The following is a 57671-nucleotide window of genomic DNA, read 5'->3' on the forward strand; positions in this document are numbered from 1 at the left end:
CCGCGGAGTGTACAAATGTTATATGCGTAATTTGAAATGTGAATTTGAAACAAAACATTACAATGAGAGTTTTAACAAAATGGCATCAGCGATATGATTTTTAATGGTTTTTGTAAATACCCTGACAGGGCGCATGGAATAAGGCACTGGAGGGGAATGATGAACCGGCCTGGGAAGCAAAGGCACTCAAAAGACACTAAATGTGTAAAAAATGTTGCCCTGAATTTTTATCAAAAAATAAAAGACCGCATGTTAATGTGAGAAAAATGAAAGATTGTGATCCCCCTGCGACAGTGAAAACACGCTTAAGTGAGTCACCGCCTGGCCAGAAGTGACCCACGGGAAAAAGCCGGCTTTGCCAGTAAGAAATCCCGTCTGTGATCGCCCGCCGAATTTCATCAACTTAGTCACGACGTTGATCCCCGCCTTTGGTGAAATATCTGCTATTCGGAATTCCATTTTCACCACGTGCAGTATATCCGGCATGCTCCATTGCAGCATTTAAGTTGTCCTGCTCATCAAGATCAACTGATCTTACCCAGCAATAGTGGACACGCAACTACGTGAGTAAACGTTCAAGTCAGAGGTGACTCACATGACAAAACCAGCATCAACGACTCAGAAAACCCGTATTTAGTCTCATCCCGCGGGGCCTTATTCCTCTTCATGCAGCATCAGGCAACCCGACGTGATTTGTCGTATACTGAAAAGGAATATGTTCAATAAATGAGGGATTTATGAAAAACACAATTATCGCTTTGTCGGCTCTTTTGCTGGCTTCTCCGGTTTTCGCTGACACCACCAGCCATGCAACAGATACCACCATCCTGAAGGCGCATGAAGGTGCGGATACCGCGAAAGAAAAGCTGCATCAGACCGAGGATAAGGGTTCTGAATTGAAGTTGAAAGCTAAGCATGCCGCAGAAGGTAAAAGTGACTCTGCAAGTAGCAAAGTGTCAGAAGGAACCCAAAAAGCCTGGCACAAAACCAAAGAAGGGACTGAAAAAGTCTGGGATAAAACCAAACAAGGTACCGAGAGTCTCAAAAACAAGGTTACAGACTAACCGCTCGCGGGTTCCCATCGTCATAAAGGCCGGGCATTCCGGCCTTTTTCTTTCATTATCGCAACATCCAGTATCGCAACGCTCTCTCCAGCGACCATGCAGCCGCTGGGCTCCCCCATATTCAGAGCGCCATATCGTGCTGGGCAGGTTCTGACACTTTCTGCTGCTGAGGCTGAATATCAGCCTGCGCACTATTATTCATCCGAATAATCGGTGGTCTGGTCAGTTGCAGCACCCCAGCGGTGTTATCCCATACCTGTTGGGTCAACACCACATTACCGTTTAGCTGCTGGCCAAAGCTTGGGACGATTTCCCGAATCTTGCTCTGCCATTGCGGTGAGTTAAATTGCTCCGGAAACAGTTTTTTGACCACATTCAGGGTAATCGGTGCGGCAGTTGACGCCCCCGGTGAAGCCCCCAGCAATGCCGCCACGGTTCTTTGCTGATCGATAACCACCTCGGTACCCAGCTTCAGCACCCCGCCCTTCTGTGCGTCCTTCTTGATTATCTGCACACGCTGACCAGCCTGAATCAGCCTCCAGTCTTCCTTACGAGCTGCCGGGTAGTACTCTTTCAGCGCCGCAAAGCGGTCATCGTCATTCAACATCACCTGACCTATCAAATATTTAACCAGGTCAAAATTGTCCAATCCCACATGAATCATCGGCATGAAATTACGGGGGGTGGTGGTCTTCAGCAGGTCCATAAATGAACCATTCTTCAGGAACTTAGTTGAGAATGTCGCGAACGGCCCAAACAATACCACCCGCTTACCATCCAGGAAGCGGGCATCAAGATGGGGTACCGACATTGGCGGCGCGCCAACCGAAGCCTGGCCATACACTTTCTCTAAATGCAGTCGGGTAATTTCTGGATTCTCGGTCATCAGGAACGAGCCGCCAACCGGGAAACCCGCATAGTTATCCGCTTCCGGAATAGCGGTTTTCTGCAACAGTTTCAACGCACCGCCACCGGCACCAATAAACACGTATTTCGCGTCTACCGCATGCTCTTTACCATCCCGCACATCGCTAATAGTCACGTGCCAGGAATTATCAGGATTGCGTTTGAAATTGGTCACTTCGCAAGAGGTCTCCAGCCTGAAATTATCGTTTTTCTTCAGGCTGCCAATCAATTGGCGGGTGATTTCACCATAGTTAACATCCGTTCCAACCGGTGTCCAGGTCGCGGCTACTTTCTGCTGAGGGTCTCGCCCTGCCATAATGAGCGGAGCCCATTGCGCTATCTGGTTATGGTCGGTGGAAAACTGCATTCCCTGGAACAGGGTCGTCTGCTGCAGCGCCTTGTATCGTTTGCCCAGGTAGTCGACATTTTTATCGCCCCAGACGAAACTCATGTGCGGCGTGGAATTAATAAAAGAGTGGGGATTCTGCAACACGCCCCGTCTGACTTGCGCTGCCCAGAACTGGCGTGAAATCATAAACGATTCATTGATTTCCAGCGCTTTGCGTACATCAATAGAACCGTCCTCACGCTCCGGCGTGTAATTCAGTTCCATGTTCGCGGAGTGACCGGTACCGGCGTTATTCCAGCCGTTTGAGGATTCCAGCGCCACGCCGTCCAGTTTCTCAACCATCAGTTGTTTCCAGTCCGGTTGCAGTTCCTGTAGCCAGGTACCGAGCGAGGCGCTCATGATGCCGCCGCCAATCAGCAGGACATCGGTTTTTTGCGAAGTCTCTTCAGCCCAGGTAGAGGAGCAAACCATCAATGCCGAGAGGGAAAAAACAGGAATGATTTTAATTAAATGAGTCATGTTGGTTTATAAACTTCAACAGTTTTTAATATTGAATAAATACCTTAGTAACCATTTCCAAATATTTCAAAATTAATAAAGTTACAAAACCCGCCGCAGCAATACTCTGTTTTCCCGAATATCATCTCACCCCCTCCCCGGATAATGAGGCCACGTTGGCGAGATTAACGCTCAACAAGCGCCCCCCATCACACAACCGGACAGGTCACTTTCCGAAAACGCATTTCGTCACTACAGTAAACTCATCCGACCACTTATTTTCGGGCAATTTATGTGTGATTCTCTTTTTTCTCCTCTGGATCTGGGCTTTACCCAACTGAAAAATCGTGTGGTGATGGGCTCAATGCACACCGGGCTGGAAGAACATCCCGACGGGCCGTACCGTCTGGCGGCATTTTATGCCGAGCGAGCCGCCGCAGGGGTGGCGCTGATTATCACGGGAGGGATCTCGCCGTCACCAGAAGGCGTGGTCATGGCGGGTGCATCGGTGTTGAACCATTCCAGCCAGCTGACACCACACCGCCAGGTAACCGACGCCGTTCATCAGGCTGGCGGCAAAATCGCCCTGCAAATCCTGCATGCGGGACGTTATAGTTATCAGCCCTCGCTGGTTGCGCCTTCCCCGCTACCGGCGCCGATCAATCCTTTCAAACCCAATGTACTGCGCCACAAAGATATTCTGGCCCTGATCGGTGACTTCGCCCACTGCGCCAGTCTGGCAAAAAAGGCAGGGTATGACGGCGTCGAAATTATGGGCTCGGAAGGGTATCTGATTAACCAGTTTCTGGCGGCGAGAACCAACCAGCGTACTGACGACTGGGGGGGCGATGAAACACGCCGGATGCGCTTCGCCGTGGAAATTATTCGTGCCGTACGTGAAGCTGTCGGGCGTGAATTCATCCTTATCTATCGGCTGTCGATGCTTGATTTGGTGGAACAGGGCAACACGCTATCACAAACAATACGGCTGGCTAAAGCCATTGAACAGGCCGGTGTCACACTGATTAACACCGGCATTGGCTGGCATGAGGCAAGGATCCCGACTATCGCCGCTTCGGTGCCACGCGGGGCATTCGGCTGGGTGACCCAACAACTCCGACACCATCTGAATGTTCCGCTGATTAGCGCTAACCGTATTAACCACCCGAAGGTGGCGCAGGCCTTGCTGGATGAAGGCTGTGCCGATATGGTTTCCATGGCCCGCCCCTTCCTCGCCGATGCGCAATTCGTGCAGAAAGCGCAGTCTGGTCGCAGTGACGAGATCAACACCTGTATCGGCTGCAATCAGGCCTGTCTGGATCAGATTTTCGCCGGGAAGTTGACATCCTGCCTGGTAAACCCACGAGCCTGCCATGAAACCGAACTGCCGCTGACCCTTGCCCGACAGCCGAAACAACTGGCGGTTGTGGGATCGGGTCCGGCCGGGTTGGCATTTGCGGTACAGGCTGCCGGGCGCGGTCATCAGGTGACGCTGTTTGAGCAGGCGACAGAGATTGGCGGCCAATTCAACATCGCGCGACAGATCCCCGGTAAAGAAGAATTCAATGAAACGCTGCGCTACTTCCGACGCCAGTTGGACATTAATGGTGTGACCCTGCATCTCAATCAACAGGCCACCGTCGCTGACCTGCTTGAGTTTGATGAAGTGGTGCTGGCAACGGGGGTTTCTCCCCGTGTGCCGGAGATCCCCGGAATCGACCATCCGAGCGTGCTCAGCTATCTGGCCGTGTTACGGGATAAACAGCCGGTGGGTCAGCGGGTGGCGATTATTGGCGCTGGCGGCATCGGATTTGATACCGCCACGTATTTGAGCCAACACGGCCAGTCCGCCAGCCTGGATATCGCGACCTTCTGTGCCGAATGGGGTATCGACCCAACGCTGGAACAACCTGGCGGGCTGACAGCGGCCGTTTATCCGCCACCGGTGCGGCAGATTTGGCTGTTACAACGCAAAGCGGGGAAACCGGGTGCCAGTCTGGGCAAAACCACCGGTTGGATCCATCGGGCCAGTTTGCAGCGACGTCGCGTCACGATGTGGGGCAGTGTGGAATATCTGAAAATTGACGATCAGGGATTACATATTCTGCACGAGGGCGAGCCATTATTGCTGGCCGTGGATAACGTGGTGATTTGCGCGGGACAGGAACCAAACCGTCCCCTGGCGGGTTTGTTAGCGGCACGGGGTCAAACAGTGCATCTGATCGGCGGCGCCGATGTGGCGCTGGAACTGGATGCCCGCCGGGCGATAGCGCAGGGCACACAGTTAGCGTTGACGATGTAAGCTGCGGACGACCCTGTCCCGTTGTTCAGGCTTTATTTTCCGTTCCAGGCCTTCAGGTTAGCCTCACGGATTTGCAATTTTTGTTCTGGCGTCATCTGGTTATAGCCAGCAGCCAGTCCGCTCTCCCAGTCACCGTACAGCGGATTTGGCAGAATAATAAACTGGGTGCCGAACCGCGAGTGGTTCTGGTCCACAAACGCACGACGCTGGGCGTTGTCCTGATGATAAGTAGCGGCACCGTAATCGTTCAGGTTATCACCGATATACAGCACCACGTTGTAACCTTCCGCCCTGATGGCGTCAAAGCGTGCCTGCTTGTTGGAGCTGTCGGTTCGCAGACGCAACGTTTTCTCATTCACGCCGCTAAAGCCCAGACGCTTCAGGTTATCCGCGGTGGCGGCGGCATCTTTACGGTCACGATTGGAAACGTAGAACATGGTGCCGCCGTGGCTGTTAACATAATTGGCGAAATCCACTGCGCCCGGTACAGCAGTAGCCTGACGGGCCTGATTCCAGGTTGACCAGCTCTTATCGGCAAACGGTTGACCGGCCTTAACCTGCCACGCGCTGTAAGCACTGTTATCGATCATCGTTTCATCCAGATCGACAATCACCGCCTTCGGTTTACCCACCAGCGACGGTGCGTTATCGAAAGACAACCTGGCGAAATTAAAGGCCTGATAAGCCAGCGCCCGATACTCGCCAGACTGCTGGAACCAGTTCAGCGCCATTACCGACTGCTGATTCAGTTGGCTGGCAGCGTCTGGTTTCTGCGCAGCACAGCCGGACAGCGCCAGCGCCACCAGCACAGAGGTACCTAACAACGTCATTCTTTTCATCTTTAAGATTGGACTCCCTTCAGAAACAGAGTGGAAATGTATGCTAATTAACACCTTAAAAATGTAGCATCTCAAACGAAATATGAAACTATAGTGAGTCTGACGATTGCCAAAAGGACACCCCCATGCCCTGCTTTTACCGTTCTCCCCTGCTGTCTTCACTCGACTGGCTCGATCATGCCTTTCTGCCAGCCGGAGAGGCCCCGCCAGCAGAGAGCATTTATAACCAACAGCGCCATACCCCAAACGCGGTGCTGGACAGCGAAGCATTGCCGGTAAAAAGCCGTGAGGCCGACGGCCTGATTGGCACCGGTACGCGTCCGGTTGCGGTGTATACCGCGGACTGTCTGCCTGTCCTGATTGCCGACAGCCGCCATCATCTGGTCGCCGCGGTGCATGCCGGGTTGCATGGCGCGCTGGGCGGTGTGCTGATTAACACCCTCCACCGTCTGTACGCGCTTGGCGCTACGCCTGAAAGTCTGAACATCGCGATTGGTCCGTCAATTGGGCCTTGCTGCTATGAATTGAGTGAGGAAAAGATCGCCAGTATCAGGCAAGAGAACCCTAACAACCTGGCGCCACTCATGGCCCTGTCAAAGCAACAGCACGACAACCCGCATGCCGTTCGTCCCCAGGCAACCAGCACCACACAAGGGGTATGGTTTGATTTACCGTTGCTGGCCAAACGTATGGCTGGCAGAGAAGGCGTACCGGAAGCGCAAATTGAACTGAGTGCGGTATGCACTTACTGTATGGCGGAAGAGCAGGCAAGTTATCGCCGCAATAGCCATTTTAATCACGGCTACCTGCAGCGATTTTCGTGGATAAAGCGGCGGTAAACAGGCACTAACGCAGTTTAACCGAACGTAAAATAACGAACTTTGAGTTCGCCGCCACGGTGGCGCAGTTGCCGAACAGTTTCTTCATTTTGCGATAGTAGTCGAGATGACGATTACCGACGATTCGCAACTCGCCACCGTGTTGTAAACAACGATGGGCATCGAGGAACATCTGCCAGGCAATATGATCCGTCAGGGTATTTTGCTGATGAAAAGGTGGATTACACAGCACCGCATGCAGGCTATCCGGGGGGAAACCAGCCAGCGCATGGTTCACCTCAAAGTGGCATCGGGCGAGGTCATCCGGGCGGTTCACGGCCACATTCATCCGGCTGGAGGCAACCGCCATCCAGGATTCATCGACAAAATGCACTTCCGCCGCCGGATTCTGCACCAATGCCGTCAGGCCAATCACCCCGTTGCCGCAGCCCAGATCGACCACCTTACCGTCAATATTGTCCGGCAGATGCGCCATAAAAAAGCGCGCCCCCACATCCAACCCACTGCGGGAAAATACGTTGGCGTGGTTATGAATACGATAATCGGTTCCTTCCAGCAACCACGATCCGGTCTCAGGTGCCTCCGCCAGCGTTGGCAGGCTGGGAGTACAGAAAATCAGGCGGGCTTTTTTTACCGCCAGCGAAGTGGTGGTCGCTCCCAGCACCCGCGCAAATAATTGCAATGTCGAGGTGTGGATATCTTTCACTTTGCCTGCGGCAATCACTTGCGTCTCTGCGGTGATGACGCGGCGTAGCGAGCGCAATTGATGCTCCAGCAGCGCCAGCGTTTTCGGGATTTTAATCAGTACGCGCGCCGGCGTAATCGGCAACGGCGAGAGGCTGTCAAGGAAGTGCACCGCGTCCTTATCGATGCCATTGATTTTCAGGTTATGACCGGTGGCCAGTTGCCCCATCCATGAATCGCTGATGCTATAGATCTCTGCGCCGACCAACGCACAGGCCAGCGCACCAAAGGTGTCATTAAAAATAAACGTCGGGCCATCCACCGGGGTATCTGCAACCTGGCGCAACAGATATTCATCGGCGGCATCCCACGCTTGCAGCGGGCTCTCTTCGCGCGTTTGGGGAAAACGCTGTAGCGTCAGCGTGCGGTGGCTCAGTTCGAGTTGGCTCATCGGATCACCTTCGTGGTATAAATTCCCGCGATTTATCCCCTAAAACGGGCCGACAGTAAACGTTTTTCTTGCCTGGAGTCAGCATGTCGTCGCTTATTTATCTGCAAGGCTATCCCGAATCACTGCTGGCGCAGGTGCGAACCCTGATCGCGCAACAGCGTCTGGGCGAGGTCCTGCAAAAGCGCTATCCCGACAGCCATAACATCACCAACGATAAAGCGCTGTATGACTACGCGCTGGAAATCAAAAACCAGTCGCTGCGCAACGCGCCGCCGTTGAATAAGGTCTTGTACGACAATAAAATTAAAGTGATGAAGCATGCTCTTGGGCTGCATACCTCCATTTCTCGTGTGCAGGGCAGCAAGCTGAAGGCCAGGGCGGAGATCCGTGTGGCAACGATTTTTAAGCAAGCTCCCGAGGCGTTTTTACGGATGATCGTGGTACACGAACTGGCCCACATCAAAGAGAAAGATCATAACAAGGCGTTTTATCAGCTCTGTTGCCATATGGAGCCACAGTACCATCAGGTAGAGTTTGATACCCGGCTATGGCTGACCTGGCGGGAGGGTCGTGATGAGCCTTGATGCCAGGTCGCAGAAACAATGAAACTGTGCTTTATATATACCGTACTACCTCACCAGCCCGACCAGTTCAGGGCTGGCAACCAGTCGCTGGCTGGCTTCCTCAACCTCAGCGGGAAGGTCGATATGCGCAATAAAGTGCATTCCTGCCGGGCCATAGCCGTTTTCGTCATCACGCAGGCGTTTCACTTCGCCGAGGATCATCGACACATAACGCTCCAGTTGCCACAAGCCTTCCTGGGTATCCGCGCCTGAAATGACGCACTTATCATGGTGTTGAGTGAGGTAAGGCACAAAGACCGGCCAACTGATAAACTCAGCACTGACGTTGCGCCTGGCCCATACTGTGCGAAAAGTCGCGGTAGTTCTGCGCTGCATTAACGGATCCTGCACCAATAAAATACGCGCAGGCGCGCTACCGCTGGACAACAGGAACGACAAACTGAAGTCGGCATTTTCTCCGCAGTTACGCGACTGATTTTCAATCAGCAAGCGTTCCTGGCGCAGACCAAACGCCTGCACCGCAACGGCAGCCAGCCACTCCGCCTCACTTTCCGCCGTCGTATGCACGCGGGCATAACCACTCGACATCAGCGCCTGCTTTAACAACAACGTCGAATGCCCCACACCACCGCTGAGTAGAACCGGCATGTCATTACTCGTCAGCATCCTGAAGGCGCCCGTAATATTCGGCAGGACCGCATGACCGGCAAGGATCATCATATCGACCTGTCGCGCCGGATGGCTGGAAAAATCATCTTCGGCCAGCCAGCGGGATATGACATTGAGATCGTGGATATTCTGCACTGATAACTTCATAGCAAAGCCTCTTCCTGGAAGCAGGAAGCCGAGAATATCAACTTCGCGATATAACCGAAAGCGGGACGGCCCCGCTCCCGGAATGGGGTCATTTATATCGCGGCAATTAATCCGCCATCAACCCGAATAACCGAGCCCGTAATATAGCTGGCCGGTTGACCCGCCAGAAATGCCGCCGTGGCGCCAAATTCTTCGGGAGCGCCATAGCGGCCAAGCGGAATACTTTTGCGGCTCTTTTCAGCGATCACGTCGGCAGTGGTGTTTTCACGGCTGGCTTTAATCGCGTCCAGTTGCCCTACGCGATCAGTGGCGATACGGCCCGGCACCATGACATTCACTGTGACGCCATCAGCGGCAACTTCACTGGCCAGCGTTTTTGACCAGCCCAGCAGGCTCATCCGTAACGCATTGGATAAGGCCAGATTAGGAATAGGCGTAATAACCCCGGATGACGTAGTGGTAATGATACGTCCCCAGCCTCGCTGACGCATAGCGGGCAGCACCTTATCAGTGAGTTGGATCAACGAGGCCACCATCAGACTGAATTGCTGCTGCCACAAAGCGGCATCGGTGCCCTGTGCCTGCGCGGGCGGTGGGCCGCCCGAATTGTTAACCAAAATATCAACATCGCCCCAGTGTTGACGGATCTCATCCAGAACGCCATCAAAATGCTGCGGCGCCGCCAAATCCAGTCGCCATGCGCGCGCCTCTCCCCCTTGCCCGACAATAGTGGCTACCGTCTGCGCCAGTTTGTCCTCGTTGCGACCACACACCGCCACCCTGACCCCTTCCTGGGCCAGCGCCTGGGCAATCGCCTGTCCTAAACCACTTCCCGCCCCACATACCAGCGCCACACGCTGCTGTATTTGCAAATCCATAATTCCTCCCGATTGTATTTTCAGGATCATGATGTGCAAAATTGATGCCGGTTATGTTCGTGCGGCTCGAATATTTACCTGGTCAAAGGCTGACTGGAGATGATTTTTCATCAATTCCGCCGCGTGCTGGGCTTTGTTTTCCCGTAGCGCATCGATAATCGCGACATGCTCCTCACACCAGGCTTTCACCCGGCGTTTATTGTGGTAGCTGCCAAACTCCAGCAGGCGGCGCAGGCGATTCTGTTGCTGAATGGCTTGCAGGACAAACAGGTTACCACTGGCTTCTGCCAGTAATTCGTGAAAAGACGCATCGGTCTCAAAGATTTCCCGTGCCGGTACCAGAGTAATATCCGGGTGAGCTATCAGCCGCAAATGCTGCGCTCGCAGACGTTTCAGCATCTGACGATCACAACGTAAATGCGGCGTCAGCAATGCCGCAGGCTCAATCATCAGGCGAAAGCCGTAACTGTTGCGTAGCGCGACATCTGAATTCAGCGTCTGCAGAAAGCGCCAGCCATGACCGGCATTGCGCGCAATCAGCCCGTCTTCCGACAACTTCACCAGCGTGCGGGTCAGTACGCCGCGATCGACGTCATAACGCTGGGCCATGCCGGTCTGGGTAAACGACTCAGGCAGTTCGCCGGCGATACGATCCCGTACCATTACTTCATACAGTGCCTGATCGGTGCTCTGAGGCTGTTCAATCGCCAGTTGCTGTAACGCATCGGCACTTTTCAACAAGAAAAATCCCTGATTCGGACGGGCTTCCACCACGCCTAAACGGGTTAATTCTTTCAGTCCGGCACGGACTGGCGTGCGTGAGACGCCCAGCGCGTCGGCCAGATGTTGTTCACGTAAATGGTGACCTGGATCGAATCTTGCTTCATGGATCAGGTCAAGGATTTGCCGGGCTATCCGGAGACTGCTCGCTGTTGAGTCAGGCTGCATTAGGGAACGGTTTCCTAAAGTGTATTATTGTGGTCTTAATATACAATAAAATGACAGAAACAGTGCAGCAAAATAAGGCAAACCTTGCACATTGATCGTGCACTTTGCATCAAAATGAGGCATTTTTTTGCCAGCACGATTGTATTTTTTGATTCAAAAAAATCAATTGTAACCTTAACCAGGAGACGAGTATGTCCAGCACCTCTTTACTGTTACGCCGTCTGAGCGGATTGATGCTGACGCTGGCACTGCTGCCGGCAGTCAGTCAGGCAGCCACGGAAAGCGTCACGCCAGGTAAGCTGACCTATGGCACCGCCGCAACTTTTATGCCGTTTGAATTTATGAAAGACGGCAAACTGACCGGTTTTGATATCGATTTAATCACCGCGCTGAGCAAAGAGATCAATCTGGCCCCCGCGCCGATGTCGATGGAGTTCAAGGGACTTATCCCCGCATTACAGGGCAAACGCCTCGACATCATTAACTCGGCGATGTACGTGAACCCCACACGCGCGGCGCAGGTGGACTTTGTCCCTTACCTGAAAATCGGCAGCCGGGTGATTGTGGCTAAAGGTAATCCCAGCGGCATCACCGGACGTGACCTGTCGCTGTGCGGCAAGAATATCGCCGTTACGCTGGGCGGCATTGAAGAAAGCCAGGCGCGGGCTGACAACAAACATTGCGTGGACACCGGTAAAGCCACGATCAACGTGATGACCTTCCCGGCCGCGACCGATTCCGCGGTAGCCGTGGCTCAGGGACGTGCCGACGCTGAATACCTTTCCACCCCAGGAACCGTTGCGTTGTTTACAGAAAAACCCGGCCTGTTCGACGCGGTGGGACCGGAGTTTGAGTCTGATACTCACATTGCTTTCGCCGTACGCAAAGGAGATACCGCCACCAAAGCGGAGTTAGAAAAAGGCCTGCAAGTCCTGGTGAAGAATGGCACCTATAAGCAACTGATTGAAAAATGGAAATTCCCTGATTCCGTCGCCATTTTTTAATCTGCCTCAGCCGTTAACCGGAGAATGCTATGTCGATCGATTTAATGTGGCAGTACTTCCTTTCACCTGAGTTCTTCAAAGGTGCCGGGATGACGCTGTTAATCACCCTCTGCTCACTGTTGTGTGGCGTGGTGATGGGTCTGGTACTGGCCCTGCTGCAGGAAGCGCCGTTTCGCATTGGAAAAGGGCTGGCGTTTTTCTATCTGTGGCTGTTTCGCGGCACGCCAGTGCTGTTCCAAATCATCTTTGTCTACAACGTGCTGCCTGGCTTCGGCATACGCTTCTCTGCGTTTACCTGTGCAGTACTGGCGCTCTCACTCAATGAAGGCGCCTACATGGCAGAGATTTTACGTTCAGGTTTGCAGGCAGTGAAAAGCGGTCAGCGTACCGCGGGTATGGCGCTGGGCATGACCAGTGCACAAATCATGCGCAAAATCGTTCTGCCGCAAGCCGCCCGTATCGTGCTGCCGCCGATGGGCAACCAGATGATCAGCATGTTGAAATCCAGCGCGCTGGTCTCAGTGATTGCGGTACAGGAATTGCTGCTGGTCGCCAATCAGACCGCCAGCGCCAGCTTCCGCTACTTTGAAGCCTTGTGCGCGGCAGGTATCTATTATCTGTTGCTGACCACCCTGTTCATGATTTTCCAGTCGTGGCTGGAAAGCGTGCTGGATCCGAAACAACGTCGGCGAAAAAACCAGAAAAACCGCTCCCGTCAGATGAAATTACCCAACCCTGCGAGGGAGACGCCATGAGTCAGGATCAAAAACCGTTACTGGAAATGATTGGTATCGATAAAGCGTTTGGTCGCCAGCCGGTACTGAAAAATTGTTCGCTCAGCGTCAGACGCGGCGAAACCATGGTGCTGATCGGGCCGTCGGGTTCAGGTAAATCCACCCTGCTGCGCTGCGTCAACATGCTGTCACCAGCCGATGGTGGCGATATCTTTTTTGCCAACCAAAACATCAGCCGGGGAGAAGTCCCCCCCCATAAGCTGCGCCAACGCATCGGCATGGTGTTTCAAAACTACGAGTTGTTTTCCCATCTCACCGCGGCGGAGAACATCATGCTGGCGCCGATGACCGTACTGGGCGTTAACCGCATTGAAGCACGTAAACAGGCTGAGGCGTTGCTGGCCAAAGTTCGCATTCATGAGCGGGCTGACCATTTCCCGGATGAGCTTTCCGGCGGTCAGCAACAACGGGTGGCGATTGCCCGCGCGCTGGCGATGAAGCCGGAATTGATGCTGTATGACGAACCCACTTCCGCCCTCGATCCCGAGATGATCCGTGAAGTGTTGGAAGTCATGGCCGAACTGAGCGCCGAAGGCATGACCAGCATGGTGGTCACCCATGAAATGGGCTTTGCCCGTCGCGCCGCCAATCACATCCTGTTCATGGAAAATGGCGAAATCCTTGAACAGGCCAACGCGCAGGACTTTTTCACCGGTCAGGTCAGCGAGCGGGCGAAGCGCTTCCTCGACCAGATTTTACATTAACAGCGGAGTTTGTATGAGCACTTACCAGGTTAACAGCGTGCGCATGAAGCAGGATTTAGCCACGCTGGTTGCCATCAACACGGAAAACCCACCGGGCCAGGAACGTGAAGCCGCAGAATGCGTGGCGGGCTGGTTACAGGCTGCGGGTTATGACCTTTCCTTCAGCGAATACGCCCCTGGGCGCACCAACGTGATTGCCGTGCTGAAAAATGGTCCGGGGCCGTGCTTTGCCTTTAATACCCACCTGGATACCGTGCCTGCGGGGACGGGGTGGTCCAGCGATCCCTTTACCCTGACCGAACGTGATGGTCGCCTGTATGGCCGTGGCTCCTGTGACGCCAAAGGTCCGCTGGTGGCGATGGTGGAAGCGTTGCGCTTGCTGGCAGCACATCGCGGCCACTGGTCCGGTACCTTAATGGGGGTGTTTACCGCGGATGAAGAGGTCGCCAGTGAAGGCGCCAAATTCTATGCCAGTGATGCGCCGCCGGTGATCGATTTTGCGGTAATCGGCGAACCGACCTCTAATGCAACGTTTTCGGCCCACAAAGGCAGTCTGCGCCCACGCGTACGGGTAAAAGGCGTCACCGCGCATTCCGGGACGCCGGAACTGGGTATTAATGCCATCTATCAATCAGCCCGGCTGCTGGGGCTGATTGAAGAAGCGCATCACCAACAGGTGCGCTGCCGCTGTCATGCGCTGGTGGGTAACGCCAGTTTGACCGTCACACGCATTCACGGTGGTCATGCTGATAACGTGGTGCCCGACAGCTGCGAACTGCTGCTGGATCGCCGGATGGTACCTGGCGAAGACGAGGCGGCAGTAAAAGCAGAACTGCAACAGTTGCTGGACCATGCCAGACAGGATACCGGGGTGGAGGCGGAAATTATCGCCTGGCAACCCACCACCGGCGGCGCCACTGAAACCGACGCGAACGAAGCGATTGTCCAGCACAGCCTGACCGCCTGCCGTCGTCACGGCCAGTCAGAGCCCGGACCGTTTGGTTTTCAGGGAGGGTGCGATCTGGTGCATTTTCGCTCACTGGGGGCCAAAGGCGTGGTGATTGGTCCGGGTACGCTGGCAGTGGCGCATAAACCGGATGAATTTGTGCCGGTGGAAGAGTTTATCGCGGCGGCGCATATCTATCTGGATATTGCTCTGGCCTTACTGCCTGCGGAGCCGTCATCGTGAAAGCGCGACTCTGGCGGGGTGACCTGCACTATGCCGGTGTGACGCTGCATACCGCGGCATCCGGCGCGGTTCATGCGCTGGATACACTGTGGCTGCGACTTGAAGAACAGGGTGAATGCGGCATTGGCGAGGTGCGGCTGAATATCCAGTATCTGCACGGCTATAGCGCCGCACAGGTACTCAGCAATCTGCAACAAATGTTGACGCAGTGGGACTGGCGTGCTGACGCGCAGTCGTTGCTGGCAGCGGTACATGCGCCGAAAAGCCCGTTACTGGCACCGTCACGCATGCTGCTGGATATGGCCCTGCATGACCTGCTGGCGCGTCAGGCGAACAAATCCCTGGCCACCTGGCTGGGAAGCGCGGACAGCACGCCGGGTTACCTGACCAATCAAACGCTGTTCTGGGGCAGCGAAAGCCAAATGCTGGCCCAGGCACGGCGTTATGTGGAACGTGGCTTCACTCAGTTGAAACTGCGTACCGGCATCGCGGATTTCGCCACTGATCTCGCCCGTCTCAGGGCGCTGCGTGACGTGTTCGGCGATGCCATTTCACTGGCGATTGATGTCAACGGGCAGTGGTCGCTCGCCGACGCGCATCAGGCGTTTCCACAGCTTCGCAGTCTGGCGCTGAGCTATATCGAGCAACCGCTGGCGCCTGCTGAGGATGCCCATCTGGCGGAACTGACGGACTATGGCATTCCGGTGATGCTGGATGAAAGCCTCAACAACGCCGCCGCCATTGAACGACTGGCTACCGCCGGAGGCGCCTTATGGGGTCATCTTAAGCTGGTGAAAATGGGCGGTATTGCACCGACGCTGGCGGCAGCTCGCCGTCTGCAGGCTGCGGGCGTTCCCCTGATGATCGGCCAGATGAATGAAGGCCATGCGGCCACTGCGGCGGCACTGCAACTTTGTCGCGTGCTGCAACCCGCGTTTGCCGAGTTGTACGGTGCTGATGGCTTAATTGACGATCCGGTCAGTGGACTGACCTATCACCACGGCCGAATTAGCGTGATTGATTCCCCCGGCCTGGGCGTGCAGTTCGATGCCGCCCACGCCACTTTCCTTCAGGAGTTTAGTGATGCAAGAACTGAATAATGTCATTCAGGGCAGCGAATCCGCTTTTAGCGCGGAGGAGTATGCGCAACGTATCCAGCGTACCCGTGAGCGTTTAAGCGCGGCGGGAGTGGATGTCATGATTGTTACCGGGCCGGAAAACATCTTCTGGCTGACCGGCCAGCAGACGCCGGGCTATTACACCTTCCAGGCGCTGCTGCTACCGGTAGAAGGGGAGCCGGTGTTTGTTATCCGTCAACTGGAATACTTTAATTTTATCGCCAACACCTTTATCTCCGACGCGGCCATCTATCAGGACGGCGACAATCCGGTGGACTTTCTGGTCGGCATGCTGCAACAGCGTCACTGGCTGAATAAACGTATCGGTCTGGATAAGCGCGGCTGGTTCCTGCCCATCGCGGTCTATGAGGCCCTGCAAAGTAAACTGGGCAACATCGCCGATACCGCCGGGGTGATTGAGCCGCTGCGGGCGGTGAAGTCCGCGGCGGAAGTCGAAAAAATCGCCACAGCTGCCCGCTATGTCGATGCCGGAATGCGGGCGGGTATGGCCGCTATCCGCAGCGGAGCGGATGAAAACGCGCTGGTTTCCGCGATGATGGGAGCGGCCATTGCCGCCGGTTCAGAGTACGTGGGTATGGAACCTCTGGTCTCCAGCGGCCCACGCTGTGGCGTACCACACGGCACCTGGCGTCGCCGGGTTATCAAAGATAACGACCCGGTGTTCCTGGAAATGGCCGCCGCTCATGATCGTTATCATGCGGCGTTAATGCGTTCCGCCTGGCTGGGGCGCCCCCCTGCCATCGCGCTGGAAATGGAAAAAGTGTGCCAGGAAGCCTTGCAGGCCGCCCTTGATGCCATCCGCCCCGGTGCCACCTGTGAAGCGCCGCACCTGGCCTGTCAACAGGTGATCGACCGCGCCGGGTTCACCGACAACTTTAAAAAACGCACCGGTTACTCCATTGGGGTGTCATTTGCGCCGGACTGGGGCGAAGGCGGTATTCTCAGCCTGTACAGCGGCGTGACCACCGAACTGCAACCCGGTATGACCTTTCACATCCCACCCGCGCTGCGTATTTACGGTGAATTCACCGTCGGCGTCAGTGAAACCATCGTGGTGACTGAAACCGGCTACCGCCAGCTCGGCAGCCTCGATCGCCCTTTAACTTTATTGTAAGGAACCCTCATGAAAGACATGAACGAATGCCGTGAGCGCCTGCGGGGCATTTTCAATATCACCGTAACGCCTTTTGATGCGCAGGGTGAGATCGACTTCACTGCGCTACGCGAAAACATTGAGCGCGTCATTGGTCTGGGCTATGACGGCATCCTGATTGGCGGCACATATGGTGAGTTCCCGGTGATGTCACTGGCCGAACGTCGTACGCTGTTCAATGAAGTGATGAATTGTGTGCAGGACCGGATCCCGGTGATGCTGTGCAGCGCCAGTTCCGATCCCCGTGATGCGCGCGAGCTAACGGCGCTGGCTGGCGACCTGGGCGCCGTACCGATGGTGACCGCGCCTTACGTCAGCGAAATCACTGAAGGGCAGATCCTGACGTATTTTGAAGCCATAGCGCCGTTATCGAAAACCGGCATTCTGGTGTACAACGCACCGGGCATTGGCATCACGCTGTCGCCGTCGCTGCTGGAGAAACTGGCGGACATCCCCGGCGTGGTCGGTATCAAACAGGGTGATCTCAATCCAACGGCTATCGATCAGATTGCCAACCGCCTGCGGGGTAAGCTGCGTCTGTTCTGCGCCTCGGATCTGGCGTTTTTAGGCCCGATGATGGCTGGTTTCGATGGTATCAGCACCACCAACAGCGGCGCGCTGCCAGAGTTGGTCCTCGCCACGTACCGGGCGCTGGAGCAAGGCGATGCAGCTACTGCGCGCGATTTACACCAGTTGTGGTACGACTATCGCGTGCTGGCCCGTCAGCATGGCCAGCCCCAATTGGTAAAAGCGGCGATGGCCTTACGCGGTTTTAATGGCGGCACCGTGCGTGCGCCGTTGCAACCCATTTCCGCTGAGGCGCAGGACGCACTGACCCGCGTAATGAAACAGCTGGCCCGCCAGGCCAGCAGCGGCGTTACGCTGGTTGATTAACGGCTGCCGCCTGTAAAAAGGCGGTAAACAACGGATGCGGCGCCCCGGGACGAGACATCAACTCGGGGTGCCCCTGAACACCATGCCAGAACGGCGGCTCCGGCAGAAAAATGCCCTCGACAATATCGTCGGTTTGGGCGCTGATCTGCACGCCGCTGGCGGCGAGTTGCGGCAGCAGGCGCGGATTAAAACGGTAACGATGGTTGTAGTGCATCTCGTTGATACCGCCAGACAGCACGCGGGAGGTAAAAGGCAGGATGCCACAGCGATGACGGCCGTCCCCAAAGGCAATAAAGCTGTGTAACGCGGCATCAGGGGCAACCTCCGCCAGTATCGCCTGAGCAAAACCCGGGGTCTGACGCACCGCCGCCGTGGCCATGCTTTGCATCCCCAGGCATAACCCCAGCGTAGGGAGTGAGCTCAGGAGCGTCGCAGCAGCGACCCGGATCTGTGCGGCCACCGCCGCCATTGACGATCCGCCAGGCAGAACCACGCCATGCAGAGAGTTCAGTTCATGCAGGTCGGAAGACAGGCTGGCAGGGGGCAAAAAACGGATCTCAATTGCGAGGTTTAGCGCGGTGGCCGCGTCACCCATCGCCGCCAGCGTTGCGGGATAAACCTGACGGTGGTCGATTTCACGCCCTGTCAGACCAATGCGCAACGTGGCATCAGCGGGCGGTGGAGGGGACGTCGTCCAGCGGCCATAGCTGTCGGCATAAAGTTGCAGCAGTGGTCGCTCGCCGTCGCGTAGTTCCAGACAGTGTGAGTCAGTCCGGCTCTGTAACCGTTGCCCAGGCAGCCTGGCAATACGCTGTACCTGCGAGGCCGGCAGAACCACCACCGCATCACGGGTGGGAAGCTGCGCGGGATCGGTAACTTCCTCGCGCAACGTATCGCTGCGGTAAAGGCCACTGGTCACGCAGTACCCCGCTCGGATCACATGCTGGTGGCTGTCGTGGAAATTACGGTCAAAATCGGGTCGCAGGCTCCAGAGCGGCAGACCGAGCTGACTGGCCCACAGACTGGCCGTGACGCCATAGCGGGCCGGAACGGGTGAATCATCAACAATGAAGATCGGTAACATGGCAAATTTCCAGCTAATTATGTGCCGATGATTGTATTATTTGAATCATTAGATACAAAAGAGGTTTTATGAATATCAGCCAAATGGCCCGACGTATGCAGCGGGTCCGGCCTTCGCCGACCGCCGTCATTTCTGACCGGGTGCGGGCACTTGAAGCCGCGGGAAGGACCATTATCAATTTAGGCGAAGGTGAGCTGGATTTCGCCACGCCCGACACTATCAGTTACGCTGGCATAGCGGCAATTGTGCAACATCAGACCAAATACACTGCGGTTTCCGGTACGGCAGCGTTGAAAGCGGCCATTGCCGCTAAGTTTTCCCGTGATAACCATCTGCTGTTCACGCCGGAAGAGATCATTGCCGGCAGTGGCGCTAAACAACTTATTTTCAATGCTTTACTGGCGACTGTCGATGCCGGACAGGAAGTGATCATTCCTGCGCCGTACTGGGTTTCGTATCCCGATATGGTGACACTGGCGGAAGGCGAGCCGGTTATCGTGGCCTGTGAAGAACAACACGGCTGGAAGTTACAACCAGAACGTCTGGCTGCCGCGATCACCCCCCACACTCGCTGGTTGATCCTCAATTCGCCGGGCAATCCCACTGGCGCTATTTATAGCGCTCAGGAACTGCAGGCGCTGGCAGACGTACTGTCCGATCATCCTCAGATCCTGATCATGGCGGACGATATTTATGAGCCGCTGCGCTATGACCAGACCCCGTTCGCGACCTTCGCCGAAGCCGCCCCGCAACTGGCGGAACGCACACTGACCATTAATGGTGTGTCAAAAAGCCACGCGATGACCGGCTGGCGGTTAGGCTATGCCGCGGGTCCCGCCTGGTTGATTGCGGCGATGCAAGTTTTGCAATCACAAAGTACCTCAAATCCCAGCAGCATCGCGCAGGCAGCCGCCGTTGTTGCTCTCAGCCAGCCCGCGGATTTCCTAACCGACTGGCTCGCAAAACTGGACCGTCGCCGCCAACGCGTACTGACAATGGTCACTGAGACCAGCGGACTGAGCGCCAACACGCCGCAAGGCGCCTTTTATGTCTTTGCCAATTGTCAGGGGCTGATTGGCCGGAAAACGCCGACAGGTGAGCGGCTGACTGATGATCAGGCCGTCGCCAGTTGGTTGCTCAGTGAAGCCGGCGTCGCGGTATTACAGGGCTCGGCCTTTGGCGCACCGGGTTATTTGCGTCTTGCCTATGCTGTTGAAGATACCCTGCTGGAAGCCGCCTGCCAGAAAATTCAGGCGGCCTGTAGCCAGTTAACTCAGCCCTGACCGGCTATTGACCCGAAAAGAGGCATAGTCATTTCCTGTGCCTCTTTTTTAAGCCAGCGATCAAGCGAGAATAATGCTATCAATACTGTTATTCAGATTGCAGTTCAACAATAACGAGAATTTTATCCGTCATGGTATCTTTTGGGAACATTAACCAAATCTATCGGTAAACTTTTTCGAACTAACCCGTCGACTCATTCTACTATTACAATTCGGGCATAAATGCTGTTTCTTCCCTTCAATTTCCCATGTGTAATATTTTCGTTTAAAACCAATACCACAAACATCACAGCGACGGGGTATAAAGAATACACCGATAATAAAAAGAACAATGATCCCAGCAATAATCAACACCATGAAACAACGCCTTAATCCTGTTGAATATCAATCTGAAGATGCTATCACCAGGCCCCGAATATCACCCTAACTTACTGATAACCACTTGACTTAAATCAACAAGATAACAAAAAGCACAAAAGCCATGTGGCTTTTTATTTTATATTACGCTCGCACCCTATAATCTGTTCTCTGACGCAACCCCATGATTCATGAATACAAGGAGTCACCATGAACTATTCATATCAAAATGAGATCACGAACACACACGTTAATATCAAATACCGCTTATTACCTGCGCCAAGCATCATCTCTGCATAGCAACATCTCAGGTTGAGCGTGAAAAAATGTTCCAGGTTGAAAGGATTTAATCTCTGCTTTCCGAATCCAGACAGGTATATCTAATGAAATATCTCATCAGTATTAAATTGGCGTTGCTGTTTTGCGTTTTCATTACCTCATCATCTATGGCCCATTCTGGTCGAACAAATGCTGAAGGTTGCCATACCAATCACCGTACAGGTGATTATCACTGTCACAGAAGTAAGTCTGTTCAGCAAGAAGACTCTTCTGGCGAGGATCAGGCGATACAATCCCCAAATAAAGCCACATCATCGCAAAATAAAAGTACCACTCACACCCGGAAGAAGAAAACAGCCGCAAAGAAACGCACACCACCATTGTCTGAGTCTGACACGCCCCAAACAAACAATAGCCTCGAAACGCCCCTTGCCCCACCGCCGGATCAACACAGACTGTGCTTAGACAGTCACAATATCAATGCTTACTGGGAAGCAGTAAGCGAGCGCTGTCTGGACAGAAAAACAGGAAGAACGGTGGATCTATAAAAAATTTCATGTTCAGCTTTAATAACATTAACCACGGGAATCCCGTGCTGCCCCCACAATTAATTTTCTGCTGTTCCTTTATTCTCTTTCAGACAGCACTCGTTAACGGCCCGAGCGCCACCCAGCCCCTTATCTGCGTAAGCGGCTGGGATGGCTTCACTGGCTGTCTTCCCGCCACTGGCATTATATCGGCGATATGACTTCTCGGGTGCCACAAAAACTGCAAATGGGAGACTCGCTTTCGTCAAAGAAAATCTTTCGCTTTCTGGATCAGGCTGGTTTTAGTCAGCGCACCGAGATATTTCCGCTCCTGTGCGTTATTCAACACCGGCAGGCGCTCCAGTGTGACGCGGGCAAAGACTTCCCATCCTTCAGTGATAGTCTGGTTTTCAAAAATGTACGGGAAGTTACCATCCATCACACAGCTAACCGGCGAGTCTGGCGTGATCGATTTGTCCAACACCTTGCGGGCAATGTCGTGGATGGAAACGGCGCCCATAAACTGCCCCGTCTCACTGACCACATACACAAAGCGTTCACGTTTCAGCGAACTGACCGCCAGCGCTTTACCGACCGAATCCCCTGGCGTCAATGCAGCTCCGGAAACGATAAACTGCGTGATAATGCCGTTGTCAAAATCAAACTTAGCATCTGATCGGCTGAAGTGGTTTTTCATCACCGGATAGGTACTGTTGGCCTGCAAACGGTAGGCGGTCATTGAGGCCAACACGCAGGCAATCATCGTCGGAAACAGCAGACTGCTGTTCAGCGTCATCTCCAGCACCATCAATATCGCCATCAGCGGCGCCTGGCTGACGGAGGCCAGCACCGCCCCCATCCCCACGGCGGCAAAAATCACCGTACTCTCGACCGGCCAGCCCGCCATGCTGGCGATGGTAGCCACCAACACGCCCAATACCGCACCAATCAACAACGAAGGGGTGAACAGACCACCGACAGCATTTGATCCCACAGAAACCGCGGTGGCGATTATCTTCAGCAGCAACAGGATAATCAGCCCTTTCAGCACCCAGCCTCCCGCCATGATTGCGACGATCACCTCATAGCCGTTACCCAAAATATTGCGGCTGGCGATGGCCATCATACCGACAATCAGTCCCCCCAGCCCAAGCCGCAGCGGCAAGCTTTTTATCCGGCTAAAGCGCTGCCGGCTCTGAGCAATCAGCCAGATCATCGCCCACCCGACCAGCCCCGCCAACAGGCCAGTGACCATGGTCAGCAGCAGGTTAACGGCTGTCAGGTCGAACATCACATGGGAGAACGGATAGATTGCCGAGCGATAACCCAGCGTCCACATCGTCAGCACCGCCACCGCGGATGAGATAATCAGCGGGATCAACCGCTGTAACGCGGAAATGCCGAACGCGATTTCCGCGACAAATATGGCCGAGGCCAGCGGCGCATGGTAAACCGAGGAAAGCCCGGCAGCGGCGGCCATCGCCACCACATCACTGTTCTTCAGCGAAAGATTTTTACAGCACAGCCGCCCGATCAGACTGCCACTGAGCGCGGAAAGCTGTACCATCGGCCCCTCTTTACCAATCGAGGCACCGCTACTGATACTGGCAATGGAAGAAAGTGCACGAAACAGCGAGGTCCTGGTCGGTATGGCATCCAGCCTAGCGTTGATCACTTCCAGATAATCGGTACGGACGGTCTCTTTCTGCTCAATAGCCGTCGCGTAACGCAGGAAGAAACCGGCGATCACTCCACCGCCGCCGACAATCAGCGGCCAGACAAACCACGGATAAACCCCCATCGCCTGGGTGACATCCTGCTGCGTACCGAAGATCAACGAATTAAGCAACGCAATCCCCGCCCGAAAGCCCAACGTGACCAGGGAAGCAACCAGGCCGACGGGAATAGCGACCAAAATATTGGTCCAGTTCAGTGCATGTCTGCGACCCGAGGCCATATTTTCATTTACTCCTGTAGCCTGACTGATTCAGCTGCGGGACAAAAACACGTCATCAGTGAAAAGCCACTGGCATCGAATATCCGCAAGGCGGAGACAATGAGCCGGTACTGACGACAATCAGGCGGTACGGTTTGCAGCATTTAAAACCGCCAGCCAGCCTAACGTCGATATTCTATAACAATCGCAGCCGAAAGTGGGCACAAGGCACGGTTCAATTACAGTTCGTACGCTTCCCGTTATCAACGTTATCTCAACGGCAAAAAACCAAACGCCTTCACCCCAGGACAGTGCATTTGACCACCGCCGTCGGGTGTCCCATGGTGTCGTTAATTAACGCCAGCATTAACCGTCGTAACAATTTTCGCAAAATAATAAGTAATTTATTTACCCTACCATAACATCCCCCAGCACACTGGTCGCAATACTCTGCCCTTGGGGTACTTTTCGCTTCCCCTGTCAGATCTTTTCCTTATACTTCCTCCAGCAAACACCTGAATGCGCCGCTAAGTACACCGCGAATAACGCTGACGGGCATCACAATCACTTTAAACAACTGGTTTTACTATGAGTATGGAAAAGAGTCGTCCAGGGCTGCTACAACGTCTGTTGCAGGGAAGCCTGGTGACCCAAATTATGATCGGCCTGATCGCCGGTATCGCCCTCGCGTGGTTCTCGAAAGAGAGTGCGCAATCTGTCAGTCTGCTGGGTTCGCTGTTCGTCAGTGCGCTGAAGGCCGTGGCGCCGCTGCTGGTCATGGTGCTGGTTATCTCTTCTATCGCTAACCATCAGCATGGGCAAAAGACGAATATCCGCCCGATCGTTATTCTGTATCTACTGAGTACCTTCTTTGCTGCCGTGCTGGCAGTGGTGTTCAGTCATCTGTTCCCACAGACCCTGACATTGACTACCGTGCATCAGGAAGTCGTGCCGCCCTCCGGCATTCTGCAAGTGCTCAATGGTCTGCTGATGAGCATGGTCGCCAACCCGCTTGATGCGCTGATACATGCCAATTATATCGGTATTCTGGTATGGGCAATTGGCCTGGGCTTTGCTTTCCGCCATAGCAGCGCCTCTACCCGCACCTTTCTGAACGATGCGTCTAATGCCGTCACCTGGCTGGTACGCCTTGTTATCCGTTGTGCACCGCTGGGGATTTTTGGTCTGGTGGCGTCGATTCTGGCCACTACGGGTTTCTCCGCACTGTGGGATTATGCGCACCTACTCGGCCTGTTACTGGGCTGTATGCTGATGATGGCACTGGTTATCAACCCGATTCTGGTATACTGGAAAATCCGCCGTAACCCTTACCCGCTGGTGTTTACGTGCCTGCGAGAAAGCGGGGTCACCGCCTTCTTCACCCGGAGTTCCGCCGCTAATATTCCAGTAAATATGGCGCTGGCGAAAAAACTGAATCTGGATGAGGATACCTATTCTGTATCAATCCCGGTTGGTGCGAATATCAGTATGGCGGGGGCGTCAATCACCATTACCGTACTGACGCTGGCGGCGGTAAATACACTGGGGATTCATGTGGATACCAGCACCGCGATCCTGCTGAGTCTGGTGGCCTCGATCTGTGCCTGCGGCGCTTCCGGGGTGGCGGGCGGTTCGTTGCTGCTGATCCCGGTGGCCTGCAATATGTTCGGCATCCCCAATGAAGTGGCAATGCAGGTGGTGGCCGTGGGCTTTATCATCGGTGTGTTGCAGGATTCAGCCGAAACGGCGCTGAACTCTTCAGCGGACATTCTGTTCACCGCGGCGGCCTGCATGGCTGAAGAGAGACGTGAAGAACAACGTGCCTGATTTTCTTCGCCATGGCGTTTCGCCGTGGCGACGTTCCTTCCTGACATGTCACGCCACGATTGAAGCTCTTAACGTCCTCTGCTCGCGAAAACCACGCAACACATTGGACGCCGGTTAACCAGGGCTCCTCCCCGCTGAGTGAAAGACCTCCCCATCCATTCAATGGCAATTATGTCAGCCAGTGTAAAACTCCTTTGCCCTGGCGTGTCTTCCCTGTAAAACGTCATTGGCGAGAAGTTTTCTCTGTCTCATCTTTCGGTATTTTGTTACAGTTAGCCGATTTTTTTTACTGTTTGAGATGAGCCGGTGTGAGAGCAGAAGCTCGACTTTTATATCTGCTCCGTGAAAATTCTGTCTCTGTTCGGATGCCGAACCGTACATTCATACTAACAATACATAAATCGTGTCGGCTGCCGCTATAACTGGGTTAACAACACTGCTCAGGAATGCTTTTGATGGATATTTTTAAAAACTTGTTCCATGCACTCTGGCAGCAGAATTATGAGATGCTAGCCGACCCCTCTCTGGTCTGGGCTATATATTGCGTGCTGTTTATGATCCTTTTTCTGGAAAATGGCTTGCTGCCAGCCGCTTTCTTGCCAGGCGACAGCTTGCTTATCCTGGTCGGTGTGCTGATTGCTAAAGGCACCATGACCTTCCCGCTGACCTTACTGATCCTGACCTTCGCCGCCAGTCTGGGCTGCTGGGTTGGCTATATCCAGGGACGATGGCTGGGCAATACGCTTATCGTACAAAGGTGGCTGTCGCATTTACCGACACAGTATCATCAACGAGCCCATGACCTGTTCCATCGTCACGGGCTGTCCGCCTTGCTGATGGGCCGCTTTATCGCCTTCGTCAGAACGTTGTTACCCACCATTGCCGGCCTCTCCGGTCTGAGCAATGCTCGCTTTCAGTTTTTTAACTGGATGAGCGGCTTCCTGTGGATACTGATCTTAACGGTAATCGGCTTCGCGTTGGGGAAAACCCCCCTTTTTCTTAAGTACGAAGATCAATTGATGTTCTGCCTGATGATGCTGCCGCTGGTACTGCTGGTATCCGGACTGTTCGGTTCTTTGTTCATGCTCTGGCGCAAAAGACACCGTGCAGATAATGGGGAAGAGTCATGATAATGAATCTAATCAGGTCCTGGATCACGCCACGTTATCTGAGCATTCTGACACTTGCCGCCGTCGCCTTGCTATCAGTGATATTTTTACCCGCGTTGTTCGGCAGTGAAACCGCGTTGCAGATTCGCGCGACACGCCAGGGTATCGCTTTGCCGGATGGTTTTTATGTCTATCAACGGCTTAACGCCGAAGGTGTTCATATCAAAAGCATTACACCGGATAAAAACGCTCTGGTAATTAAGTTCGATTCGCAGGAACAAAGCGAGGCCGCCGAAAAGATCCTGCGTGCGCTGCTACCACACGATTTTGATATCGCACAGTTGGCAAAGCCCGGCTCTTTAGAGTGGGTAAATCGGATCAGCTGGCACCTGACTCTCAGTTAACGTCCATTTTTCTCGATCCCTGATAGCGCTATCCCTAAGAATCTTCTCCCTTTTTGAGCTTTCTGTTTTTTCTGGCTATGCTTACTGAGCTAGCCAAACCGAATTGTTACAGGATTAACAGGGGATTTCAGCGCCCAAACAATGGAAGGTGATATAAATATGAAATACCGTACGATTCTGGGACTCAGTCTTTTAACTCTGTCCACTTTTTCCCAGGCGACATCTTCTCTGTGCTCGCAAAAAGAGCAGGATATTCAGCATGAGATTGAGATAGCTCGTCAGCATAACAATCAACGTCGTGTGAACGGTCTGGAACGTGCGTTGACTGAAGTCCGTGGTGGATGTACGGATGAACAGCTGAAAACGCGACATCAGGAAAAGATTAAAGCGCATCAGCAAAAAGTTGAAGAACGTCAGAAAGCGCTGGAGCAGGAAAAAATGCATGGCAGTGACCGTGAGAAAATCGCCAAACGTGAAAAAAAGTTGGCAGAAGCAAAACGTAAACTAACGGAAGTCCAGGCTGCATCATACTAAGCATCCTGTGTCTGATTCATCACATTGATTACTGAAGGAGTTTTTCATGTCAAAAGATACCACGTCCGAACATTTGCGCGCTGAACTGAAAAACCTGGCGGATACGCTGGAAGAAGTGCTCAGCACTGGCAGTGAGAAATCCAAATCCGAACTGGATAAACTGCGCAGTAAAGCACAGAGTGCGCTGCAAGAGACACGAGCACGTTTGAGTGAATCGGGTGATCGTATTGCTAAAACGTCTCGCGAAGTGGTCGATCACGCTGACGTTTATGTCCGTGAAAACCCATGGACCAGCGTGGGTATCGGTGCCGCTATTGGTGTGGTACTCGGTGTCCTGCTGACTCGTCGTTAATAATGGCGAACGCTCAGCAAAGCCACGGCCCCGGCAAAGGGGTCATCAACATTGGACAGCGTATCATCACCGCCCTGGTGGGGGTTGTAGAAACACGGATACGACTGGCAGTGGTTGAGCTTGAGGAAGAAAAAGCCAGGTTGATTCAAATATTAATGATGGTTGGCCTGGCTATGCTCTTCACCGCGTTTGGTCTGATGAGCCTGATAGTCCTGATTATCTGGTCGGTGGATGTTCAATACCGTCTGATGGCTATCAGCATTACCACCGCCGTACTGTTCGCCCTCGCTATCATCTTCGGACTCTCGGCACTGACAAAATCGCGTCGTTCCACACTGTTAAGCAGCACTCGCAAAGAGCTGGAGTCTGACCGTAAGTTGCTGGAGGAGGAGTAATGAGCCGAAAACATGACGAGCGCAAGGCTGGGTTACTGCGCCAAATTCAGCAACAGCGCCTTGACCTGAGTGCTGAAAAGAAACTGTGGCTGGAGAGCACCGCCCGTTACGATCATGGCTGGCAGAAGTTGGTCGGGCTACGCCGCTACATGGCGGTTGGCAGCGGCCTGATGGCAATCTGGTCAATACGTCATCCACGTTTTATTACCCGCTGGGCCAGACGCGGCTTCTCTGCCTGGAGTACCTGGCGAATGGTGCGCAATTACCTGCCCCATCGTTAAATCAGTCCCCGACTTTCCCTACCTGTCTGACTGCCGGGCCAGTGGTTTCTGGCCTGTCTTCTTATATTCAATTTTACTGAAAAACATTAACAGTTTAACTCGCTTACAATAGTTCCCCAGGGCGAATATTATCTTCAGCAACAAAAGAGGGCTGGGTGTTAAAGACGCGCCAGTTCTGAATAGAACGTGACGGAAAAATCTGTCAGTCAGAGAAAACTTGTTGAGGATAATGATGAAAAAATTAGAAAATACTGGCATCCTGGTCGTACGTATTCTGATGCCCATTCTGTTTATCGTGGCGGGTTGGGGAAAAATAACTGGCTATTCTGCGACTCAGCAATATATGGAGCATATGGGCGTTCCGGGTTTCTTGCTGCCACTGACTATCCTGCTGGAATTGGGTGGTGGACTGGCGATCCTGTTCGGCTTACTGACTCGTTTCACCGCGATTGTCACTGCCGTATTTGCCCTGATCACCGCATTTATTTTCCATATCGACTTCAGTGTGGCGGGTAACGCTATCAACTTTATGAAAAATTTGACCATTGCCGGCGGCTATCTACTGCTATTCATCACCGGTCCGGGCGCTTACAGCATTGACCGCATCCTGAATAAAAAGTGATAATTTGCGACTGACAAATAGAAAGCAGGTCAATAAATCCTGACCTGCTTTTTTATGCTATCACTTAACTCATTCAAGAAGCAGGGCAAAAACGCTAAATCGTGTCCAAACAACATTTTCTCCACGCCGCCAGAGAAAAGGACTCAAGCCGAATCACTTATACTGTGATATATGATTCAACAGGTTGAGTAGCGTTAATACGCCTGATCCGTAAAACAGTCGGATATAGATATTTAATACCTGTAACGACAATTTAAAACTTATGCATCAACGGTGGTACTATTGGCTTTGATTTGTGAAATAGCATCAATACCGAAGGCAACAATTCCCGCAATACCGGTTCCCATATTGGTAATAGCACTGATTATATCTAAGTCTAAGATACTGCCGATGCCGTTGCCTAACTTAGCGGCCCCAGACACGGCATCAGTACTCAGCCCACCAGCAGCGGTACCCGCATCAACAATGCTACCAATTGCAGAACCAATGGCCTCACCCAGAATGGCAAACAAACCTGCACCAGAGATATTTTCAATTTCCTGAACACTTAATTCACGCATAATCTTCCCTCTATTAAAGTAATATCCATACTTACAGTAACACTCATACACCTTATTATCAGTGCAAGGTGATTTTAATAAATAAAAAACAATAAAGTCAAAAAATAATCGAATTTTATCATCGTCATTTTATTATAAAAAAACAACCAGAAAAAACAAAGGCGGAGTCATTATAAAAACAAATAAATTATCACTTATAAACTCCAGTAAAGTCGTTTAATTTTATACTTACACGACAATGAAAAAACGAGACACCGCTATAAACACGCCTGGTCAGCCTTTCGTCACTGAATAACCCCAATGGCAACGTCAGCATCACCGGTAAAAACGGCTTCCGGCGCAAAAACCTGTACATGTCGCCCGACAGCCCCTGGGCACAACACACCCGGCATCAGCCCGGCTAAATCGGATGTCATCCCTGACGCTTTGCCAGCAGTTTAGGGATCTCCCGCAAGCACCAGGCTTTAGCCTCCCCCATGCTGTCACGGCGCCACGCCATAATAATATCCATATCGCGTTTGTATTCCGGGCTGACCACGCGCAACCGCCCTTCCGCGATGTCTTTTTCGACCATCGGGTAAGGCATGGAAGCGACACCGAGACCCGCCAGCAAAGCCCGATGTTTATCTTCTATCGAACTGACGGTCAGGCGCTGCTGTTTGTCCAGCAGTTGCACGGTCAGTACCGGCCGCTCACGAGCGGTATCCGCCACGGCAATTCCCCGGTATTTCACTCTGGTGGCTTCAGAAAGCGGCTCGGGCTCATTGTGAATAGGGTGATCCGGGCTGGCGACAATCACGCTTATCATGCTGTAGAGCTTGCGGGTATTAACCTCTGAAGAAGCACGAAAATGCATCTCCGGCGCGATGACGATATCCGCACGCCCTTGTTCCAACCGCTCCCAGGCGCCAGCCAACACTTCCGTTACCAGCGAGATCTGCGTATTGGCCCTGGCGGCGAGCTTTTCGATCAAGGGAAAAAGGGGTTCACTGGGTACCAGTGATTCAGTCACGATGGTGAGATGGGTTTCCCAACCACGTGCCAGCGCTTCTGCATCGGCGGTCAGCTTGTCTGCGGCTTCCAGCAGCACTCGCCCTCGCTCCAGCAGCATACGCCCGACATTGGTGAATTTAGTACGGTGACCTGAACGATCAAACAGCACCACATCCAGCTCTTCTTCCAGTTTTTGCATGGTGTAGCTGAGAGCGGAGGGAACACGGCCCAGTTCATCGGCAGCGGCGGCGAAACTGCCCCGGCGATCAATAGCATCCATCACACGCAACGCTTCCAGCGTCAGGGCTCGGTCTTTACCCATAGCAATTCTCTGTCAGGAATTTTGAATGTACCCAGCAGATTAACTGGCTAACAATCTGACGTCCAGAAACTTACCATAACCCAATAATAAACGGTCGGAGATAACATCGACCGGGGAGGACTTATGATTACCAGCCGCAGCGCACAAGCATGTGGCAAAGCTGATTACGGCTGGCTACAGGCGCGTTACACTTTTTCCTTTGGACACTATTTTGACCCCAAACTGCTGGGCTACGCATCCTTACGCGTACTCAATCAGGAAGTGCTGGCCCCGGGGACATCCTTGCAGCCGCGAACCTATCCCCCGGTCGACGTACTGAATTTGATTTTACAGGGCGAAGCGGAATACCGGGACAGCAACGGTAACCATATTACCGCCCGGACGGGGGAAGCATTGCTGCTTGCCACCCAACCTAACGTGACCTGGTGTGAATTTAACCTGAGTAAAGAAAAACCACTGACACGGATGCAACTCTGGCTGGATGCCTGTCCGGAGCATGAAAATCCCGTGCTACAGCGCGTACAGATTGCCGAAAACGCTCGCCATACGCTGCTGGCTTCACCCAACAGCGCTGAACACAGCCTGCAACTGCGCCAGCAGGTCTGGGTGCATCACGTGATGCTGGAAAGCAACGAGACGCAGACCATCAGACTACAAGGCTCACGCGCTTATCTGCAATCGATTCACGGCAGCCTGTATGCGATTACCCATTCTCAGGGCAAAGAAGAGCTGGAGTGCGGCGATGGTGCGTTTATTGGTGAAGAAGAGAGCGTCACACTGCTGGCGAAAACGCCATTACGCGCACTGGTCATTGATTTACCCGTGTGACAGATTATTAGCCAGTGGAAAGCCGCCCTGTAATCAGTTGCTCGTCTTCACCAGTAAATGCCAGAACAGCGCGGTTGTCTTGTCTCGCCTGACGCCTCATCAGCTTTTTATTACGCTGGCACCATTACATCAGACATGGATGAGGATAATAACAATACGGTTACTGTATCCCAAAATGCAAAAAACACCGTTGAGATACAACAACCTATTGTTTTTAAAGAAGTGTGAAGCTGACCGGTAAGCCGGGTTCTGTCGTGGACAGTCATTCATCTAGGCCAGCAATCGCTCACTGGCTCAAGCAGCCTACCCGGGTTCAGTACGGGCCGTACCTGGTGAACCCCTATTTGGCCTTGCTCCGGGTGGAGTTTACCGTGCCACGAACTGTTGCCAGACGCGCGGTGCGCTCTTACCGCACCCTTTCACCCTTACCTGATCCCACTAATGGGCCATCGGCGGTTTGCTCTCTGTTGCACTTGTCGTGGGCTTGCGCCCCCCAGGCGTTACCTGGCACCCTGCCCTGTGGAGCCCGGACTTTCCTCCCCTTTGTCTGTCTCCCCCCGAAGGAGGACGGCAACAAAGCGGCGACTGTCTGGTCAGCTTCGGCGCGGATGATAGGGTATTCCGCGCACTTTGTCACCCCTGTTGCTGCTCCAGTGCATATTTATACAGCGCATTCTTTTTAACTGAATGGATTTCAGCGGTCAGTTGAGCGGCTTTTTTCAGCGGCAGTTCCCGCTGTAACAGCGCCAGAGTCCGCAAAGCTTCAGGCGGCAGTGCATCCTCCCCGGCATGAAATCCTTCTACAATCAGCACCATCTCTCCCTTGCGGCGATTTTCGTCCTCCTGTACCCACGCCAACAGCTCGCCAACCGGCGCACCGTAAATCGACTCCCAGGTTTTGGTGAGTTCACGCGCCAGCACCACATAACGTTCGCCGCCCCATACCGCCACCATATCCTGTAAACTCTCCAGCAGACGGTGGGTCGATTCATAAAAGATAATCGTGCGTGGTTCCTGCTCAAGCGCACGCAACGTATCGCAGCGACCCTTACTTTTAGCGGGCAGAAACCCTTCGTAACAGAATCGATCTGACGGAAGTCCCGCGGCGCTTAATGCTGTAATCGCGGCACAGGCGCCGGGTAAAGGGACCACTCTGATGCCAGCTTCACGGCAGAGTCGGACTAAATGGTAGCCCGGGTCGTTAATCAGCGGCGTACCGGCATCAGAAACCAGCGCGATGCTTTGCCCGTCCCGGAGCTTTGCCAGTAGCATTTCCGCTTTTTGTTGTTCGTTATGATCATGCAATGCGAACAACCGCGCATTGATGGCGAAATGTTGTAGCAACAGCCCGGTATGACGTGTATCTTCCGCAGCGATCAGATCGACGTTGGTAAGCACCGCCAGTGCACGTTGGGTGATATCGCCCAAATTACCAATCGGAGTTGGAACGATATAGAGCGTACTGGCAGAAATATCTGCTCGATCGTGTTGTTTCATTGTTTGATCCGAATTGCCGATTTAATATTGAGCATCTTGAAAAAAACATCACTGGATACAGTATGCTTCCTTCGAAAGTCACTCATAACAAAGCAGGACGCTGCATGCCTGTTCTGCTGGCCGCCCTGATTTTTACCGGGTGTACCAGCCAAAACCCACAGACGCCAGCGGTGAATGTGCAAGGCGCAGCCACAGGCACCTCCGACTATTATCTGCAGCAGATGCAGCAAAGCTCAGATGATAACAAGGTTGACTGGCAATTACTCGCTATCAGAGCGCTACTGAATGAAGGGAAGATCCCCCAGGCCAATGAGCAACTTGCCAATCTGCCACAGACACTGAGCGATACTCAGCACCAGGAACTCCTGTTGTTGCAGGCGCAACTGAAAGTGACGCAGCAGGATCCCGTCGGTGCTGGACAGTTGCTGAAGCAGATTGACAGTGACTCGCTGTCGAAAGATCAGCAAGCGCGTTACTTCCAGTTGCTGATCGCCGCCAACCAGGGACGTCCTTCACTGGATGTCTTACGCGCCTATATTGCGCAGGAGCCACTGCTACAAAACCCGGCCGATAAGCAAAAAAATATTGATGCGACCTGGCAAGCGCTGGTGCAAATGACGCCTGACCAGATCAACAATATCGTTATCAACGCCAGCGAGAATACGCTACAGGGCTGGCTGGATCTGCTTAGCGTCTACAAAGCCAACAGCAGCGATCCTGACATGCTGAAAGCCGGGATCAGCGATTGGCAGACACGTTATCCGTACAATCCGGCGGCGAAGATGCTGCCAACGGCGCTGGGCCAGGTGAAAAACTTCCAGCAGTCTTCAACCGGTAAAATTGCGCTCTTGCTGCCACTGAGCGGCCAGGCACAGATCTTTGCTAACGCTATTCAGAAAGGCTTTAACGACGCCAAAAACGGCGTGCAGCCCCAGGCGTCAACCCCAGCGACAGCGCAATCTACCCCGGCACCTGCCGATACCGCCGGCCCGGCAGCTAACGCGGCGCCAACCGATCCTAATGCCGTCGTCAGCCCTTCCGCCGCACCGACGCAAGGCAGCGCAGCCAATCCAGTTACCGCTCCCAGCGGAACGCCTGCAACACCACCGTCTGCCGTATCTGCGGCAACCAATCAAGACGGTAGCGGTAGCCCGGCGGTGACCGATCCTGGCGCGACATCACCGACTGCTCAGGGGGGTAACGTAGCGGAAACGGCGCCACCATCCAGCATCACGCAAGTGCAGGTTTATGACACCAGTTCCCAGCCGATTGACCAGGTGCTGGCCCAGGCGCAGAAAGACGGTGCCACACTGGTGGTGGGTCCTCTGATCAAAACTAACGTTGAGCAGTTGTCCTCGGTACAGACACCGCTGAATATCCTCGCGCTGAACGAACCTGAGTCAGTACAGTACCATCCGAATATTTGCTACTTTGCGCTTTCTCCTGAAGACGAAGCGCGTGATGCCGCCCACCATATGTGGGATCAGGGCAAGCGTTCCCCCCTGTTGCTGGTGCCACGCAGTTCTTTAGGTGACCGTGTTAGCAACGCTTTTGCTGAAGAATGGCAAAAATTGGGGGGCAATACCGTGTTGCAGCAGCAGTTTGGATCGACGTCTGAACTGAAACAGGGGATCAACAGCGGTGCGGGTCTGCGCCTGAGCGGTACGCCGGTCACCACGCAACCGCAACAGCCGCAGGGCGTGACGATAGCGGGCCTGACCATTCCAGCCCCGCAGAGCCCGCAACCCACTGCAGGCGGTGATACGGGTGGTAACGATGGCGATGTGGATTCCGTGTACATCGTGGCGACGCAGGATGAGATGGCATTGATTAAACCGATGATCGCTATGCGCGTCAGCAGCCGTAACATGGTACAAATATATGCCAGTTCCCGCAGCTTCCAGGCTGGATCAGGCCCGGATTACCGTCTGGAAATGGAAGGTGTGCAGTTCAGCGATACCCCGCTGCTGACCGGCGGCAACCCAGCTTTGCTGCAACAGGCGGCAAAAGACTTTAACAATGACTACTCACTGGTTCGTTTGTATGCGATGGGCGTGGATGCCTGGACGCTGGCCAACCACTTCAATGAGATGCGTCAGTTGTCAGGCTTCCAGCTCAAAGGGGAAACCGGCACACTGAGCGCCACAGCGGATTGCGTCATCAACAGGAAGTTAACATGGAGCCAGTATCGCCAGGGATTGATCGTTCCGGTCTCCTGAGTCGGCAGCAAATGGGCGCGGGCGCTGAACAACAGGCCCGCCGCCTGCTCGAACAGGCAGGACTGACTTTTGTGGCGGCTAACGTCCGTTTTCGGGCCGGAGAAATCGACCTGATTATGCGCGACGGGCAGACATGGGTTTTCGTCGAGGTACGTTATCGCCGCAACGCCTTGTTTGGTGGCGCGGCTGCCAGCGTCACTCGCACTAAACAGCGGAAACTGTTAAAAACCGCCGCAATGTGGTTAAGTCATCGCCGGGAGAGTCTGGAAACCGCAGATTGTCGTTGCGATGTGGTTGCCATAACCGGTGCCAGAGTTGACTGGCTGCCCAATGCTTTTTCTGCGGAGTCAACGCTCCGTTATTGACAGACCAGGTGAAAGAAGTGCTGGAAAGAATCAAAGTTTGCTTTACCGAAAGTATTCAAACACAGATCGCAGCGGCGGAAGCGTTACCGGATGCGATCTCACTCGCAGCGATGGCCATGGTCCAGTCGCTACTGAACGGCAACAAAATTTTGAGTTGCGGCAATGGGGCCTCCAGCGCCAACGCCCAGCATTTTGCGGCCTGTATGATTAATCGTTTTGAAACTGAGCGCCCCAGTCTGCCCGCTATCGCGCTCAGTGCTGATAACGTACTGCTGACAGCAATTGGTAATGATCGCCTGCATGGCGAGATTTACGCTAAGCAGGTCCGGGCGCTGGGCCATGCCGGCGATATTCTGCTGGCCATCTCAACGCGCGGCAACAGCCGCGATATTGTGAAGGCAGTGGAAGCCGCAGTGACGCGCGACATGACTATTATTGCGCTTACCGGCTATGATGGCGGCGAGCTCGCCGGTTTACTGGGCCCACAGGATGTGGAAATTCGTATTCCCTCGCACCGAAGCGCGAGGATTCAGGAAATGCATATGTTAACCGTAAATTGCCTGTGCGATTTAATCGATAACACCTTGTTTCCTCACCAGGACGTTTAAAGGAGTTTAAATGAAGGCATTACCCGTAATTGCCGTGGTGCTTACCGCGCTGATGTTACAAGGCTGCGTAGCCGCGGTTATCGGCAGTGCTGCGGTAGCGACCAATACCGCCACTGATCCTCGTTCTGTAGGTACTCAGGTGGACGACAGTACGTTGGAACTGCGCGTCAGCAATGCACTATCCAAAGACCAACAACTCAAGACCAATTCGCGCATTGTTGTGACCGCCTATCAAGGCAAGGTCTTGTTAACCGGCCAGTCGACGGCGGCTGACCTGGCCAACCGGGCGAAGCAAATCGCGCTTGGCGTGGATGGTACAACCGCTGTCTATAATGAAATTCGTACCGGCGATAAAATCAGCTTCGGCACCGCGTCTTCCGATACCTGGATAACCACCAAAGTCCGCTCCAGGCTGCTGTCGAGCAATGCGGTAAAATCATCTAATGTGAAGGTGACCACCGAGAATGGCGAGGTGTTCCTGTTAGGTCTGGTAACTGAGGCGGAAGCGAAGGCGGCGGCGGATATTGCCAGCCGCGTCAGTGGCGTGAAACACGTTACTACCGCATTTACTATTCTGAAATAAGCACTAACCCAATCGCCCGCGAACGACCTCTGCGCGGGCGGTATCATTTTTATCCTGACACCCCTTTGAGGTCTGTTCTGCTTGCGCTTATAACCGGCTTAAACAATCCATCGCCACCGCTTTGAAACTGGCGAAATCCTTGCTATCGCGCAGCCGCGTCATCGCCCTTTCGCGCATAAAGGTGACGAACAAATCGTAGATCGCCATGGCTTCTTCGTACTCGGTTTTACTGATAGCCAACAGGAAAATCACATAGGCCGTTTCTTCTCCCCAGGCAATTCCCTGCGGAGCCAGCACGGTATAAACCACGGTTTTTTTCGCCAACAATCCCAGTGAGTGAGGCAATGCAATCCCCTCGCCCAACATGGTGCTGACTATCGCCTCACGCTCCTCGACGGAAGGATAAAAATCCCGATCCACGACCTCTTCATCCTCCAGTTGATCGCACAGCATGCGAAACAGCTCAGTCTGACTCATCGGCTGGTCAATAATGCGAAAGTGGCTGGCATCAAAGAATTTTCCCAGCATATAAGGCCGGGTGCGATCCACCAGCACCAGTTTGCCTATCTGCTCCAATTGAAACTCGGTCGGAAACGGTGACATCACCACCACCGGTTTGTCCTTCTCACTCAGCCGCGTGGTCGAGATAACAAAGTCTTCTTCAATACTTTCATACTGCTCGTACTCACGCAGTGAAACAATATTACTGACGATTACCTGCGGATACTTGCGCATCAGTATCGCCTGAATCATCCGTACCGTAGAGTTGCCGGTATCACACACCAGCAGGATCTGCGGATGACGCTGATAACCAACGTTATAGTGACGCTCCAGCCCAACGCCAATATGTAACACGAGGAACCCAATTTCATTCTCGCTGATCACGTAAGGGGTATATTTCCCCCAACTGGAGACCGCCGCCAGGGTCACATCATAAGCCATCGGATAATGCTGCTTGATATTCGCCAGCAGCGGATTGGGAATGTTGATCTGGTAGCGCACCCGGGTAATCATCGTCTTGATGTGCGTCAGCAGGTCCGCCCGCAGTTGCGCATCGTTTTGCAAATTGAAGTTATAGTGCGTGTTGATGTAGCTGAGGATGTAATTGACCAGCGATTCACCATCATCGGGGCTGATGGCGCTGGGGGCGATGTCCTCAATTCGCCGGGCGGCAATATTCACCCGCAAGTACGCTTCTTCCGAGGGGGAAATCGCTTTGCCGGTGATGGGCCGCAGCAGGTTAATGATATGCCTGGCGGCATCACGGACATCACCGTCGACATCTTCCGCGCTGAAGTCCGATAGCGGATAACCTTCGCTGATGCGCCGTACCGCCACCGCGCAGTAGAGGCGCAAATAAAACTCGCTATCATCGCTCACCCGGATGTTAAAGCGGCTCAGGCACTGGTGCAACAACGGCTGGAGCCTGTCCAGCATGCCGCGGTTGAGCGCTTCCAGCTTGAGCAACGGATCTTCGCTGTCCTCCTGGGCAATCTGATACATCAAATCCGTCAGGCAGGTACGGATCGACACTTCACTGCCAAACAGCTTCATGCCATAACGCGGCTTGGTTTCAATCGCCAGTTGATAACGTGCCAGCCACTCTCTCACTTCAGCCATATCACTTTGCAACGTAGCGCGACTCACAAACCACTCATCGGCCAGATCTTCCAGCTTCAGGGAAAAAGCTGAAGTGAGAAAACGGGTTAACAGGTAACGTACGCGAGCGACCGATGTGCGCGGAATACGCAGCTGGGAGGGCGCCTGCTGCTGCAGCAAGCGGTAGCGGGAAGCATCTTCAATTTTGATCTGGTAACCTTCGCCACGATTCAGCACAAAGCGCACGCCGTGGTCAGACAGCAATTCATTCAGGGTGGTGATGTCGGTACGCACGGTGCGCGTGGACACCGCAAAACGTCGCGCCAGTTCATCCTGGGGCAACGTCTCGTTTTGTAACATTTCAAACAGTTGCGCAAGGCGTTGGTTAGGGAATCTCAAGTCTGCTCCTGTAGATAAATAAATCAAATCGGGCGGATAAGAGGGGGGACCTCACTGTGCGGATTTTATCCGCCCATAACCAGATTACGGTGTTAACACCAATTGCGAAGGTGCACCCACCGCGGTGTAATCATCAGCAAACGACAACGCGCCACTGGCAGCATCAACGTGAAAACGGGTGATGTTATCGCTGCGTTGGTTCAGCGCATACAACGTCTTACCATCCGGTGACAACGTCAAGGTGCGGGTATAATCGCCACGCGTCCAGACATCGTCCTGGTGGCTCAGCGTCCCGTTGGTTGCAATAACAAAATGCGCAATGCTGTTATGCAAACGGTTCGCCACATAAAGGTTTTTACCCTGCTTATCGATAACCAACCCGGCTGCAAAACTGGTGCCCTTATACCCCGCCGGCAACGCCGAAACCGTCGCCGCCTCGCTTAACGTCCCGGTTTTGGCATTAAACAAATAATGCGTCAGAGTCGATGCCTCTTCATTAATCAGATACAAAGACTTACCGTCAGGACGGAACACAAAGTGCCGCGGTCCTGCCCCGGCGGAAGACGCGGCAATCCACGCGGGCTTGTTGGCCAGCAGCTTACCATCTCGACTCAGACGATACTGGTAGATACGGTCCAGTCCCAGATCGGTGGAGAAAACAAACTTGCCGGAAGGATCGCTGGCGATCATATGCGCGTGTGGCCCGTTATGATCGCTGACGGCAAAACTGCCTTCCACTGCCGCTGCCGGTTTAGCCGCGCCTGCCGGCCCCTGATCCTGCTGAGTATCACTGGCCTCTGCCAGACGGCCGTCGGCCATCACCGGCAATACGGCTTTGCTACCGCTAACATAGTTCGCCACCAGCAGGAATTTACCGTCAGGCGTCAGGGAAAGATAGACCGGTCCTGCCCCTTGCGAACTGACCTGATTAAGCATTTTCAGGCTGCCATCCTCATTGATGGCATAAGCCACTACCACACCCTTCTCACTCTCGCTGGCGACATACAACGTCTTCCCTCGCGCATCGACCGTCAGTTGAGCCGGATTCGGCAAGTTGCTGACCCGTGTTTTATCACTCAGCGCGCCGTTTTCGGGATTAACGTGGAAACGGTACACACCTTCACCGTTAGGGTTGTAAGTACCAACATAAGCATACTGCGCCTGGGCGGCCAGGGGAGCCGTCGCCATCAGGACTAAAGACATTGCGGATATCAAAGACCAGTTACGCATGGTACTCCTCGCTCAAAGGATAAACATCAGAAGTGGCGGGCAAAACGCCCGCCAGGAAAAGGCTACCCCACCCTTTTTTTGGTCATTGCCAGCAGGGCGCTGACATCGGCCGGGCGGGTATGACCCGTCGCTTTATCGATTATCGAACTGTAGATATGCGGTATTATCTTGCTGACACCGGCGTTCAACGCGATTTGCAGGATTGCTTCATAGTTCTGCAGATCGATACCGCCGGTAGGCTCCAGCCAGAAGTCCTGTTCTGCGCAGGCTTTTGCCACCGCTTTAAACTCATCAATGGCTTTCAGTCCGCCCATTGGGAAATATTTCACCGAGCTGCCGCCCATGTCTTTCAGCATGGCGATAGCCGTTTCAACCGGTACGATACCGTCAGCGGCTTTTGCGCTGAGCGGCCCGGTAGAGATCTTGACCATACCTGGCGTACCAGTTGGTGAAATCAATCCATTTACCACGGTCTGATCCTGCCCCAGCAATGCACGACTGGTCGCCACACCGGTGAATACCTGGTTCACATGCTGTGGCTGTATTTCAGCAGAGATGGCGCTGACCATCGCTGACTGGTTTGGATCACCCGCGCCCAGACCAACCGACAGCGCATTATCGATAAGTCGGGCATAGTCACGCATATCCGCCACCGCGCTCGCCACACTGTCATAGTTTTTCGACAGCACGCCAACCAACACATGGCCTTCCGCCGCTTGCCAGATCTCACGGGCGTTATCTTTCGAACCGGCCAGCACATTCAAACACACCCGGTCCTGGTAAAATTTTGGGGTCAGCGTCATGCGTTTTTCTCTCCTGATAACAACGATTTGATACAAACAAAAATGGTGTTCAATTGCTCAACTGACACGCTGCGGACATCCACCTCCACAATCCCTTCGTTGGCCTTGTAACCCCGGAAGTAAATCGCGATGTCACCCATTTTCAACGCCTGCACCACCTCACCGGTTGTGATGCCGATCAGCGCTTCGTCAAAATGAATTTCCGCTCGCGCGATGTCACGGCCCGCGGCATCCCACACTACGCGTGCGCTGATGCCGTTCAGAGCATTCAGGTTATCGATAAACGGCGTCATTTTTTCCACCATCTGCGCACCGGAAACCTTTTCCTGCACCAGATAATTTTCAATCGCCTGGGTCAGGCCAAGAATGCCCTCCTTACCCACCTTCATCGCCCGGCCGATACCCATTGATTGCCGTTTCACCCATTCGACATAGCGTTTACGCCCCATCACCAGCCCGCTGGTTGGTCCTTCAATGGCCTTGGCGCCACTGTAAATAACCAGATCAGCGCCATACTGGTAGTAGCACTGCAGATCTTCTTCGGCGGCAGCATCCACAATCAGCGGTACGCCGTGCTTACGGGCGACAACCGCGGCCTGTTCAACGCTGAGATGGCTTTTCTGCACGCAGTGGTGGGATTTGATGTAAAGAATGGCCGCTGTCTGTGGCGTGATGGCGGCAGAAAGTTGATCAGCAGAACATTCGTTGGCGTAACCGGCCTCTACCAGCCGCCCGCCGCCCATCGCTACCATTGTGCCCACCGGCGCGCCAAAGTTAACGTTGTGGCCCTTCGGCAGCACGATGTCATGCGGCACGGTCAGCGGCGCGGAGTGCAAGTTTTCCAACAACCAGTCGTCGTCTTTTACGATAACAGCCGCGACGGACTGGGCGATGCCGGCGGAAGCGCAGGACACCACTACCGCGTCTTCACAGCCCAATAAATTAGCGATGTAAGCACCGGTCTTGTTAACCAGATCTTTGATTTCAAAATAGTGATTGAGACCGTATTTCACCGTCTCGACCACATCCGCGGACGGAGTGGATACACCAAGGATAGTCATGCGGCCGGAGGCATTAATAACCTGTTTTAAGCCATATTTTTCATAGATCGAAGACATGATGCTTTTTCCCTTCATCGGTAATAAACCACTGCCCGCTTACCACGGCGACCAGTGGCATCAGTTGTTTCTCACCTGTGACCGACACGCCTTCGGAGTCAGTAAACAGACACGTTTCTTCTTTGACGTCAAAAATAGTCAGGTCCGCGTCATAACCCACTGCCAGTCGTCCTTTATCGTGCAGCCGCAAACCTGCCGCCGCATTGACCGTCACACAGTCAATGATTTGAGGCAGCGTCATGCCTACACTGAAGAATTTGGACATCACATGGGCCAGGGTATACACCGGACCATTGAGACGATTGCGGCAATAAATATCAGAGCTGATGGTATGCGGCAGGATCCCCTGCGCGATGGCGACTCGCGCCACTTCGAAGCTGAAGCTGGCGGTGCCATGACCAATATCCAGACGAACACCGCGCTGCAAAGCCCGGCTGATCGAGGCTCTGAGTTCGCCGGCTGGCGTCAGAATACGATTAGGCTTACCGTTATAGCAGTGGGTAATGATGTCGCCACTGCTCAGTAGATCGGCGATTTCATCCAGATCGGGCGGATTATTGCCGATATGCACCATCAGCGGTAAATCGCCGTTTTCGTGCTGGATCTCTTTTGCGCAGTTCAGCGGTTTAATGCCGTTCGCACCAACCACGCTGCTGCTCATCCGGGCCTTAATACCAATGATGAATCCCGGCAGGCGCTGTATAGCATCACGCACACCCACCTTATCGATCTGGTTCATATCCGCCAGTTCGTTCTGCGTAACAATACCCGTACGGGAAATATTCAACAGGGCATAAACCTGGGTACTGGCGCTACGGGTGAGCTGATAAAAATCATCAACATCGTTCGCGCCAGTGCTGCCGGCATCCACCACCGTGGTGACGCCTGTCGCCACCCCGATTTTGTCCGCTTCATCGTGATAAATGGGCGATTTGGGATAGCAGTGCACATGGGAATCGATCCACCCCGCGCTCAGCCAGTAACGTCCGGCGAGATCGCGCTCTTGCACGGCATGGCCTTTTACCTCACCCAGCGCGGCAATTTTACCGCCGTGGATGGCGATATCAGTCAAGCTGCCGTCAGACAGTCGTGCCCGGCGGATGATCAGATCAAACATGACAAACTCCTGTATTACCGGATGCTCAACACATCCATCGACGCGGTTTACCCCACCGCGGGTAAACCGCTTGTGACCTCAGAGTGCGACCGGGAAAATAGCCCCCAGCAGCATTGCGCCCAGAATGGCGCCACCGGTAATGGGTTTGTTCCAGAGATAAAACAACAGCGCCCCAGCCAGTGAACCCAGACCAATCGGGATCGAGGCCGTCATCGCCGACAGGATAATCAATGGTCCGAGGAAACGGCCGGAGGAGTTGCCAGCCCCCATCATCACATCGGCCCCGTAGGTGGAGTCGCTATTATTAATGGTGAATTTACGCGCCAGGATAATCACATAACCAATCGCTACGCCCAGCACCAACCCTGTCACCAGTGAGGCGGCAAAGTTCGCTACCGGGTAGACAATACCCGCCCCCAACAGCAGAGCGGGTACGCCCAGACCAATACCGGTCTGAATAGCACCACCGATATCGAGGATCCCCACCAGCGACCCTTCAATAATACGGGCAAACAGAAAGCTGGCTCCGAAGGCGGCCACCGCACCGTAGACCCCTGTTTCCATGCCGGAACGCAGCATTGAAACAAACGCCACTTCATTAAACGCGCCCAACCCATAGACGTAGTACATGTGCGTACCCGCGAACACACCGGCAGAGAGCAACCCGACAAAAATCGGGAAAGACCAGTCGGCATACCAGAAACCGCTTTTTGATGCTTCCATTTTTAGGCTCCTCTTATTTACCGCTCAGGGTGTTGTGGATAATCTCCAGCCAACCGGGGACGCCCAGTTGGAAGGACTGCAGCATTTTCATATCGAAACCGCGGAAGAAGCCGCTGAGAACAAAGAGCAGCACAATAGCCAGCATCATCACCCTGGTGACTTTGTTCCAGCCACTCTCTTCCACCCCTTTACCGATCAGGATACCCAGCACCAACCCGGGTACGGCGTTCCCCATGATCAATTGCGCCAGTCCGCCAAAGATGGTGGCCCAGAAACCGGATTTCTTGCCGGCATCGATAGCCGCCAGCCAGAAGATAACCGGCATCACAGTGTTAACCAGCAGGTTAGCCGCAGGGACCAGTACTTTAACCGCCGTCACCTGCAAAGCCGCCGGAACCGCCGACGCTGTAGAGTTAAGAAAAGCGACCACGATCATGCCGATGATGCCGCAGGCAAACGCCATTTTTTTCGGATTGTGCAGCGTTTCAGCCACATTACGGTTTTTCACCATCAACGCGGCGACGCCCCAATGTGGGATAATGCGGTGATCAACATCCTGAGTGAACGAACCCGCCGCAACAGAAGAAGCCCAGGCGTTAAAAAAGAACCCCAGACCAAATGAGAAGTGAGAAGCCGGATCGCCTTCACAGGAATTCAGTTCACCCAGTGTACGAAACGCTCCCATCCCCTGTGTCGTTGGTGCATGAAACATGCGCGCAGCGCCTGCGCCAACACCCACACCGACCAGACCGCCGATAATGAGCGATTTAAAGAGAATAATTAAAAACATCAGTCTTTCCTTTCAGGCTTACGCCAACGTTTTTTAATCATGGTTATTGCTGCCCTTACGGGCAGGGCTTTATTGCGTGATGAAATCGACTTTATCAACATCGATAACGCTCACGATGACGGTAACCTCCAGCTCAATGCTGTAACTCCGTCGCTCTCTCGCCAGGAAGAAAAACAAAAACTTCTCCGTCCTGACGCCCTCCCGCGCCTGAACCACTTTTACATCCTGTGGTTCAATGCGCAGCAGAACCTTGTTGGTCGATTTCAGTAGCGTGTTCTGTACCCGGCTAAGAGCGTCGGAAAAGGCTCTGGCTTTACTGTCGCCCTTGCCACTGACCTTCACCGTGGTAGTGAATTGCTCTTTCATCGATCAGGCACCATGCTTCTTAATCCACGCCTGCACCAGACGCTCACCCAGCTCTTCTTTGTCCATAAAACCGAAACCCAGGACCGTTGCCCCTTCATTAATGGCGGTCACCCCTTCATCAATGGAGCGCATGCCGTATTTCGCTTTATAGCCATGCTTGTTCTGTGCGGTGATAGCCCCTGCGCCGCCGCTACCACAGAAAGAAATACCAAAAGAGGCGCCTTCCGCTTTCATTGCGTCGCCCAATTTCATGTCTGCGGCCACGCCCGGTACCACCACCGCTTTTCCGCCTGCTTTCTCCACGCCGGCAGCCACTTTCTGACCTTTCCCTAAACGATCGCCGATAACTACGATGACTTGTGACATGTGCTTTTCCTTAATTTATTGGGGTTTCAATTTTTATGGCGAGTGGAATGCCTTTCGCTACAACATCGGATCTGTAGGTGCGCTCATTCGCTCCGCTACTGGTTCTCTTTCGCCACTTCAAAGTGGACGGACAGCAACCAGGCCTCTTCTTTCGGCAGATTGCCAAACAGATCAACCACCTGCTGCGCCAATGACATCGATTCAGGAGAAATGTCCTCAAAAAGCTCCGCTTCTACTTCTGGCAACGGTTCGCCAGTCAGTGAGCGTAGAGCCATCGCCCGCACATGCGAGGTCAACATCTGCTGTTGTACGGCATTGGGAATAATTTTTCTGGCGATAAATAATTCAGCAATTTGGGCCATCACTTTATCCGCCAGTGCCTGGATTGCCTGGTCATTTTCTGCTGTATTCACCGATACCGCTCCATTCTTCACACTACGCCCCTTATTTTCCGTTTCGGTTCAAACACGGAACCTTGTTTATTCGCGATAGAAACAAATTAGCGCTGGTCGTTCTGCCTGTGTAGACCCATTTTTTCCACTTCGAAGTGGAAATCGCAGCGCGGGATGCGATCAGCCCCACAAAAGCGTTGTTTTGTGCGTAAAACCCCTATAAATCGGACAAATATCACGACAATGAACAAAATTTCGCTAATTTAATGCAATACAAGGAAAAATGCCGCAAAGATCGATAAGCGTTTAGGGCGTGGTATAGGAAAAACTTATAATTAAAAACGCAGGTGCGGGGGATTAAAAACGCTATTAGATTTTTTGACCTGCAACGCGAATAAGTTTAAAGAAATCAGAAAGCAGCATATCGCCTGAAATAACGATCAGAGGGGAATGTTGGCCCTTTACATCTGCCATATATAATCGTTATATCTTCGTCCCGGAGAAATTAATGTTGCTAAAATACGGGCTCATTTGAGCCCGTTATATATGTTGCGGCTCAGTAATTAACGGAATTTTTTATGGTTGGCATCGCGGGTCGCGGCAAATTTCTTCGCCTCTTCTTTCGCTCCAGCCATATTCCCGGCATTAGCCAATTGCATACTGGCGTCAATCTGTCCGATCAGCGTGTCGAAGCCCGCGCGAAAGTCCTGCATTTTCGGGCTGTTGGCAGGCTGACCTTTCAGCTTGTCCGGCGTTTGTTTTTTGCCATCTTCAGCCGCACCACGCATCTCAGTGAGCGCTTGCTTAAACTCGGCGACATTATCAGTTTGGGTCACAGTAAAGTATGAACTTTGCAACATCGCCATATCGTCGGCCAGGTCAGCCAACGCCGGGAGACTGGAGCACAACAAAGACGTCGTCAATATGGCAAGTAAAGTCTTACGCATTGCTCAATTCCTTATTTTCAGTTCAAAAAATACCGCCAAAGGGGTGACCGGATGGCCTCTCCCTATTGGATCTGAAGCGGGTGCAGCCCAAAATACCCGGCCTTTTTGTCCTGCACCCTGAATTATTTTGGCTATAAATTATTGTCCGGCGATTTTCATTTCCGGGATCAGGACCGAACCACACTGAATATTGCTGCGGGTTTCAATATCACTCCCCACGGTGACGATATTACGCCACATCTCTTTCAGGTTGCCCGCAATGGTGATTTCACTGACCGGATACTGAATTTCTCCATTTTCTACCCAAAAACCGGCAGCGCCGCGCGAGTAGTCGCCAGTGATACCGCTAACGCCCTGTCCCATCAACTCGGTGACCACCAGACCCGTCCCCATCCTCTTTAGCAACTGGTCAAAACTGTCCCCCTGGCCGGCAATACGCCAGTTATGGATACCGCCTGCGTGGCCCGTGCTTTTTAGTCCCAGTTTACGGGCCGAATAGCTGGTCAACAGCCAATTTTGCAGTACGCCATCTTTAATGATGTCACGCGCTTCAGTACGCACCCCCTCACTGTCGAACGGTGCAGAAGCCAACCCTTTCAGCAAATGAGGCTGTTCGCGGATCGTCAACCATGCCGGCAAAATTTGCTGGCCCAGTGAATCCAGCAGGAAGGTGGACTTACGGTAGACACTCCCCCCACTGATGGCGCCCACCAGATGACCAAACAGACCGGTCGCCACTTCCGCTACAAATATCACCGGTGCTTTCATGGTGGAAAGCTTACGCGGCGACAAACGCGCCAGTGTGCGACGCGCACACTCTTGCCCCACCCACTCAGGCGACTTCAGGTCAGCGAACTCACGGCCAATGGTGTAAGCGTAGTCGCGTTCCATATCGCCCTTCGCTTCTGCAATCACGCTGCTGGAGAGCGAGTGACGACTGGAAGAGTAGCTCTGGATCATCCCGTGGCTGTTACCAAATACTTTGATGCCGACATGACTGTTAAAGCTGCCGCCTTCAGTATTGGTAATGCGCGGATCGGTTTTCAGTGCCGCCTGCTCGGCCCGCGCGGCCAGATCAATCGCCCTGTCCGGATCAAGATCCATGGGATGGAAAAGATCCAAATCCGGCGCGTCAAACGCCAACAGATCACGATCCGCCACGCCTGCGCAAGGATCAGGCGAGGTATAACGGGCAATATCGATCGCCGCCTGTACCGTACGCCTGATGGCATCCGGGCTGAGATCGGTTGAAGACGCGCTGCCTTTACGCTGCTGATGGTAAACAGTGATGCCTAAAGCGCCATCGCTATTGAATTCGACGTTTTCCACTTCGCCGTAACGGGTACTGACGCTGATGCCAGTGGTTCTGGTCACCGCGACCTCCGCACCATCGGTACTGGTTTTTGCCAGTTCGAGTGCTGTTGCCACCGCCTGTTCAAGAGTTTTACGCTGTTCTGCAACTTGGGAGAGTAATTTCATCGACCTACCATATAATTAACAGAGGGTTTCTCTGGCTGGCGTCAGATAGCCAGATTTCCGGACTCTTTCGTGATTAAGATGTATTTGAGTCTAACAGACTCAGAGAACAATTTCGCAGTAGCCGTATAACCTGATAGCATTAGCCTCTTTTTTAGGGAGCCTTCCATTCATGACCAAACAGCCCGACGACTGGCTCGATGATGAACCAGATAACGAAGACGACGATGACGAGATTATCTGGGTCAGTAAGAGTGAAATTAAACGTGACGCCGAAGAGCTGAAACGTCTGGGAGCCGAGTTAGTGGATCTGAGTAAAAATTCACTGGATAAGATCCCTCTGGACGAAGAACTGCGCGACGCCATTGAGCTGGCGCAGAAGATCAAGAAGGAAGGTCGGCGTCGTCAGCTCCAGTTGATCGGCAAATTATTGCGTTCCCGTGAAGAAGATCCGATCCGCCAGGCGCTGGATAAACTGAAAAATCGTCACAACCAGCAGGTGGCGCTGTTTCATAAGCTGGAAATGCTGCGCGATCGTCTGGTCGCTGAAGGTGATGACGCTATGTCGGAGGTATTGGATCTGTATCCAAACGCTGACCGCCAGCAATTGCGTCAATTGATTCGCAACGCGCAGAAAGAGAAAGAAGCCAGCAAGCCACCGAAAGCCTACCGCCAAATCTTCCAGTATCTGCGTGAGCTGGCTGGAGCCTGAGAATGGCAAAGAGGGGATGCATGAGCACCTGCCTCTACAGATGTTGAGCATCAGGGGCGGAATACATTCTGCCCCTGGGCCTCAGGCAAACATCAATCAACAGCCTTCAATTGCGTCAGCCGATCCAGCAGTTTCTGATGAATCCCGCCAAAACTACCGTTGCTCATCACCAGTATGTTATCGCCAGTCTGGGCGGTTTTGGCGATCATCTCCACCAGCGCATCGACGTCAGCACTCCAGTGAGCGGGTTGCACACAAGCATCCGCCACTTCTGAGACCTGCCATGGAATATGGTGCGGCTGGAACAGGAAAACTTCATCGGCGCGGCCCAATGCCGGTGCCAGATCCTCTTTGCTGACCCCCATTTTCATGGTATTTGAGCGCGGCTCCAGTACCGCCAGAATGCGTGCGGTCCCACCCACTTTGCTACGCAACGCGGTCATGGTCGCCAGAATCGCGGTAGGATGATGCGCAAAATCGTCATAAACCTTCACGCCATTGGCTTCACCACGCAGTTCAAGACGGCGACGAGCGTTGATAAAGTCGTTCAATGCACGACCCGCCTCTTCCGGCTTCACACCGACATGCCGTGCCGCCGCAATCGCCATCATGCCGTTATGCATATTATGCTCGCCCACCAATGCCCAATCCACTTCAGCCACCTTCATGCCATCCAACCAGGCTTCCCAATGCGAGGCATCCGGCGTCAGTTTCTTCGCCTGCCAGTGTCCGCCATCGCCGATGCTCTCCTGTTCGCTCCAGCATCCCATTGACAGCACCTGTTTCAGGTTAATGTCATGTTCCGGCACGAGGATCTTGCCGCTTCCCGGCACGATACGCACCAGGTGGTGGAACTGACGCTGAATAGCCCGTAGATCGTCAAAAATATCGGCATGATCAAACTCAAGGTTATTAAGGATCAGCGTACGCGGACAGTAATGCACAAATTTTGAGCGCTTATCGAAAAAGGCACTGTCATACTCATCAGCTTCAATAACAAAAAATGCGCTTTTTCCTAAAGTGGCCGAGACCTCAAAATTTCCTGGCACACCACCAATCACAAAGCCCGGTTCAAGGCCGCAAGCCTGTAAAATCCATGCAACCATACCGGCGGTCGTGGTTTTTCCGTGGGTTCCCGCAACAGCGACCACCCAGCGGTCTTTTAGCACAAAATCATGCAACCATTGTGGGCCAGAGAGGTAAGGGATATTACGTTCAAGTACCGCTTCAACACAGGCATTCCCACGGGTCATCGCGTTACCGATGATGACCAGGTCGGGAGCAGGGTTGAGCTGTGAAGCATCATAACCCTGAATTAAATCAATGCCCTGCTTTTCTAAAAGCGTGCTCATTGGCGGATAAACATTGGCATCGGCGCCTGTCACTTCATGCCCCAGGGCGCGAGCCAGCATCGCCAGCCCGCCCATGAAAGTACCGCAAATACCGAGGATATGAATACGCATAAAAGATCCGTTTTCTGGAATGTTCGGCGCACAGTGTACCGTCACCTTCGTGCGGAAGAAACGGATTTACCCTATGTTCTTTACCTGGCATTCGGCTAAACTGCGTACGAATACGTTGGCAGTTTGTTAATCAAGCTGCTGTGAAACCGCTGATTCAGGGAATGTGTTATGAAAACGTTAGGCGAATTCATCGTCGAGAAGCAACATGACTTTCCACACGCCACCGGTGAGCTGACAGCATTAATTTCAGCTATCAAGCTGGGCGCGAAAATTATTCATCGCGATATTAACAAGGCTGGTCTGGTCGATATTCTGGGCACCAGCGGCGTTGAAAACATCCAGGGCGAACAGCAGATGAAACTCGATCTGTTTGCCAATGAAAAACTCAAAGCCGCACTGAAGGCACGAGGGATCGTGGCAGGGATCGCCTCTGAAGAAGAAGACGAGTTCGTCATCTTCGAAGGCGTTGAAAACGGCAAGTACGTGGTACTGATGGATCCGCTGGATGGTTCCTCCAACATTGACGTCAACGTCTCTGTCGGCACCATCTTCTCGATCTACCGCCGCATCACCCCACCAGGTACGCCGGTAACGGAAGAGGATTTTCTGCAACCTGGCAACCAGCAAGTGGCGGCAGGCTATGTGGTTTATGGCTCGTCCACCATGTTGGTCTACACCACGGGTTGTGGCGTCCACGCCTTTACCTACGATCCATCACTGGGCGTTTTCTGTCTCAGCGCGGAAAAAATGGAGTTCCCTGAAAAGGGTTACACCTACTCCATCAATGAAGGAAACTACATCCGTTTCCCTCAGGGAGTGAAAAAATACCTGAAGTTCTGTCAGGAAGAAGATCAGGCCAGCCACCGCCCTTATACCTCGCGATATATTGGCTCTCTGGTCGCTGACTTCCACCGCAACCTGCTGAAGGGCGGGATTTACCTGTACCCAAGCACTGCCAGCCACCCGCAAGGTAAACTGCGCCTCCTGTATGAGTGCAACCCGATGGCGTTTCTCGCCGAGCAGGCGGGTGGTAAAGCCAGTGATGGTAAAAACCGTATTCTCGACCTGATACCGGAAACACTGCACCAGCGATCACCGTTCTTCGTCGGCAACACCGATATGGTGAATGACACGGAACGCTTCCTGCGTGAATTTCCAGATGCCTAATCCGGCAGTGCAGTATAGCGCTGGGGAACACCGGCGCTGTCAACCACTGTCGTGGGAAGTCGTGGTCGTTCAACACCCTACGGGAGCATTCCTAAAGGCCAAAAAGGGGGGATACTTTCAGCATCAGTTGGCTATAATGGGCGTCACGTGATTAAGACTGATATGTAAGGAATTAACCCATGAGTTTGAACCAGGTTCCAGCGGGTAAAGATCTGCCAGAAGATATTTACGTTGTTATTGAGATCCCGGCCAATGCTGATCCAATCAAATATGAAGTCGACAAAGCTTCTGGCGCGCTGTTCGTTGACCGCTTTATGTCTACCGCGATGTTCTACCCGTGCAACTACGGTTACATCAACCACACCTTGTCGTTGGACGGCGACCCGGTAGACGTTCTGGTCCCTACCCCTTATCCACTGCAACCTGGCTCCGTTATCCGTTGTCGTCCGGTTGGCGTGCTCAAAATGACCGACGAATCGGGTGAAGACGCCAAACTGGTTGCGGTTCCGCACACCAAGCTGAGCAAAGAGTACGATCACATCAAAGATGTGAACGATCTGCCAGAACTGTTGCGGGCGCAAATTACCCACTTTTTCGAACAGTACAAGGCTCTGGAAAAAGGCAAATGGGTGAAAGTGGAAGGCTGGGATAACGCTGAAGCCGCTAAAGCTGAAATCGTGGCCTCTTTTGAACGTGCTGCGAAGAAATAATTTTTCTCCCGCATGAAAAAAACACCGCTCAATGAGCGGTGTTTTTATTTGCAAAGCACCTCAGGTGGGCGCCTGTTCATCACGGCGAACCCAGTCACCGCTAAGGATCTGCTCTTTCCCCTTGACTGAACGCTGGTACACGTAAAGCCAGGCGCTACCATAGGGGGTCGGCACCAGTTCGCGCTTATATTCCCCGCCTTTCGTTCTGAGTGCGTCAAGCTCGCCCAGTGTGGAGACATCAATCCGGTATACCTCGCAATATACCTGCCCATTACCCGCTACCACGCCGGGATAATGGCCCAGGCTATACAACTCGAAGCCATCGATCTGATAATCCCCCAGCCACTGACCATTGGTCATCCAGTGGCTGTTGCCTTGCTTACGCCGTAAACTGCCATAGACAATTATTCGCATTGCTAAAACTCAAACTGATAGAGCACATCAAGGGCCTGGTCTATGCCAGATACCGCTTCCAAATAGAGTTTGGGCATCAGACGATAACGTAAGGTCAGGGTCGCCAATGAATCAAATATGCCAACACCATATTTTACCTGTAACCCCGGCAACACATAACCGCTGACCTGAACCTGCTGACTGTCACCAACACCCGTGGTATCCAGTGCGAGATTACTGACGCCAAAAGTCTCCCCGATTTTACCCACAACCTGCCCACTTTGCGCAAGCCCCAATCCAAGCAACGCTGAGGTTAATGCGGCACTATCGCTCCCGGAGGCGTCCAGCCCCTGTCCACGCAACAAATAAGACAATGCTTCCTGCTGTGACATGCTCGGGTCTGAGAAGACTTCCGCCTTCGGTTCATCCGCCAGTCCGGTCACCCGGATCCCGGCAGTAACATCATCCTCAGTGGCATCCGGATTACGGATCGCCTCAATATTGAGATAAGGTTGATCCGCCGGTCCGGCAAACTGCAGCTCGCCTTTACGCACAATCAGATCCTGCCCATAAGCATGGAAGCGACCGGAAGGGATATTGATTTGCCCGTTGAGGCCCAGCCCCCTTTTATCCTGTACCAGCTTCAGATCGCCATTCAGTTGCGCCTTCAGGCCAAACGCGCTGATCCGTACGTCATCCCCGACATGAATGACCAGGTTGCTGTTGATCGGGATGGAGGTACTCTGCGTGGCGATCGGTTTCAGGTTCTCATCCAACAGCACTTCGTCAGGAGAAACGCCGACCGCGCTCTGCGGCACTTCCTGCACGGTGATGCGCGCCCAGGGGATATCCACCCGACCATTAAGATTGAACAGTTGCGGCGTGGCGGCAAACACCAGATCCGGTGAAACATCCATCCGCACCATCGGCGGTACCGTCACGCGAACCCGGTCGCCTTTAGCGGCAATACGCGCCCGCCAGGCATCCAGCTTGCTCCAGTCCGCATCGCCGTTCAACGCGATCTGCCCGTGAGACGTCTGTAGCAGCCCTTCCAGCGTCGAATTCATACCGTTAAAAGCCATGTTGAGGTTGGCCGAGGTGAGATCGAATGGCATAAAGCTGCCTTTCACATTAACATTTTTCAGCCCCAGCTGACCGAACACCTGCGGCGTTTGCAAACTACCGCCCAGCCTCAGGTTACTGTTCAGCATCCCGGCGACTTTTTCACTTTGCATCAACGCCGGGTTGAGCATCGCCAGATCCACCCCGGTGATGTTGACATTGCCGGAAAGTGTACGCCTGGCCTGTGGGTCGGCAATCTGCACGTTACCATCCAATTGACCATTCTTCGCGATGCGGATCAGCCAGTCGAGCTGCGCCTTGCCATTACGCATCGCCGCATTCAGGTTCAGCGTATCGAACGCTATCGGCAGGATGTTGCCCTGAATGTCCTGTTCAACCTTCACGCCGTTACCTTTCAGCGATACACGCCCCTGGGGCAAAGCACCATCAGCCGTCCAACTGACATTCGCCTCCCCACTAAACACCCCGCTGAGTTTGGTTTCATCGCCGAGGAATGGCTGCACCATGGACAGATCGAAACGATTAAGCACCACTTTCGCCTCACCGGAGGCGCCCGCTTCAATGGTCTGCGGCACACACAACTCGGCATGCGGGTTCAGCCAGCAGTGTGCGCCAATGGAAACGGTCTGCCTGCTGTTGAGATAATCCAGCGCAATAGCCCGTGTTAAACGCCATTCCCCGACCGGTGTATCAAAACGGGTATTATTCAAGGTGCCCTGCCAGCGTTGCGCCTGACGATCAAAACTACCGTTAAGCTGCAATTGACCAGAGACCGGCTTACCCTCCACGGTCAGTTTCAACTGGTGCTGTCTTTCGCTGCCGCTGGCATCCAGCTTCAGTTGGGAAATATCCAGCGCGTCCTGTTTCAGTCGTTCAACCCGCAGCGCCAGTTTGCCCTGGATCTGCGGGTCAGAACGGATATCGCCCTGCAGGGCAACATGACCAATGCTCATCGCCTGCCAGCGCAACCCCGTTGCCGCCAGGTCAACCAACAGTTGCGGCGTCCGCTGCTCACCTCGCGCTTTGAGAGTCCCTTTCACCACACCGCCCAGACCTGGCAACGCATTATCCAGATAGCGGGCATCAATGTTAGCGTCCAGATTCAGCTTATCGCCCAGCGAACCTTTCAGATCGACATGGTTACGGCCCAGCACCAGCCTGATAGCGGGAATATCCCACTGGTTATAGCTGTTACCGTAAAGGGAACCATCGGCGCTCACCGCATTCTGCTTCACATTACCACGCAGCTTCAGCTCCGGAACGCGCACTTGCCAGCTACCACCATACAGGCTACCACGCGTGGTAATTTTACCCTCCAGCTTCGCTGGCCAGTCAGGATACTGTCGCGCGGTGTTGATGCCTGACAACGTCAGTTCACTGCGCCAACTGATCGCTTTACTCCAGTCCACCACGGCCGTCAGGTCGGTCTGACCTTCCAGCGCAGTGAGGCGCAGTTTATCCAGAGAGAACTGTTCAACGTTGCCTTTTCCATCCAGCGTTAACGTAGCCGGAGGGATCGCTTGCCCTTTCAGCGCGGTTTTCAGTGACATGACATAATCTGTCGCCTTGCCTTTAACGCTGAAATTGAGGTTATCCACCTGGTATTGCATGGCACCAGTCAACGGCCAGCGCAACTGTGGGCTCTGCAAGGTTACCGACAGCGGCAGCCCGGCGTCAGACAGGCGGGTTTGCGCATTCAGTTGTACCTGTACCGGACCAGAGAGGTTAACCGCCATATTCAGTTGTTCGCGCAGACCGCCATCCACGGTCAATTTGATTTTCTCACCCTTGATCGGGTCAATATTCACCGCACTGTACAGCGTGAAGCTCACTGGCCAGTGGTCCGCCAGTGTCGCCTGCCCCTGAGCATTCAATTGTCCCTGAGGTGAGTCCACCGTCAGTGTTTGCAGATGCAACAGACGATCCTGTGTTTTAGCCTTCAGCACCAGACGGGTCACCGCAATGTCGGTATCGCCGGTAATGTGCAGTTGCTCACCGAGGATCTGCTGGATATCCACATCCAGCGGCAGTTTGACATCCGGCAAGTCAGGCAACAGAGGCTTAGCGAACATTGCTTTCAGCATGTCGCCCAACGGCTGTTGATCCGGTTTTGGCGGTGGCGTGGGTTCACTGGTCACCTTAGCCACTTTCGGCAACGCAATGAGCAGCCCCTGAATGTGCGTCGGCGTCAGAGTCAACGCGCGCTGCCGCCAGTCGATGCCGGAGGTGAAATCCGCCAATGAAATCGCCGTGTCATCCACCTTCACATTGATATTATGCAAGGCCAGATTACGCAAGGTGATGGGATAAGGCGTACTCAGGTCGCCAGAAGATGACCCATCTTCCGCCGGGGCGGGCGCAGCAGGCGCCATTTTTTGGCTGTCCACCACCACGTTGACATCCTTCAACGACAGATCGTTCACGCAGAATGCGCTGTTTTTCAGGCAGCTCAGTTGCAGCGCCAGATGGAACTCGCCGACATTAACCGTGAGACCCGGCATTTCATACTGCACACCGCTAAGCCGAAGATTACGCCAGCCGCCATCGACCTGTTTGATCGCCAATCCCGGAACCCAACGCGTCGCGCCATTCAGTACCAGATGCAAACCGGGCGTGGTGGCGATTAAACAGACCAGGCCGCCCAACAGCAACAGCAGGAAAATCACTATGCCAATCAGGACCTTCTTCCAACGACTCATAGTTCAGGCCCCAATCCGATATAAAACTGTATGTTCCGGTGTTGATCATCGCCAATCGGGCGAGCAATATCCAGTTTGATCGGCCCGACCGGTGACTGCCAGCGCACGCCAAAACCGGCACCGGTTTTAAAATCGCTCTGTCTGATATCGTTCACCGCTTCTCCTGAATCGATAAACATCGCACTCCACCACCGCCCCGAGATGTTGTACTGATACTCTAACGAACCGGTGACCAGCCTGGAGGCCCCGGTCAGCTTGCCGTCGTCATCCCGTGGGGAGACGCCCTGGTATTTGTAGCCGCGAATGCTGCGATCGCCCCCGGCGAAAAAACGCAGACTCGGCGGAACACGGTCAAAATCACTGGTTTCAATCCAGCCCAGGTTGCCGCGCACCACAAAGCGGTGCTTCTCTGCCAACGTACGTATCCAGACGTTTTGCGCCTGCATGATGACAAAATCGATATCTGACCCCCAACGGGTGTTAGAGACATCCACTGAATAACGCTGCGAATCTCCCCAGATCGGCATCAGGCCGCCACGAGAACGGGTACGGTTGATACTTACACCGGGGTAAATCAACATCGTGGTGTCGGAGACATTGGCCTGGGTAAAGTCATCAAGGCTCCAACGCAGATTAATGGCGCGCTGCCAGCCGGAAGACGACTCCCAGTAGCGCGAGCCTCCCAATGTGGCGGAGTCGGCTTTGGTATCGTTCAGATCGGTTCTTTTCAGCCCCCCTTGCAGCAGGTAGTACTGTTCAAGGGGCGCTTTTAGTAGTGGGATCTTATAATTGAAATCCAGTTGCTGCTCAGGTGCCGAAACATTGGCGCTGGTGCTAAAGCTGTGACCGTAAGAGTTAACCCACGGTCTTCTCCATGTGGCTTTCACGCGGGGACCAACGTCAGTGGAATAGCCCACTCCAGTTTCAATGGTGTTTTCCGTGCGTGGGCTGACCACACCATGCAACGGCAGAACTTTAGTTTGACGTCCCTGACTGAACTGCGGCGCGACCACAACAGAATTAAACCAACCGGTAGCAGACAGACGGCGATTCAACTCAGCCAGAGAGCGAGAATCGTAATAATCCCCCTTCTTGAACGGGATCAAATTTCGCAGATA

57 protein-coding genes, 1 other RNA gene and 1 pseudogene (1 of these 59 running past the window's edge) are annotated in these 57671 nt (G+C 53.6%); 29 read left to right on the plus strand and 30 right to left on the minus strand.

Annotation, left to right across the window (positions count from 1 at the left end):
- Nucleotides 1-412: 412 nt before the first annotated feature.
- Nucleotides 413-523, minus strand: a pseudogene (locus tag EH228_RS08950) (GrpB family protein); the annotation flags it as partial.
- 214 nt (nt 524-737) lie between these two features.
- Here EH228_RS08950 and EH228_RS08955 point away from each other — a divergent pair.
- Entirely contained in the window at nt 738-1064 is a 327-nt protein-coding gene (locus tag EH228_RS08955; protein WP_152321339.1) for a hypothetical protein, read from the plus strand.
- Nucleotides 1065-1185: 121 nt separating this feature from the next.
- On the opposite strand, the gene mqo is transcribed toward EH228_RS08955, so the two are convergent.
- On the minus strand, nt 1186-2838 hold the full coding sequence (gene mqo, locus EH228_RS08960) for a malate dehydrogenase (quinone) (protein WP_152321340.1): 1653 nt from the start codon (nt 2836-2838) through the stop codon (nt 1186-1188).
- Nucleotides 2839-3109: 271 nt separating this feature from the next.
- Here mqo and EH228_RS08965 point away from each other — a divergent pair, with 271 nt between their 5' ends.
- The gene (locus tag EH228_RS08965) at nt 3110-5119 is read left to right on the plus strand and encodes an NADPH-dependent 2,4-dienoyl-CoA reductase (RefSeq protein ID WP_152321341.1); all 2010 of its coding nucleotides are present in this window, start codon (nt 3110-3112) and stop codon (nt 5117-5119) included.
- A 32-nt stretch (nt 5120-5151) separates the two neighbouring features.
- Here the strand turns inward: EH228_RS08965 and EH228_RS08970 are convergent, their stop codons facing one another.
- Entirely contained in the window at nt 5152-5958 is an 807-nt protein-coding gene (locus EH228_RS08970) for a 5'-nucleotidase, lipoprotein e(P4) family (protein ID WP_152321342.1), read from the minus strand.
- Between the two features lie 125 nt (nt 5959-6083).
- Here EH228_RS08970 and EH228_RS08975 point away from each other — a divergent pair, with 125 nt between their 5' ends.
- On the plus strand, nt 6084-6797 hold the full coding sequence (locus EH228_RS08975) for a purine nucleoside phosphorylase YfiH/LACC1 family protein (RefSeq protein ID WP_152321343.1): 714 nt from the start codon (nt 6084-6086) through the stop codon (nt 6795-6797).
- Between the two features lie 7 nt (nt 6798-6804).
- On the opposite strand, the gene rlmG is transcribed toward EH228_RS08975, so the two are convergent.
- Entirely contained in the window at nt 6805-7932 is a 1128-nt protein-coding gene (gene rlmG, locus EH228_RS08980; protein ID WP_152321344.1) for a 23S rRNA (guanine(1835)-N(2))-methyltransferase RlmG, read from the minus strand.
- Between the two features lie 83 nt (nt 7933-8015).
- On the opposite strand from rlmG, the gene EH228_RS08985 reads away from it, so the two are divergent.
- Entirely contained in the window at nt 8016-8516 is a 501-nt protein-coding gene (locus tag EH228_RS08985; RefSeq protein ID WP_152321345.1) for a M48 metallopeptidase family protein, read from the plus strand.
- A gap of 45 nt (nt 8517-8561) precedes the next feature.
- Here EH228_RS08985 and EH228_RS08990 read toward each other — a convergent pair whose 3' ends face one another.
- The 3 genes from EH228_RS08990 to EH228_RS09000 form a co-directional block, all read right to left on the minus strand.
- Complete coding sequence (locus EH228_RS08990; RefSeq protein ID WP_152321346.1) at nt 8562-9332, minus strand: ElyC/SanA/YdcF family protein; 771 nt, start codon at nt 9330-9332, stop codon at nt 8562-8564.
- 92 nt (nt 9333-9424) lie between these two features.
- Nucleotides 9425-10210: an SDR family oxidoreductase gene (locus EH228_RS08995; protein WP_152321347.1), complete on the minus strand. Its 786-nt coding sequence runs from the start codon at nt 10208-10210 to the stop codon at nt 9425-9427.
- 51 nt (nt 10211-10261) lie between these two features.
- The gene (locus tag EH228_RS09000; RefSeq protein ID WP_152321348.1) at nt 10262-11158 is read right to left on the minus strand and encodes a GntR family transcriptional regulator; all 897 of its coding nucleotides are present in this window, start codon (nt 11156-11158) and stop codon (nt 10262-10264) included.
- A gap of 191 nt (nt 11159-11349) precedes the next feature.
- Between EH228_RS09000 and EH228_RS09005 the strand changes: the two genes are divergently transcribed.
- Genes EH228_RS09005 through EH228_RS09035 form a run of 7 tightly spaced genes read left to right on the plus strand, consistent with a single transcriptional unit; the run spans nt 11350 to nt 18035 of the window.
- Nucleotides 11350-12162: an ABC transporter substrate-binding protein gene (locus EH228_RS09005; protein WP_152321349.1), complete on the plus strand. Its 813-nt coding sequence runs from the start codon at nt 11350-11352 to the stop codon at nt 12160-12162.
- A gap of 29 nt (nt 12163-12191) precedes the next feature.
- Nucleotides 12192-12917 (plus strand): amino acid ABC transporter permease, encoded by a 726-nt coding sequence (locus EH228_RS09010; RefSeq protein ID WP_152321350.1) that lies wholly within the window; start codon nt 12192-12194, stop codon nt 12915-12917.
- Complete coding sequence (locus EH228_RS09015; protein ID WP_152321351.1) at nt 12914-13660, plus strand: amino acid ABC transporter ATP-binding protein; 747 nt, start codon at nt 12914-12916, stop codon at nt 13658-13660. The genes EH228_RS09010 and EH228_RS09015 overlap by 4 nt, the downstream gene beginning before the upstream one ends.
- A 13-nt stretch (nt 13661-13673) precedes the next feature.
- Nucleotides 13674-14849, plus strand: a complete 1176-nt coding sequence (locus EH228_RS09020; protein WP_152321352.1) for a M20 family metallopeptidase — start codon at nt 13674-13676, stop codon at nt 14847-14849.
- Nucleotides 14846-15949, plus strand: coding sequence for a mandelate racemase/muconate lactonizing enzyme family protein (locus EH228_RS09025; RefSeq protein ID WP_152321353.1), 1104 nt, complete (start codon nt 14846-14848; stop codon nt 15947-15949). Before EH228_RS09020 ends, EH228_RS09025 begins: the two co-directional genes overlap by 4 nt.
- Complete coding sequence (locus tag EH228_RS09030) at nt 15933-17102, plus strand: M24 family metallopeptidase (protein ID WP_152321354.1); 1170 nt, start codon at nt 15933-15935, stop codon at nt 17100-17102. The genes EH228_RS09025 and EH228_RS09030 overlap by 17 nt, the downstream gene beginning before the upstream one ends.
- Nucleotides 17103-17111: 9 nt before the next feature.
- Entirely contained in the window at nt 17112-18035 is a 924-nt protein-coding gene (locus EH228_RS09035; protein WP_152321355.1) for a dihydrodipicolinate synthase family protein, read from the plus strand.
- Here the strand turns inward: EH228_RS09035 and EH228_RS09040 are convergent.
- On the minus strand, nt 18019-19119 hold the full coding sequence (locus EH228_RS09040) for a glutamine amidotransferase-related protein (protein WP_152321356.1): 1101 nt from the start codon (nt 19117-19119) through the stop codon (nt 18019-18021). The two genes, EH228_RS09035 and EH228_RS09040, sit on opposite strands and share 17 nt — an antisense overlap.
- Before the next feature lie 68 nt (nt 19120-19187).
- Between EH228_RS09040 and EH228_RS09045 the strand changes: the two genes are divergently transcribed.
- On the plus strand, nt 19188-20402 hold the full coding sequence (locus EH228_RS09045) for a pyridoxal phosphate-dependent aminotransferase (protein WP_152321357.1): 1215 nt from the start codon (nt 19188-19190) through the stop codon (nt 20400-20402).
- A 740-nt stretch (nt 20403-21142) separates the two neighbouring features.
- Nucleotides 21143-21586: a DUF1283 domain-containing protein gene (locus EH228_RS20480; RefSeq protein ID WP_193323307.1), complete on the plus strand. Its 444-nt coding sequence runs from the start codon at nt 21143-21145 to the stop codon at nt 21584-21586.
- Between the two features lie 244 nt (nt 21587-21830).
- Here EH228_RS20480 and EH228_RS09060 read toward each other — a convergent pair whose 3' ends face one another.
- The gene (locus EH228_RS09060) at nt 21831-23522 is read right to left on the minus strand and encodes a chloride channel protein (protein WP_152321359.1); all 1692 of its coding nucleotides are present in this window, start codon (nt 23520-23522) and stop codon (nt 21831-21833) included.
- A gap of 573 nt (nt 23523-24095) precedes the next feature.
- On the opposite strand from EH228_RS09060, the gene sstT reads away from it, so the two are divergent.
- The 8 genes from sstT (at nt 24096) to EH228_RS09100 (ending at nt 29025) form a co-directional block, all read left to right on the plus strand.
- Nucleotides 24096-25328: a serine/threonine transporter SstT gene (gene sstT, locus EH228_RS09065; RefSeq protein WP_152321450.1), complete on the plus strand. Its 1233-nt coding sequence runs from the start codon at nt 24096-24098 to the stop codon at nt 25326-25328.
- A gap of 455 nt (nt 25329-25783) precedes the next feature.
- On the plus strand, nt 25784-26458 hold the full coding sequence (locus EH228_RS09070) for a DedA family protein (protein ID WP_152321360.1): 675 nt from the start codon (nt 25784-25786) through the stop codon (nt 26456-26458).
- Nucleotides 26455-26841, plus strand: coding sequence for an EnvZ/OmpR regulon moderator MzrA (gene mzrA / locus EH228_RS09075; protein ID WP_420841455.1), 387 nt, complete (start codon nt 26455-26457; stop codon nt 26839-26841). Before EH228_RS09070 ends, mzrA begins: the two co-directional genes overlap by 4 nt.
- 159 nt (nt 26842-27000) lie before the next feature.
- Nucleotides 27001-27375: a DUF1090 domain-containing protein gene (locus tag EH228_RS09080; protein WP_152321361.1), complete on the plus strand. Its 375-nt coding sequence runs from the start codon at nt 27001-27003 to the stop codon at nt 27373-27375.
- Nucleotides 27376-27421: 46 nt separating this feature from the next.
- Nucleotides 27422-27727 (plus strand): ElaB/YgaM/YqjD family protein, encoded by a 306-nt coding sequence (locus tag EH228_RS09085; RefSeq protein WP_152321362.1) that lies wholly within the window; start codon nt 27422-27424, stop codon nt 27725-27727.
- A gap of 2 nt (nt 27728-27729) precedes the next feature.
- Nucleotides 27730-28122, plus strand: coding sequence for a phage holin family protein (locus tag EH228_RS09090; protein ID WP_152321363.1), 393 nt, complete (start codon nt 27730-27732; stop codon nt 28120-28122).
- The gene (locus tag EH228_RS09095; RefSeq protein WP_152321364.1) at nt 28122-28403 is read left to right on the plus strand and encodes a YqjK-like family protein; all 282 of its coding nucleotides are present in this window, start codon (nt 28122-28124) and stop codon (nt 28401-28403) included. Before EH228_RS09090 ends, EH228_RS09095 begins: the two co-directional genes overlap by 1 nt.
- A gap of 232 nt (nt 28404-28635) precedes the next feature.
- Nucleotides 28636-29025, plus strand: coding sequence for a DoxX family protein (locus EH228_RS09100; protein WP_152321365.1), 390 nt, complete (start codon nt 28636-28638; stop codon nt 29023-29025).
- Between the two features lie 260 nt (nt 29026-29285).
- Here the strand turns inward: EH228_RS09100 and EH228_RS09105 are convergent, their stop codons facing one another.
- The 3 genes from EH228_RS09105 to EH228_RS09110 all read right to left on the minus strand — a co-directional run bounded on the left by EH228_RS09105 (nt 29286) and on the right by EH228_RS09110 (nt 30900).
- Nucleotides 29286-29585, minus strand: a complete 300-nt coding sequence (locus EH228_RS09105; RefSeq protein WP_152321366.1) for a hypothetical protein — start codon at nt 29583-29585, stop codon at nt 29286-29288.
- Nucleotides 29586-29869: 284 nt separating this feature from the next.
- The gene (locus EH228_RS20645) at nt 29870-30001 is read right to left on the minus strand and encodes a hypothetical protein (protein WP_275065356.1); all 132 of its coding nucleotides are present in this window, start codon (nt 29999-30001) and stop codon (nt 29870-29872) included.
- Nucleotides 29998-30900, minus strand: coding sequence for a LysR family transcriptional regulator (locus EH228_RS09110; protein ID WP_152321367.1), 903 nt, complete (start codon nt 30898-30900; stop codon nt 29998-30000). Before EH228_RS09110 ends, EH228_RS20645 begins: the two co-directional genes overlap by 4 nt.
- 123 nt (nt 30901-31023) lie before the next feature.
- On the opposite strand from EH228_RS09110, the gene EH228_RS09115 reads away from it, so the two are divergent.
- Nucleotides 31024-31728 (plus strand): pirin family protein, encoded by a 705-nt coding sequence (locus EH228_RS09115; RefSeq protein ID WP_152321368.1) that lies wholly within the window; start codon nt 31024-31026, stop codon nt 31726-31728.
- 222 nt (nt 31729-31950) lie between these two features.
- Here the strand turns inward: EH228_RS09115 and rnpB are convergent.
- An RNA gene (gene rnpB / locus EH228_RS09120) (RNase P RNA component class A) lies at nt 31951-32329 on the minus strand.
- Between the two features lie 32 nt (nt 32330-32361).
- Nucleotides 32362-33225 carry a 16S rRNA (cytidine(1402)-2'-O)-methyltransferase gene (gene rsmI, locus EH228_RS09125; RefSeq protein WP_152321369.1) on the minus strand — a complete coding sequence of 288 codons (864 nt, stop codon included), beginning with the start codon at nt 33223-33225 and terminating at the stop codon, nt 32362-32364.
- A gap of 62 nt (nt 33226-33287) precedes the next feature.
- Here rsmI and EH228_RS09130 point away from each other — a divergent pair, with 62 nt between their 5' ends.
- From EH228_RS09130 to dolP, 4 genes are read left to right on the plus strand one after another with little or no spacing between them, the layout of a single operon-like run.
- Nucleotides 33288-35444 (plus strand): penicillin-binding protein activator, encoded by a 2157-nt coding sequence (locus EH228_RS09130; protein WP_152321370.1) that lies wholly within the window; start codon nt 33288-33290, stop codon nt 35442-35444.
- Nucleotides 35402-35809: a YraN family protein gene (locus tag EH228_RS09135; protein ID WP_152321371.1), complete on the plus strand. Its 408-nt coding sequence runs from the start codon at nt 35402-35404 to the stop codon at nt 35807-35809. The genes EH228_RS09130 and EH228_RS09135 overlap by 43 nt, the downstream gene beginning before the upstream one ends.
- A gap of 17 nt (nt 35810-35826) precedes the next feature.
- Nucleotides 35827-36417: a DnaA initiator-associating protein DiaA gene (gene diaA / locus EH228_RS09140; protein ID WP_152321372.1), complete on the plus strand. Its 591-nt coding sequence runs from the start codon at nt 35827-35829 to the stop codon at nt 36415-36417.
- 10 nt (nt 36418-36427) lie between these two features.
- Nucleotides 36428-37000 carry a division/outer membrane stress-associated lipid-binding lipoprotein gene (dolP, locus tag EH228_RS09145; RefSeq protein ID WP_152321373.1) on the plus strand — a complete coding sequence of 191 codons (573 nt, stop codon included), beginning with the start codon at nt 36428-36430 and terminating at the stop codon, nt 36998-37000.
- A gap of 87 nt (nt 37001-37087) precedes the next feature.
- Here the strand turns inward: dolP and EH228_RS09150 are convergent, their stop codons facing one another.
- The 12 genes from EH228_RS09150 to pmbA all read right to left on the minus strand — a co-directional run bounded on the left by EH228_RS09150 (nt 37088) and on the right by pmbA (nt 48329).
- On the minus strand, nt 37088-38998 hold the full coding sequence (locus EH228_RS09150) for a BglG family transcription antiterminator (RefSeq protein ID WP_152321374.1): 1911 nt from the start codon (nt 38996-38998) through the stop codon (nt 37088-37090).
- Between the two features lie 84 nt (nt 38999-39082).
- Nucleotides 39083-40228, minus strand: coding sequence for a lactonase family protein (locus EH228_RS09155; RefSeq protein ID WP_152321375.1), 1146 nt, complete (start codon nt 40226-40228; stop codon nt 39083-39085).
- A gap of 62 nt (nt 40229-40290) precedes the next feature.
- Entirely contained in the window at nt 40291-41031 is a 741-nt protein-coding gene (gene dagF / locus EH228_RS09160; protein WP_152321376.1) for a 2-dehydro-3-deoxy-phosphogluconate aldolase, read from the minus strand.
- A complete protein-coding gene (locus EH228_RS09165) occupies nt 41028-42149 on the minus strand; it encodes a DgaE family pyridoxal phosphate-dependent ammonia lyase (protein WP_152321377.1) in 1122 nt (373 codons plus the stop codon). The genes dagF and EH228_RS09165 overlap by 4 nt, the downstream gene beginning before the upstream one ends.
- Nucleotides 42133-43266, minus strand: a complete 1134-nt coding sequence (locus tag EH228_RS09170) for an amidohydrolase/deacetylase family metallohydrolase (RefSeq protein WP_152321378.1) — start codon at nt 43264-43266, stop codon at nt 42133-42135. Before EH228_RS09170 ends, EH228_RS09165 begins: the two co-directional genes overlap by 17 nt.
- A gap of 78 nt (nt 43267-43344) precedes the next feature.
- On the minus strand, nt 43345-43989 hold the full coding sequence (locus EH228_RS09175) for a DUF4310 family protein (RefSeq protein ID WP_152321379.1): 645 nt from the start codon (nt 43987-43989) through the stop codon (nt 43345-43347).
- A 13-nt stretch (nt 43990-44002) separates the two neighbouring features.
- Complete coding sequence (locus EH228_RS09180; protein WP_152321380.1) at nt 44003-44779, minus strand: DUF4311 domain-containing protein; 777 nt, start codon at nt 44777-44779, stop codon at nt 44003-44005.
- A 69-nt stretch (nt 44780-44848) separates the two neighbouring features.
- Nucleotides 44849-45145 (minus strand): DUF4312 family protein, encoded by a 297-nt coding sequence (locus EH228_RS09185; RefSeq protein WP_152321381.1) that lies wholly within the window; start codon nt 45143-45145, stop codon nt 44849-44851.
- Between the two features lie 3 nt (nt 45146-45148).
- Nucleotides 45149-45511 carry an SFCGS family glycine-rich protein gene (locus EH228_RS09190; RefSeq protein ID WP_152321382.1) on the minus strand — a complete coding sequence of 121 codons (363 nt, stop codon included), beginning with the start codon at nt 45509-45511 and terminating at the stop codon, nt 45149-45151.
- 95 nt (nt 45512-45606) lie between these two features.
- Nucleotides 45607-45924 carry a glycine dehydrogenase gene (locus EH228_RS09195; RefSeq protein WP_420841456.1) on the minus strand — a complete coding sequence of 106 codons (318 nt, stop codon included), beginning with the start codon at nt 45922-45924 and terminating at the stop codon, nt 45607-45609.
- A gap of 542 nt (nt 45925-46466) precedes the next feature.
- Complete coding sequence (gene cybC, locus EH228_RS09200) at nt 46467-46850, minus strand: cytochrome b562 (protein WP_152321384.1); 384 nt, start codon at nt 46848-46850, stop codon at nt 46467-46469.
- Between the two features lie 138 nt (nt 46851-46988).
- Nucleotides 46989-48329 (minus strand): metalloprotease PmbA, encoded by a 1341-nt coding sequence (pmbA, locus tag EH228_RS09205; RefSeq protein ID WP_152321385.1) that lies wholly within the window; start codon nt 48327-48329, stop codon nt 46989-46991.
- Nucleotides 48330-48498: 169 nt separating this feature from the next.
- On the opposite strand from pmbA, the gene yjgA reads away from it, so the two are divergent.
- Nucleotides 48499-49038 carry a ribosome biogenesis factor YjgA gene (gene yjgA / locus EH228_RS09210; RefSeq protein WP_152321386.1) on the plus strand — a complete coding sequence of 180 codons (540 nt, stop codon included), beginning with the start codon at nt 48499-48501 and terminating at the stop codon, nt 49036-49038.
- 92 nt (nt 49039-49130) lie between these two features.
- Here the strand turns inward: yjgA and mpl are convergent, their stop codons facing one another.
- Entirely contained in the window at nt 49131-50501 is a 1371-nt protein-coding gene (gene mpl / locus EH228_RS09215; protein WP_152321387.1) for a UDP-N-acetylmuramate:L-alanyl-gamma-D-glutamyl-meso-diaminopimelate ligase, read from the minus strand.
- A gap of 168 nt (nt 50502-50669) precedes the next feature.
- Between mpl and fbp the strand changes: the two genes are divergently transcribed.
- Entirely contained in the window at nt 50670-51668 is a 999-nt protein-coding gene (gene fbp / locus EH228_RS09220) for a class 1 fructose-bisphosphatase (protein ID WP_152321388.1), read from the plus strand.
- Between the two features lie 179 nt (nt 51669-51847).
- Entirely contained in the window at nt 51848-52378 is a 531-nt protein-coding gene (ppa, locus tag EH228_RS09225) for an inorganic diphosphatase (protein WP_152321389.1), read from the plus strand.
- Between the two features lie 60 nt (nt 52379-52438).
- Here the strand turns inward: ppa and EH228_RS09230 are convergent, their stop codons facing one another.
- The 3 genes in view from EH228_RS09230 to tamA are tightly spaced (at most 2 nt apart) and all read right to left on the minus strand, a layout consistent with a single transcriptional unit that may run on beyond the window.
- The gene (locus EH228_RS09230) at nt 52439-52792 is read right to left on the minus strand and encodes a gamma-glutamylcyclotransferase family protein (RefSeq protein WP_152321390.1); all 354 of its coding nucleotides are present in this window, start codon (nt 52790-52792) and stop codon (nt 52439-52441) included.
- 2 nt (nt 52793-52794) lie between these two features.
- On the minus strand, nt 52795-56553 hold the full coding sequence (gene tamB, locus EH228_RS09235; RefSeq protein ID WP_152321391.1) for an autotransporter assembly complex protein TamB: 3759 nt from the start codon (nt 56551-56553) through the stop codon (nt 52795-52797).
- Nucleotides 56550-57671 carry the 3' portion of an autotransporter assembly complex protein TamA gene (gene tamA / locus EH228_RS09240; protein ID WP_152321452.1) on the minus strand. It continues 594 nt past the right edge of the window, so only the last 1122 of its 1716 coding nucleotides appear in the window; its start codon lies off the right edge, out of view; it ends in the stop codon at nt 56550-56552. Before tamA ends, tamB begins: the two co-directional genes overlap by 4 nt.

The sequence above is a fragment of the Erwinia endophytica genome (assembly GCF_009295515.1).
Lineage (GTDB): Bacteria > Pseudomonadota > Gammaproteobacteria > Enterobacterales > Enterobacteriaceae > Erwinia > Erwinia endophytica.

Bases quoted from the DNA above. Each gene is read 5' to 3' on its own strand.
- EH228_RS09005 (WP_152321349.1), top strand. From the start codon at position 11,350: ATGTCCAGCACCTCTTTACTGTTACGCCGTCTGAGCGGATTGATGCTG.
- EH228_RS08975 (WP_152321343.1), top strand. From the start codon at position 6,084: ATGCCCTGCTTTTACCGTTCTCCCCTGCTGTCTTCACTCGACTGGCTC.
- EH228_RS09170 (WP_152321378.1), bottom strand. From the start codon at position 43,266: ATGTTTGATCTGATCATCCGCCGGGCACGACTGTCTGACGGCAGCTTG.
- tamB (WP_152321391.1), bottom strand. From the start codon at position 56,553: ATGAGTCGTTGGAAGAAGGTCCTGATTGGCATAGTGATTTTCCTGCTG.
- EH228_RS09080 (WP_152321361.1), top strand. From the start codon at position 27,001: ATGAAATACCGTACGATTCTGGGACTCAGTCTTTTAACTCTGTCCACT.
- EH228_RS09015 (WP_152321351.1), top strand. From the start codon at position 12,914: ATGAGTCAGGATCAAAAACCGTTACTGGAAATGATTGGTATCGATAAA.
- EH228_RS09070 (WP_152321360.1), top strand. From the start codon at position 25,784: ATGGATATTTTTAAAAACTTGTTCCATGCACTCTGGCAGCAGAATTAT.
- EH228_RS09105 (WP_152321366.1), bottom strand. From the start codon at position 29,585: ATGCGTGAATTAAGTGTTCAGGAAATTGAAAATATCTCTGGTGCAGGT.
- EH228_RS09090 (WP_152321363.1), top strand. From the start codon at position 27,730: ATGGCGAACGCTCAGCAAAGCCACGGCCCCGGCAAAGGGGTCATCAAC.
- mpl (WP_152321387.1), bottom strand. From the start codon at position 50,501: ATGCGTATTCATATCCTCGGTATTTGCGGTACTTTCATGGGCGGGCTG.
- EH228_RS20645 (WP_275065356.1), bottom strand. From the start codon at position 30,001: ATGACATCCGATTTAGCCGGGCTGATGCCGGGTGTGTTGTGCCCAGGG.
- EH228_RS09020 (WP_152321352.1), top strand. From the start codon at position 13,674: ATGAGCACTTACCAGGTTAACAGCGTGCGCATGAAGCAGGATTTAGCC.
- EH228_RS08970 (WP_152321342.1), bottom strand. From the start codon at position 5,958: ATGAAAAGAATGACGTTGTTAGGTACCTCTGTGCTGGTGGCGCTGGCG.
- sstT (WP_152321450.1), top strand. From the start codon at position 24,096: ATGGAAAAGAGTCGTCCAGGGCTGCTACAACGTCTGTTGCAGGGAAGC.
- EH228_RS08985 (WP_152321345.1), top strand. From the start codon at position 8,016: ATGTCGTCGCTTATTTATCTGCAAGGCTATCCCGAATCACTGCTGGCG.
- EH228_RS09180 (WP_152321380.1), bottom strand. From the start codon at position 44,779: ATGTTTTTAATTATTCTCTTTAAATCGCTCATTATCGGCGGTCTGGTC.
- EH228_RS08955 (WP_152321339.1), top strand. From the start codon at position 738: ATGAAAAACACAATTATCGCTTTGTCGGCTCTTTTGCTGGCTTCTCCG.
- ppa (WP_152321389.1), top strand. From the start codon at position 51,848: ATGAGTTTGAACCAGGTTCCAGCGGGTAAAGATCTGCCAGAAGATATT.
- EH228_RS09040 (WP_152321356.1), bottom strand. From the start codon at position 19,119: ATGTTACCGATCTTCATTGTTGATGATTCACCCGTTCCGGCCCGCTAT.
- rlmG (WP_152321344.1), bottom strand. From the start codon at position 7,932: ATGAGCCAACTCGAACTGAGCCACCGCACGCTGACGCTACAGCGTTTT.
- EH228_RS09110 (WP_152321367.1), bottom strand. From the start codon at position 30,900: ATGGGTAAAGACCGAGCCCTGACGCTGGAAGCGTTGCGTGTGATGGAT.
- rsmI (WP_152321369.1), bottom strand. From the start codon at position 33,225: ATGAAACAACACGATCGAGCAGATATTTCTGCCAGTACGCTCTATATC.
- cybC (WP_152321384.1), bottom strand. From the start codon at position 46,850: ATGCGTAAGACTTTACTTGCCATATTGACGACGTCTTTGTTGTGCTCC.
- EH228_RS09035 (WP_152321355.1), top strand. From the start codon at position 17,112: ATGAAAGACATGAACGAATGCCGTGAGCGCCTGCGGGGCATTTTCAAT.
- EH228_RS09045 (WP_152321357.1), top strand. From the start codon at position 19,188: ATGAATATCAGCCAAATGGCCCGACGTATGCAGCGGGTCCGGCCTTCG.
- EH228_RS09030 (WP_152321354.1), top strand. From the start codon at position 15,933: ATGCAAGAACTGAATAATGTCATTCAGGGCAGCGAATCCGCTTTTAGC.
- EH228_RS08990 (WP_152321346.1), bottom strand. From the start codon at position 9,332: ATGAAGTTATCAGTGCAGAATATCCACGATCTCAATGTCATATCCCGC.
- EH228_RS09155 (WP_152321375.1), bottom strand. From the start codon at position 40,228: ATGCGTAACTGGTCTTTGATATCCGCAATGTCTTTAGTCCTGATGGCG.
- EH228_RS09130 (WP_152321370.1), top strand. From the start codon at position 33,288: ATGCTTCCTTCGAAAGTCACTCATAACAAAGCAGGACGCTGCATGCCT.
- EH228_RS09190 (WP_152321382.1), bottom strand. From the start codon at position 45,511: ATGTCACAAGTCATCGTAGTTATCGGCGATCGTTTAGGGAAAGGTCAG.
- EH228_RS09060 (WP_152321359.1), bottom strand. From the start codon at position 23,522: ATGGCCTCGGGTCGCAGACATGCACTGAACTGGACCAATATTTTGGTC.
- fbp (WP_152321388.1), top strand. From the start codon at position 50,670: ATGAAAACGTTAGGCGAATTCATCGTCGAGAAGCAACATGACTTTCCA.
- EH228_RS20480 (WP_193323307.1), top strand. From the start codon at position 21,143: ATGAAATATCTCATCAGTATTAAATTGGCGTTGCTGTTTTGCGTTTTC.
- EH228_RS09230 (WP_152321390.1), bottom strand. From the start codon at position 52,792: ATGCGAATAATTGTCTATGGCAGTTTACGGCGTAAGCAAGGCAACAGC.
- EH228_RS09000 (WP_152321348.1), bottom strand. From the start codon at position 11,158: ATGCAGCCTGACTCAACAGCGAGCAGTCTCCGGATAGCCCGGCAAATC.
- dagF (WP_152321376.1), bottom strand. From the start codon at position 41,031: ATGACGCTGACCCCAAAATTTTACCAGGACCGGGTGTGTTTGAATGTG.
- EH228_RS09095 (WP_152321364.1), top strand. From the start codon at position 28,122: ATGAGCCGAAAACATGACGAGCGCAAGGCTGGGTTACTGCGCCAAATT.
- EH228_RS09010 (WP_152321350.1), top strand. From the start codon at position 12,192: ATGTCGATCGATTTAATGTGGCAGTACTTCCTTTCACCTGAGTTCTTC.
- EH228_RS08995 (WP_152321347.1), bottom strand. From the start codon at position 10,210: ATGGATTTGCAAATACAGCAGCGTGTGGCGCTGGTATGTGGGGCGGGA.
- EH228_RS09115 (WP_152321368.1), top strand. From the start codon at position 31,024: ATGATTACCAGCCGCAGCGCACAAGCATGTGGCAAAGCTGATTACGGC.
- mqo (WP_152321340.1), bottom strand. From the start codon at position 2,838: ATGACTCATTTAATTAAAATCATTCCTGTTTTTTCCCTCTCGGCATTG.
- EH228_RS09135 (WP_152321371.1), top strand. From the start codon at position 35,402: ATGGAGCCAGTATCGCCAGGGATTGATCGTTCCGGTCTCCTGAGTCGG.
- EH228_RS09175 (WP_152321379.1), bottom strand. From the start codon at position 43,989: ATGGAAGCATCAAAAAGCGGTTTCTGGTATGCCGACTGGTCTTTCCCG.
- dolP (WP_152321373.1), top strand. From the start codon at position 36,428: ATGAAGGCATTACCCGTAATTGCCGTGGTGCTTACCGCGCTGATGTTA.
- yjgA (WP_152321386.1), top strand. From the start codon at position 48,499: ATGACCAAACAGCCCGACGACTGGCTCGATGATGAACCAGATAACGAA.
- mzrA (WP_420841455.1), top strand. From the start codon at position 26,455: ATGATAATGAATCTAATCAGGTCCTGGATCACGCCACGTTATCTGAGC.
- pmbA (WP_152321385.1), bottom strand. From the start codon at position 48,329: ATGAAATTACTCTCCCAAGTTGCAGAACAGCGTAAAACTCTTGAACAG.
- EH228_RS09185 (WP_152321381.1), bottom strand. From the start codon at position 45,145: ATGAAAGAGCAATTCACTACCACGGTGAAGGTCAGTGGCAAGGGCGAC.
- EH228_RS09100 (WP_152321365.1), top strand. From the start codon at position 28,636: ATGAAAAAATTAGAAAATACTGGCATCCTGGTCGTACGTATTCTGATG.
- EH228_RS09165 (WP_152321377.1), bottom strand. From the start codon at position 42,149: ATGTCTTCGATCTATGAAAAATATGGCTTAAAACAGGTTATTAATGCC.
- EH228_RS09085 (WP_152321362.1), top strand. From the start codon at position 27,422: ATGTCAAAAGATACCACGTCCGAACATTTGCGCGCTGAACTGAAAAAC.
- EH228_RS08965 (WP_152321341.1), top strand. From the start codon at position 3,110: ATGTGTGATTCTCTTTTTTCTCCTCTGGATCTGGGCTTTACCCAACTG.